Genomic DNA, 56,714 nt, shown 5'->3' with positions numbered 1-56,714 from the left:
TTTCAGGCGTCGTCAACCCAACTCGCAATCTAATCCCAAAAACTTCTTAAATACCGCTTAAGCATAAAACTTAATCACACCCTTTTTAAAAACATTGATGATACGATAGAGGAAAAGTTAGTTAACCACATTGGTTGTTAAAGGAGTTGTCGATTATCATGATCATTAAGCCCTCTAAAAGCCGGCTTATTATGCTAATAATAAGTGTACTGGCGTTTTTAATTCTAACCATCAGTACTTTCGTCAGCGCACCAACGCTGACCCTGATCGATTCAACCGAGCAGAATTTTTTAGATAGCCTGGCCCCTGCGTCACTATCGACATTAACTAAACCATTCGTTTTGTTTAGTCACGGCTTGTTATTTGGCCTGGTCATTTTTGCACTTGCCTTTCTACTTTGGGGCTTTAAGTTCAAAATTCCAGCTGCTTGGATTGTCCTGACAACTATCAGCGGTTGGTTACTGATTAACATCTTTTCGTTAATTTTTCACCACCGTTTAGCCGGGCAGGTCACCCAGTTTCCAGCCCATACCATGTTTTTCGTCACGTTACTTTATTTCTTTCTCAGCAAGATTGTCGTGCCGGAGTTGAAATCATTTCCGCGTCAAATTGCTGGTCAAATTATTATTTTAACGGGGTGGATTCTCACCTTTATCGGCACGATTCTCTCAACTAACTACACATTTTCTGATGCTGTGGCTGGCTGGCTACTCGCGATTGCTTGGTTACAACTCGCCGCACAGTTCTATGGTAATTACGCCCCGCGCGCGTACCGCATGAACGGATTCAGTAATTCATGGTTCTAAAAAATGGCTAAAATCACCTTACGTTCCTGGCAATCGACAGACTTCGATGCCTATGAAAAATTAATCGCACAACCTGAAATTATGCAAGGAGCTGGTTTGCCCGATGCAGACACGCAGCAACGTCGCATGATGTTTGAAACGGATTTATATCAGCCATTCCAGGCTGCCATCGTGTATAAATCACAAATTATCGGTAGCATTATCACCTACGCACGGGTCTCAGAAACCGGCGACTTCATCCCCAATGAATATGACCTGGCCTATTTCTTAGATAGCCGGTTTACAGGTCACGGCATTATGACCCAAGCTTTACACAGCTTTATTGCAGCACTACCGAACCCAACAACTCTACTAGCTGAAACATTTGTTGATAACGTCGCTTCACAGCGTGTCTTGGAAAAGCTTGGTTTCATTAAAACGGGTGCTTACAACAACATCATTGCATACAAAAAGCCGATCAGTTAGATCGGCTTTTTGTATGCAATTTTAGAACAAGCCAGTAATCTGACCGCTTTCATCAATATCAATATCATATGCTGCCGGGTGACTTGGCAAGCCAGGCATCGTCAAAATTGAACCAGTCAAGGCAACCAAGAAGCCAGCGCCTAACTTAGGCACAAATTCACGCACATGAATCTTAAAGTTCGCCGGTGCGCCCAACTTCTTCGCATCGTCACTTAGTGAGTATTGCGTCTTTGCCATGATAACTGGCATCTTATCCCAACCACGCTTAGCAAACTCACGCAATTGCTTAGCAGCCTTATCTGACAACTCAACACCAGCACCGCCGTAAATTGTTTGTACAATCTTTTCGATCTTTGTGACAGCATCATCTTCAGGTGCATACAATGGCGTAAAGTGACTTTCTTGCTCAGTAGCTGCGATAACCGCTTGCGCCAACTCTGGCGCACCAGCACCACCTTGCGCCCAAACGTCAGCCATGTAGGCCTCAGCACCACGCTCACGAACGTAATTTTCAACCATCTCGATTTCTTCAGGTGTGTCACTCACAAAGCGGTTAACGGCAACGACAACTGGCACGCCGTAACGTGACATACTCTGCAAGTGTTGCCCCAAGTTAGCCAAGCCAGCTGACAAAGCGTCCAAATTAGGTTCCGTCAATTCCGTCTTAGGCAAACCGCCGTGCATCTTCAACGCACGTACCGTCGCCACAATGACAATTGCGTCCGGTGTCTTGCCCAACAATGGCACCTTGAAGTCCAAAAACTTCTCACCACCCAAGTCAGCCCCGAAACCAGCTTCAGTGACAACGTAGTCCGCCAATTGCAAAGCTGTCTTAGTTGCGCGAACTGAGTTGGTTCCTTGCGCAATATTGGCAAATGGGCCTCCGTGAATCAACGTTGGCGTGTGGGCAATCGTTTGAACCAAGTTTGGCTTAATCGCATCCTTCAACAACGTCGTCAACGCCCCAGCAACGCCCAAGTCCTTAACTGTCACAGGTTCCTTGTCATACGTGTAACCGATAACGATGCGTTCAATACGCGCCTTCATATCCATCAAATCATGTGACAACGTCAAAATAGCCATCAGTTCAGAAGCAACCGTGATATCAAAACCATCTTCACGTGGCACCCCAGAAGTTGGGCCACCCAAACCAATTGTAATGTGGCGCAAAGCACGATCATTAACGTCCAAAGCGCGCTTCCAAAGCAAACGACGTGGGTCAATGTTCAAAGGATTTCCTTGGTAGATGCTGTTATCGATAACGGCAGCCAACGTGTTGTGGGCACTTGTCAAAGCATGGAAATCACCCGTAAAGTGCAAGTTGATGTCAGCCATTGGGACAACTTGGGCGTATCCACCACCAGTGGCACCACCCTTCAAGCCCATAACTGGTCCAAGTGATGGCTCACGCAACGCAACCATTGTCTTCTTACCAGCCAAACTTAGCGCATCAGCCAAGCCAACCGTCACCGTTGACTTACCTTCACCAGCCGGTGTTGGGTTAATTGACGTCACCAAAATCAACTTACCCAAATCATTTTGTCGGGCAGTTTCATCGATTTCAATCTTGGCTTTATCACGACCGTATGGTTCCCATTCAGCTGCCGTCAAGCCAGCCTTCTCTGCAATTTTTTCAATTGGCCAAACTTCAGCCGCTTGTGCAATTTCAATATCAGTTTGCATCCCCAGATACCACCTTATTTTCTTCTCGAACCGCCTGATAACCAATATCATGGCGATAAGCTAATGTTGTTTGTGTCGCATCAATTGCCTCATACACCATCTCTTGCGCCTGTGACGCCGTCGCTGCATGACCGACAACCGTGGCGATACGACCACCATTACTTATTAGTTTATCATCATTTCGCGTCACGCCCGCATAAAATGTGTTGATGTCAGCAATTGAAAATGATGGTAGGTCGATATGCTCAGTAGTTGTTGCAGGATAACTTGGGTTCACCAGCACGACGCCAACATAGACGTCATCCTGTTGCCAGATTGCCTTCGGTTGTTCACCAGCCAATAGTGTCGAAATAAGTTCATAAAAATCACTTTGTAGCTGTGGCAAAACAACCTGAGCCTCCGGATCACCAAAGCGCACATTATATTCGACGACTTTAGGACCGTCATCAGTCAGCATCACACCTGTGTACAACACACCCGTGAACGGCATCGCGCGCGCTGCCATCGTGTCCAATGTTGGTAACACCAACGTTTGAATGGCTTCTTGCACAATCTCATCTGAAACCCAGCGAACTGGCGAATAGGCACCCATACCACCAGTATTTAGACCTTGATCATTGTCGAAACGGCGCTTATGATCTTGCGCAATTGGTGCGTGAATGACACCATTTGGGCCAACTAAACTAAATATTGAAAACTCCACACCCGCCATATATGACTCAATGACCAACGGCGCATCCGCCCGACGTTCATACGCGAGTTGAATCATCGTTTCAGCATCTTCACGGTCACGACAAATCACCACGCCCTTGCCGGCTGCCAAACCATCTTGCTTAATGACAAGTGGCAAGTCAAAGTTTTTTAGCGCCTGCAATGCGCTAGACTCATTGGTAACCATCACTGACGTAGCGGTTGGCACCCCTGCTTGCGCCATGACGTCCTTGGCAAATTGCTTTGAACCTTCTAGCTGCGCAGCTTGTTGCGTGGGACCAAAAATCTTTAGCCCTGCTGTTTGAAAAACGTCGACCACACCAGCAATCAAGGGCGCCTCTGAACCAACAAACGTCAAATCAACCGCTTCTTGTTCTGCTAGATGACGCAATCCAGTGACATCCAGCATGTCATGATCAACTGTCCGAATACCCGCTGACTGCATGCCAGCATTACCCGGCACCACAATAACTTCTTCAACTTCAGTACTTCGCAGAAACGTTTCTGCCAACGCATGTTCGCGGGCCCCGGACCCAATTACCATCACCTTCGCCATATCTCTCTCCTAGTGCTTAAAGTGGCGTGTGCCAGAAAATACCAATGCAATGCCAAGTTCGTTGGCCTTATCGATTGACGCTTGATCCTTAATTGAGCCACCGGGTTCCACAATTGCCGTAATCCCATGTTCAGCTGCGTAGGTTACTGAGTCGTCCATTGGGAAGAAGGCGTCCGATGCCAAAACCGCATTTTCAAAGCCAGGCTTTTCACTTGCCTTCGTAATCGCCATCTTAACTGAATCGATACGATTTGGTTGGCCCGCCCCAACGCCAAGCGTTTGTCCCTTTTGGGCAACCACAATCGCGTTTGACTTCACGTGCTTCACCGCCTTTTGGGCAAAGATCATCGCTTCAAGTTGCGCTGGCGTGGGTTGCACATTACCAACCACTTCGAAATCGGCCAACGTTTCAGATACCAAGTCACGCTCTTGCATCACGACACCACCAAGGACGGCTGTCAATTCAACCTCTTGTGGGACATCCGTTGTGAACGGCACTGTCAACAAACGCAAATTCTTCTTAGCCAACACATCGTACGCTTCAGGCGTAAAGCTTGGCGCAATGATAATCTCCAAGAAAATTTGGTGCATCTTTTCAGCAGTCGCCAAATCAACTTCACGGTTCAAAGCGACGATGCCACCAAAAATAGAGATGTCATCAGCAGCAAAGGCCGCATCCCAAGCGGTTTCAATCGTCGTTCCTTGCCCAATTCCAGCTGGATTCATGTGCTTAACCGTCACAACGGTTGGCTCATCAAACTCAGCAATAATACGCAAGGCAGCATCAGCATCACGAATATTGTTATATGACAATTGCTTACCGTGCAAAATATCAGCAGACAAAACTGAGTACGCCGTTGGCAATGCATCGCGGTATGCAGCCGCTTGTTGGTGACTATTTTCGCCATAACGCAATGGCTCAAACAATTCATAGGTGACGGTCTTTTGCGCTGGGAATTCTTCTTCCGTCAAGTAGTCGGCAATCAAAGCATCGTAGGCAGCCGTGTGACGGAAAACCTTGGCACCTAGTTGACGACGGAACGCATCATCAATTGTGTTGGTTTGGAGCTTTTCAAGCACAACGTCATAGTCAGTTGGATCAACAACTGGTAATACCGCCGCATAATTTTTAGCCGCTGAACGCAACATTGATGGACCACCAATATCAATATTCTCAATGGCATCCGCCAATGTCACGCCTGGCTTTTGAATCGTTTCCTTGAATGGGTACAAATTCACCACAACCAAATCAATTGGCGTAATGTCATGTTCGGCCAACGTTGCCATATGGTCTGGATTGTCACGCTTGGCTAGCAAGCCAGCATGGACACGTGGGTGCAACGTCTTCACACGTCCATCGAGCATTTCAGGAAATTGTGTCACCTCATCGATTGGTGTCACTGGTAAATCAGCTGTCTGTAACGCTGCCAATGTTCCGCCAGTTGAAACCAGCTCATAGCCCAATGCAACTAGTCCCTTGGCAAACTCCGCCAAACCGGTCTTATCTGAAACGCTTAGTAGTGCTCGTGTCATGCTTGAAATGCTCCTTCTTTAATTAGCTTTGCAACAGTTTCTGGATACAAATGATGTTCCGCGTCGTGAATACGTGCAGTCAGTTCATCAATTGTTTCGTCTTCTGAAATAAGGACTGGCGTCTGCGCAATAATTTGCCCTGAGTCAACCCCCGTATCAACATAATGAATCGTTACGCCAGTCACTTTAACGCCAGCGTCCCAGGCGTCAGCGATTGCGTTATTACCAGGAAAACTAGGCAATAACGCTGGATGAATATTTAGGATACGTTGTTCAAACGCTTGGACAATATATGGCGTCAAAATACGCATATAACCAGCTAATAAAATACCGGTCACACCGTCCGCCTCTAGCGTTTTAACAATTTCTTGCTCGGCCGCCTCTCGTGACTCGAAAGCCGGGTAGCGAATTTGCAATACCGGAATATTAGCCGCCTCAGCAATGGCAATCGCCCCGGCGTTTTTGCGATCAATCACAACCCGCACAATATCACCACCGAGTGTGTCGGCTTGGGCAGCTTTCAGCAATGCCGCTAGATTCGAGCCAGTGCCTGACGCAAAAACAGTAAGTTTTGGCTTGTTCACCATGGTTGCGCTCCTTGCCAGATAATTGGTTCTGATTCACGGGCAACCATTTCACCAATGATAAACGCTGGTTGATTGGCATCTTGGAACATCGTCACGGCCGCGTCGACCTGGTTCGCTTTCACAATCAAAATCATGCCCAAACCAAGGTTAAACGTCTCCAACATGTCCGTTGCTGTCAAATTGCCACGTGTCTGAATCTCCGTGAAAATCGGTAACATTGGCCATGAACCCCAATGCAAGTTTGCCGTTACCTGCTCACCGTGCGCACGGGGCAGATTGCCAACGATACCGCCACCCGTAATATGTGCCATGCTGACAATCATCTTTTGGGCCAGCAAAGGTAGAATTGCTGGGGCGTACAACGTGGTCGGCTTTAGCAATGCCTCTTGCAAACGCGTTGGTAGTTTCAAAAAATCTGATTCTTCGTGGATACCAAAGACTTCGCGCACCAAGGCATAGCCGTTGGAATGCACACCACTAGATGGCAATCCAATCAACACATCCCCCGCGACCACATCAGCCGGATTTAGCATCTCATCGCGCTCAACAACGCCGACACCGAACGCAGCCAAATCATAGTGGTTTGGGGCATACATACCAGGCAATTCAGCTGATTCACCACCAATCAAAGCAGCCCCAACTGCTTGCGTTGCTTGGGCGATACCAGTGACAATGGTCGCCACTTTTTCAGGTGTCATCTTAGCAATCGCCAGATAGTCGAGGAGGAAAAGTGGCTTAGCACCTTGCGCCAAAATATCATTCATCACCATCGCAACTAAATCTTGGCCAATTGTATCGTGCTTATCGGCCGCAATTGCTAGCAGCAACTTTGTCCCGACACCATCCGTTCCTGAAATCAACACCGGATCACGATACGTATTACCCAAGGCAAAGGCGGCCCAAAAGCCACCAATGCCGCCAAGTACTTGCGGTGTATAAGTTGCCGATACGGCGTTGCCCATCAAATCGACGGCTTGTTCACCAGCGGCAACATCAACGCCTGCATTCGCGTATGCATTTTGATTCGTCATAACTCCCCCAATGAATTAACCAACTGTCTGTGCATCTTGTAATTGTTGTTTTTGAATCGACGCCACCTGGTTCGGATGGTAAGTCGTTGTTGGTTCAGGTTGAAAGTCAACCTGTCCTGCAGCCTTCGCCTCTGCCAAGGTTGGCTCGTAATCATAAATCGGTGATGGATAGTGACCGTCAAAATAGGCAGTCGTTAAACCAGTCCCGTTTCCTTCATATGGCAAGTCAATCGCTTCAACCAACCCGTCAACTGACAGAAAGGCTAATGAATCAACGCCCAACATCTCTTGCATTTCACTCATCGTGTAATTAGCGGCCAACAACTCTTCTGTTGTCTGCATATCGACACCATAGAATGATGGATACTTGAAAGCTGGCGAAGCAATTCGAATATGAACCTCACTCGCGCCGGCTTCACGTAGCATCCGCACGATAAACTTAGATGTCGTGCCTCGGACAATCGAATCATCAATCAAGACTACGCGCTTACCGGCCACAACTGACGGCACGGCGCTCAACTTCATACGCGCCGCGCGTTCGCGACGTTCTTGGGTTGGTTCGATAAACGTTCGAGCAATGTATTGATTCTTAACCAGCCCCATTTCGTTAGGCAAACCAGCGGCTTCCGCAAAACCCATGGCAGCTGATAATGAAGAATTTGGGACACCAACAACCAAGTCTGCCTCAACCGGCTGTTCGGCGGCCAACAAACGCCCCATCCGCTTACGAGCCGTATGGACATTCACCCCGTAGATATCTGAATCTGGTCGTGCAAAGTAAATGTATTCCATCGCATCAATATGCAAATCAGTGTTAGTCGTGTAGTGATCAATCTTCAAACCGTGTTGATCAATCGTGATCAACTCACCCGGTTGTACATCACGGATAAACGTCGCGCCAACCGCATTCAAAGCCGCCGTTTCACTGGTCACAATATATTGACCATCTGGTAATTGTCCGACCACAAACGGACGGAATCCGTGCGGGTCTAGTGCTGCATACATAGCAGTTGGTGTTAGTAGCAAAAAAGCAAAGCCACCGCACACTGTACGCAAAGCATCCTTCAATTTGTCATAGAACGTTGACGCCGTTGAACGGCGAATCAAATGTAATAGCACTTCCGTATCTGATGATGATTGGAAAATCGCACCGTTTTGCTCCAATGAACGACGTAGCGACAAAGCATTCGTGATGTTGCCATTATGTGCAAGTGATAATTGCATATCTGAAAAATTCACCATCAGTGGTTGAATGTTTTCAATTCCGGCTGAACCAGCCGTTGCGTATCGCACGTGACCAATGGCTGATTGTCCTTGCAAATGTTGCAAGCGACTTGGGTCACTGAACACGTCGCTCAACAAACCAAGTCCACGTTCTTGCCAAAGATGCCCCTGCTTGTTGGCCACGATACCAGCACCTTCTTGACCGCGGTGTTGCAAAGCGTGCAACCCATAATAGGTCAAATCGGCTGCTGATTGATGTCCCCAGACGCCGAAAATGCCACATTCTTCATTCAGTGATCGACTCTCACTCACTGGTTGCGTTGCCATGTGATGGCCTCCTCATAGTTCTTTTGCAATGTTGTTTTTGATAGATTGAGTTCGTCTGTTGTCGTACGCATTTGAATCGCATCACCTGCAGTAACCACACCAAGCTTCGTTGCGGTAGCGCCCATCAATTCTTCAAACGCAGTGACGTTGACTGCAGGCACCGATACCACGAAACGACCAGGTGTTTCACTAAACAACCAAGCTGTTGGTACTTGCCACTGCACCTCTGCCCCAAATGGCGTCTTAAACGTACTTTCTGCCAATGCGACGCCCAAACCACCTTCGGCAATGTTGTGTGCACTCGCAACTAAATCAGCTGCAATCGTGTTTAGTAGCTTTGCTTGTGTGGCTTGAATTTCCGTCATGTCAAAGTCGCGTAAACGACCAGCAATATCGCCAGTCATCATCTTTTGTAATTCTGACCCATTAAAATCGGCATCAGTTGCACCAAGGACGTAAATAACATCACCCGCATTTTTAAAACTGATGGTCGTAATCATCTTCACGTCTTCGTGCAACCCAGCCATACCGATCATCGGCGTTGGATAAATAGCTTGCCCGTCAGTTTCGTTGTAAAGTGACACGTTTCCAGAGATAACCGGCGTATTCAACTGCTTCGCCATTTGGTTGATGCCGGCCACCGACTGCGCTAGCTCATAGTAAATTTCTGGGTCGTCTGGATTACCAAAATTCAAGCAATCTGTAATCCCAATCGGTTGGGCGCCAGTCGCAACCACATTACCGGCCGCTTCAGCCACCGCCAGTTGACCACCAATATAAGGATCAAGATAGGTGAAACGACTATTCACGTCAGTCGTCATCGCCAATGCTTTCTTGGTACCGCGCAAACGAACCACGGCAGCGTCGCCACCTGGTTTCACAACCGTATCAGCCCGCACCATGCTGTCAAAATGACGGAACAATGATGCTTTAGACGCGATTATTGGTTGTTGCAACAAATCAGCAAGCGTTGCGGCACCATCAACAGTGCCAGGCACAAAATCAGCACTTGGTTCGTTTAAACGAGCTGGCGTTGCTTGTGGCATGTCTTGCTTGGGTGCCGTCGTTAGAAAATCAACGGGTACATCAGCTGCCACGTCACCATGACAAAGCAATTCGTAACGGCCAGTATCTGTCACCGTTCCAATGGCAACCGCATCAAGGCCAGCATCTTCAAAGACCTCTTGTACTTCAGCTTCATGGCCAGCTGCCACAACCAACAACATGCGTTCTTGTGATTCTGACAGCATCAATTCATACGGTGTCATGCCGGCTTCACGTTGTGGGACGAGGTCCAAGTTCAATTGCATCCCCATGCCAGCCTTGCCCGCCATCTCAGCTGAAGATGATACAAGGCCAGCTGCACCCATGTCTTGCACACCGACAATAACGTCACCATGTTCACGAATGACCTTTAGCGTGGCATCCATGACCAACTTTTCCATGAACGGATCACCAACTTGAACCGCTGAGCGATTTTGATCTTCATCTGATGAAAATTCGGCTGACGCAAAAGTCGCGCCATGAATACCATCACGACCAGTTTTAGCACCGACGTACATGACCGTATTACCAATTCCTTCAGCACGTCCAACCTGCATCGCTGCTTGATCAATCACACCAACCGCCATCACGTTAACTAGCGGATTACCTTGATAAACGGCATCAAAACCAATTTCACCACCAACTGTCGGAATCCCAATGGCATTACCATAACCAGCAATACCGTCAATTACACCGTCCAATAGATGCTTAGTCGTGGCATTGTCGAGCTCACCGAAACGCAAACTATCCAAGACAGCAACTGGTTGCGCCCCCATTGAGAAAATATCACGTAGAATACCGCCAACTCCTGTTGCAGCGCCTTCGTATGGTTCAACGGCTGATGGGTGATTGTGAGATTCCGCCTTGAAAACAACCGCTTGGCCATCCCCGATATCTAAAATACCGGCACCTTCACCTGGGCCTTGTAACACGCGCTCATTGCGTGACCAGAACGTGCGTAGAACCGGCTTAGACTTTTTGTACGAAACGTGCTCTGACCACATGGCCGAAAACAAACCTGCTTCGGTGTAATTCGGTAGTCGATCAAGCTTGGCGACAATTGCATCATATTCGGCCTCAGTCAGACCCCATGCGAGATAAATTTTTTCATTACGAACCATTTCTGCGGTTGGTTCATATGTGGTTGTTGCTGTTGTCATTCGGTTACCAACGCCTCCGTCATAATTGGGGTTAACAAACTTTTGAAAAATGCCTGACCATCTGTATTACCAAGCAACGCATCGACCGCACGCTCTGGGTGTGGCATCATGCCGAATACGTTACCGTTACGATTTGAAATCCCGGCAATTTGATCCATTGAACCGTTCACGTTTGTTCGATACTTAAAGATGATTTGGTTGTTGTCGCGTAAGTCTTCTAATGTTGCTTCATCGGCAACATATTGGCCTTCTCCGTGGGCAACCGGCAACATCACCGTTTGCGTTTCATACGCCTTTGAGAAGTGTGAGTTTTGATTGGCGATTTCAAGTGGCACTTCATCACAAATGAAACCTGGATGCTCGTTCATCTTGAGTTGGCCTGGTAATAGCCCCGCTTCCGTCAAAATTTGGAAGCCGTTGCAGATACCAACCACCAATTTGTGGTCATCAGCTGCTGTTCGAACAGCGTCCATCACAGGTGCAAAGCGCGCAACCGCCCCAGTACGGAGATAGTCGCCATATGAAAAGCCACCTGGTAGAAAGACTGCATCAAAACCTGCTAGTGACGTGGCTTTTTCATCGACAAACGCCACGTCTACGCCAAAATCTTGCAAGGCGTAATACATATCAAAATCACAATTTGATCCTGGAAAACGAACCACCGCTGCTTTCATGTTTACGCCTCCACTGACTTAAGTAGGTCAATTCGATACGTTTCAGTATTTGGGTTAATCAGAAGCGCTTCCGTATAAGCCACTGCTTCATCGTAAGCCGCTGCCTCATCATCGTTGTTCATCGTGACTTCAAAATACTTACCTTGCGTCACAGTTTCAACCGTTTCAAAATTCATGCGGTGCAAAGCTGATTTGATCACCTCACCTTGTGGATCAAGAATTGAGGGCTTGTATGTGACGTAAATCTTAGCTAAAAACATGGGTTATTCTCCTTTTGTTTCATTCAAACGGTGCAATACAATTTCATATTCATCACGCAAGTCGCCTTCGCCACGTCGGAAAACATCCTTATCAAGCGAAGCACCCGTTGCATCGTCAATCAAGCGCATATTATCTGGTGACAATTCATCCCCCAAGACCAATGCACCTTGGTCATCTAAGCCAAATTCAATTTTGAAATCGAGTAATTTAATCCCAATTGTTTTAAACTTCTCGGTCAGCAATTGATTGACACGCGCCGTAATGTCAGAAATCTCTGTCAATTGCGCCGGTGTCGCTAGCTTTAACGCCACCGCTTGAGACGCATTCAGCGCCGGATCATCTAAGTCATCATGCTTGTAGTAATACTCTTCAACCACCGGAACAAGCGGTGTCATCGGTTCAACATCAAAACGTGAAGCAAAGTGACCCACCGCAAAGTTTCGAACCACAACCTCAATCGGCACCATCGTCAGACGCGTGACCAAAATGTCCGTCTCATCAACTGGTGACAGATAATGTGTCTTAATACCAGCCTGATTTAGCATCTCGAATAACAAGCTACTAATTTGTGTCGTCAAACGTCCCTTATCCGGAATATGTTCTTTTTGCTTACCGTTCAATGCTGTCGCTTGATCCAAACTATGCAACCAAAGAATTTGTGGGTCGCTAGTCGCATACACGGCTTTTGCTTTACCCGTTGTTAGCAACGCTTCTTGTGTAATCATCCCTTTTGATGCCCCCATGCACGTAATGCCTTCATTTCTCGTAATCCTGTCACCGTGATATGCCCTATCTTTCGTCCGGGCTTCACGTCATCTTTCCCGTAATCATGCATATGCCAGTCAGGATGGTCGACCAACTCACGGCGAGCGCGATTGATGTCATCCCCTAGTAAATTCAACATCATCGCTGGTGCCCACTGCTTAATTTCTGGAATCGGTAATCCCAACACACTACGCACATGCCCTTCAAATTGTGAAACGTTGGTTGCTTCAATGGTGAAGTGGCCTGAATTGTGTGGGCGCGGTGCCAATTCATTCACATATACCTGGTCACCAGCCACAAACATTTCAATACCAAGTACACCAACAAGGTTCAACGCGTTCGCTAACGTTTTGGCAATGTGAGCAATTTCATCCGCAATTTTGTCTGATAATGACGCTGGTGCAGCTGACACATGCAAAATGTGATTCTGATGTTCATTGACCGTCACAGGCCAAGTTCTAATATCACCCGAAATATCACGGGCAACCATCACACTTAGCTCGCGATCAAATGTCACCTGCTTTTCCAAGATCATCGGCGTGTTAACCGGCACATCCCAGTGTGCCAATAAGTTTGCCAAAGCTTCCTGATTTGGAATGTCCCACTGACCGTGACCGTCATAACCACCTTCAACAGTTTTCAGAATCGCTGGTAATGACACCTTATGGCAACTAGCATCCAAAGCGACGACATTATCGACGGCCGCGAATGGTGCAACTGGCAATCCCAAATCCGCGATAAATGTTTTTTCACGCAAGCGGTTAGCTGTGATGTGCAACAGTTGTGTTCCTTGTGGCAACTGCTTAGCTGGCACTGCATTTGTCAACGCTTCTTGACTGACATTTTCAAATTCATACGTAATGACATCGGCAATATCCGCCAAATTGCGTAGCGCAGATTCATCATCGTAATTTGCAACCAACTGTTGGTCCGCGATTTGGGCAGCTGGTGCGTTAATCTGTGGGTCCAGCACCACTACGCGATATCCCATTGGCTTAGCCGCTAAGGCCATCATTTGGCCAAGTTGTCCGCCACCAACAATCCCAAGTGTGGCCGGTGGCAAAATGGGTTTAGTCATGTAACTGCTCCTCACTCTCACGTGCTTTTTGCGCTTGCTTTTCACGGAATGCTTCAAGTTCTGTCACCAACGTTTGATTTGTAATTGAAAGCATTTGAAGTGCATAGTAAGCGGCGTTTTTGGCGCCCGCTTCACCAATAGCAACCGTACCAACCGGCACACCTGCGGGCATTTGTACGATACTCAATAATGAATCAACCCCATTTAACGTTTTCGTCTTCATTGGCACCCCAATAACAGGCAATGTGGTTTGTGCAGCGACCATCCCCGGCAGGTGAGCTGCGCCACCAGCACCGGCAATAATCACGTCCACCCCAGCTTCGCGAGCATTAGCCGCGTAAGTTGCCATCTCCGTCGGCATCCGATGAGCTGAAATGATATGTGTTTCGACTGTTACATCAAATTGTTCCAGAATTGCTACCGCTTCTTTCATCGTTGGCCAATCTGATATCGATCCCATTATTACTGAAACACGATTCATTATGTTCTCCCCATTCTTTTCGTTCGTATTTACAAGATGATTTAACCACCGTTTGTTCTAAATGTACAGTTTTTATTCACGAAGTAATACAAATGAAAAATAAATATTCGTGTTTAATCGTTTTCTTCACAAAATTAAACAAACATTCCCGTTTAACCTGATGCTTTTGACAAAAAAAGAGGTCCGGATGTAAATCCGAACCTCTCATCATTTTAATTAGACAGCTGGCACCGTCATGTAAGCACTAATTTGTTCGATTGTAATAAATGGGATATCCAATCGTTCAGACATCTCAAACAAATCATCACGACGGGCCATCGTACCGTCTTCCTTCAAGACTTCAATAATAACGGCAGCTGGTTCTGACCCAACCAAACGTGCCAGATCAACGGCGGCCTCTGTGTGCCCAATACGCGTTGCCAAACCACCTTCCTTGGCCGTCAAAGGTTGCGTGTGACCAGGTGCGTTAACGTCAGCACGGGTAGCCATTGGGTTCGCAATTTGGCGAATCGTTGCGGCACGATCCATCGCTGACACACCGGTTGTGACACCAGTTGCCTCAAAAGTGCCATCGACTGTGTACGTAAATGGTGTTTGATGTGGGTCCGTTGATTCCGCCACCATATCTGTGAACCCCAAACGCTCAGCGATTTCAGGACCGACTGGCGTGCACATCAAGCCAGCCGCTTCTCGCAACATCATGTGAACAGTTTCCGGCGTAATATCTTGGGCAAGCGCGACAAGATCACCTTCATTCTCACGGCTTTCATCATCCGCCAAGATGATAACGCCTCCTTGGCGCAATACGGTCAATGCATCAGCAACTGTGTCAAACGTCGTCTTCATGATTAAAACTTCTCCTTTTAGCCATCCGAAGTGATTTGGTTACACAACTAAGCTTACGGACAAACCGATTTGATACAACCCACTTTCAGCTGGTTAAAATTCCATTCGACCGAACATTCGTTTTTCAAACGTTAACTGCGTCCTTCAAAAGTTGTTGAATCGTTTCGAATACGGTTGGAATTTTTTGGTTGATGGTGTTAAGCAATTATTGTTCGTAAATTTTGCCACCACTTGCGCACAAACAAAAAAAGACAACCCCATCACGAGGTTGTCTCCTAAATCAATTAATCTGCGTTTTTCGTGCCAAAGTAGCGCTCAGAAATCTTGTCCAGTGTGCCGTCCTTCTTGAACTCATTAATCACACCGTTAACCTTTTCACGCAACGTTACATCACCCTTACGGAAACCGATACCATAAGCGTCTTGTCCGTAACCAGTCTTGATGACCTTGAACTCGGCTGGATTTGACTCGTGCGCAACGTAATAACGGGCGTAGTCTGAATCAATCAATACCGCATTCACTCGGCCAACTTGCAAGTCGTTCAACGCCTTATCAAAGGTGTCGTATTGCACAGGCGCTGACCCAAGGAAGCTCTTCAACACCTTTGGCTTGTCGTTAAACAACGTTAGTCCAGCCGAACCAGTTTGTGCAGCGAGCGTCTTGCCAGCCATATCCTTAATCGTGTTAATGTGATCGCGTTGCATCGTTACCAACACTTGGGAATCATTGTGGTATGGTACCGAGAAGGCAACCTTCTTGGCACGGGCTGGTGTAATCGTGTAACCATTCCAAATCATATCAATGTGACCCGTATCAAGTTCAGTTTCCTTCATTGACCAGTCAATTGCTTGGAACTTAACCTTTAGGCCCAACTTCTTGAATGTTGCCCGTGCCAAATCAACGTCGTACCCAACCAACTTACCTGACTTGTCGCGGAAGCCCATTGGCACATACGTATCGTCCAAACCAACGACAACAGTTTTGTCAGCCGTCATTTGGCGCCAAGTGTCTTGTGCGTGCGTCGTGCGATACCAAACAAATCCAACCAGCAACGCTAACACTGCCAGCACAATTCCGTTACCGATAATCTGTCGGCGCCAGTTAATCTTCTTTTTCATTGCGACAGCCCCCTATCGTTCAACATCCGTCCCAAAATCAAAGGTCTTATCAGCCACGGCCTCAGCAAATGGCAAATCGTGAGTAACAATCAATTGCGTCACACCTTGCGCTTGCAACTGCTTAATCACTGCAATAACACGTTCCGTTGATTCAGCATCCAAACCAGATGTTGGTTCATCATATGCCAAAATACCAGGCTTCATCGCCAATGCACGTGCGATGGCAACACGTTGCTTTTGTCCACCAGACAACTGGAATGGATATTGGTCTGCTTGGGCCGTCAATCCCAAATCCGCTAGCAAGCGGTCTGCATTTTCGGCAGCCTCAGCCTTTGACTCATTGTGCACCATTTGTGGTGCCAACATCACATTTTCCTTCACGGTATATTGTGGAAACAAATTAAAGTCTTGGAAAATAACCCCAACTTGGGCGCCGGTGCGTTCACCAGTTAAATCAAGCGACTCACCGTTCAGAATTAACTCACCTTGATCTGCAGGTAGTAAACCAGCAACGATTCGCAAGAACGTTGTCTTACCAATACCTGAAGGACCAACAATACTCAAAACCTCACCGTCGTTAACTGTAAGATTCATGTTCTTAAAAATCGTGCGCGTGTCATATGACTTAGCTAAGTTTTTAATTTCTAGCATTCTTCTTACTCCTTAACGATAGTAGTTCATATTCGTTTCAATTCGACGTAGCAACACGGTTGCGACTGCCGTCAAAATCAAATATAGCAAACCGACTAGTAGATAGGGTGCCAACGTAACGTCACGTGAGGCCGCAATATTACCAGCACGCATCAAGTCGCCCAAACCGATAACGTAGACCAAAGACGTATCCTTAACCAGCGTCACCACTTCGTTTCCAACTGATGGCATCACAATCTTAACCACTTGTGGCAAAACAATCTTACGCATCGTTTGCCAGCGGGTTAGACCAAGTACTTTTGCGCCATCATATTGTCCTTGCGGAATGCTTTGTAGCCCCCCACGGAAAATCTCAGCGAAGTACGCAGCATAGTTAATAATAAATGTGATGACCGCGGCTTCAAAACGTGGGAATGTCACAATGTGAGCTAAACTCAACCCATAGTAGACAAACACAATTTGAAGCAACAATGGCGTGCCACGCATCACCCAGATATAACCATTCGTTACCCAGCGCAACAAGAAAATATCTGATTTCAATGCCAATGCCACCAAAATTCCCAACGGCACTGATCCAATTAAAGTTAATGCGAAGACACCGATGGTCATCTTAAGTCCATCCAGCAAACTTGGCATAATTTGCATCATGTAATCCATACCTTGTACTCCATTTCCTGCAATAAAAAAGTCCTCAAGCAACCCAAAAATAGGTTACTTGAGGACGATAAAAATCGTGGTTCCACCTCAATTTTGTTAGTTGTTACCAACCAACACTCTAGCCCCTGATTTAACCAGGCGCGCGCCTATAACGAGGCGATCCGGATACATTTTGTGATGTATCGATAATCATGGGTGTGGTTCATCTAGGCCGATGGTTGCTTCCCAGCTTCTGCGCAACTCTCTTAGCACCGACGTTAGACTACTCGTCCAATCAAATCTTTATGGGATTACTTTAAAGTAATTAGTGTCGTAAGTCAACAGTTTCAAACCGGACTAACGAATCGAACGTGATCGTGACTTCGAATTTAATGATGGCATGCGCCCATTCAAGTCACTATCATCAACATTATATGCTGAAATATCTGGTTGACGTGTTGCGTGATACCAGTAATTTAGCAGACCGTATACCAAGACCAACAATAGCAAATTAACAATCAACGTTGGGAACATGTGGAAAATAATGAAGTCCGGAATGTTCAAATTGGTTAGGTTGATGATACCAAACCCAGCGTAATCAAACACCAAGTACATGCTCATCGACACAAACCAAACCGCAACTGATGAAATAAATGACGTTGGTAAGTAACGTTGCAACTTGCTAGCAAGCCATACCGTCAACGGGAAACCAATCATTGAAATACCAATCAAACCCGAATAAAAAATATCAAACAGCAAGCCGCCTAGGAAGGCCGCAATATATAAACTGCGTTCCTTCATTTGCGTAACCGTTCCGGTCAGCACCGGCATCATCATGACAATCAATGATAGATATGGGCTGGCCGACATCGGCATTTTAAATAGCACTGGTGCAAAGTACAGCGCAATCCCCCCGTCTAGCATGATTGCGATATACACCAGGACAAAATGTAACCATGAGGTGTGCACGTATTTCAACATTTATCTTCTCCATTAAGCACTACGATTGTTTGTAGCTTCTACTATATTATCCCTACCACTTGTCGAACGTCAACAAATTGTCACATTTATTGCACGACTCTTAAAAACCCTCTGGCCAATTTCCCGGACTGTTGATACACTAAAAGTGTTCTGAGGAGAGAGAGACACTTCAGAAGGGACTAGATTCATGCAAAAACTCAATTATGATGCGCAAGAGTCTTGGTCACTGACAGCTGGTTTAATGCAATCGCCAATCGCGATTACAAGCAAAGCCACTGACAAGATTGACTACCCTGCGTCATTAGAATTGTACTACGACCTTAATGCCAATTACGTTCGCGACACTGGCCAAGGTTTAGAGGTTGGGCTAACAGGAACAGCGATAATCGCTAATCGTCCGTTCCGTTTGAAACAGTTTCACGTCCACGCCCCCAGCGAGCATACCCTCGATGGCCAGACATATGATGGTGAAATTCATTTCGTGCACGAAGGTGCCGACGGGCGTTTGGCAGTGATCGGCGTCTTCTTAAGACTAGGTGCCCCATCAGAAACGTTTGCTAGCATTTTAAACCGTATTGATGACGAGTCCGTTTTCTCATGCGAGGTTACCGACTTGTTACCAACGAACCGGTCATACTATCATTACATCGGTTCGCTAACAACGCCACCGCTATCTGAAAATGTCGACTGGTATGTGTTAGAACAACCAATGACTATTTCAGCGGCCCAATTAGCTGAGTTCCATGTGCATTATGACCATAATAATCGTCATTTACAGCCTTTAAATGGGCGCCATGTCTTGTATTACCGAGACAACAATAGCAAAAAAAGACGTCACACCCTGCGTTTTGCAGAGCGTGACGTCTTTTTTTGCTATTGTTGTGGGATAGCCACACTAACAACTGGAATATTGTTAAAGTCCGTTGCTGGCTTAATGTAAATCTTCTTTGATAGACCGTAGTCATCTTGGCTAACCTTTTGTACCTTACCAACGTAAAGTCCAGCTGGCGTAACACCACCCAAACCACTGGTCGTGACAAGATCACCCTTTTCCAAAGCGACATCTGACGTAATTTGTCCCATCACAATCAAGTTCTTTTCTTGATTGAAGCTGGTCACAATACCGTCAACAACATCGCCGTTCTTGTTGGCCACACGGATTGTAAAACGATCCGCAACTTGGCTGTCATCAGATAACAACTCAACCTTCGAGTTCGTTGTATTCACTTCAGAGACGCGACCAATCAAACCACCAGAACCCATCACAGACATACCCTTCTTGATGCCTGCATTTGATCCCTTGTTAACAATCAATTGTGATTGCCAATTACTTGGTGAACGTGAAATAACAACCGCATTAACAACCTTATAGTCGGTCAACGTGTTTTCGATTTGCAATTGATCCTTCAATGCACGATTTTCGGCTTGCAACGTTTGCAATTGCACCTTCGCTTGTGCTAAATCATCAACCTTTTCAGTTAATGCTTGATTTTCTTTGTATGTGTTTAGCAACCCTGAGACTGCCTCATATCCACCGCTAACTGCTTTAACTGGTGAACTGACAACACTTGATACCCAACCTGAAACGTCGGACACAACACGCGTTGGCAAAGAAGGTTCTTTTTGAGAGTTTTGTGCTCGCGAACTAATGACAATCACACCGATTGTCACGATTGCAACGATAACCGCTACAACCAAACGTCGTGAAGTTAAGATATTCTTCATATCAAACATGCCTTTCGTCAGTTTTGCTAACAAATAACGCCACACCGAATGGTGCGGCGTTATCGTTAAAATTGATTAGTTGTTCTTCAAAACATCGATTGACTTCAATGCTTCACCAGTACCGATGGCAACTGCATCCAATGGCTCTGGTGCAACGAATACTGGCACCTTAGTTGCTTCAGCAATTACTTCATCAAGGTGCTTCAACATAGCACCACCACCAGTCAAAACGATACCGTGGTCGATAACGTCAGCTGCAATTTCTGGAGACGTCGCTTCCAACGTCTCCTTAATAGCAACGATGATTTCAGCAATGCCATCCTTGATAGCTTCGGCAACATCAGTCGCTTCGATATCAATCGTCTTTGGCAAACCAGTTACCAAGTCACGACCGCGAGCCATTGTACCTTCCATGTCCTTGGCAGCTTCAACATCAGCTGATCCAACTTCCATCTTCAAACGTTCTGCCGTTTGCTCACCAATCAATACTGAGTACTTTTGGCGGATGTATGACATGATAGCTTCATCAAGCTTATCACCAGCCATACGGATTGAACGTGATGACACGATACCACCCAATGAAATCGTGGCAACGTCAGTCGTTCCACCACCAAGGTCAACAACCATTGATCCAGTTGGTTCCATAACTGGCAAACCGGCACCAACAGCGGCTGCGAATGGCTCTTCAATCACGTAGGCGTCACGAGCACCAGCAACACGGGCAGCATCGATTACTGCACGACGCTCAACAGCCGTTACACCAGATGGTACACCGATTGTAACGTATGGCTTTGAGCCACGACCACCCAAGGCCTTGCCTAGGTAGTACTTCAACATCGCAACAGTTGTTTCGTAATCAGCGATAACACCATCGCGCATTGGGCGGATAGCCTTGATTGAACCTGGCGTACGACCCAACATATCACGGGCAGCTGCACCAACGGCAACAACCTCGTTTGTCTTTGTGTTGCGCGCAACTACTGATGGCTCGCGCAAGACGATTCCCTTACCTTCAATGTATACCAACGTGTTGGCAGTTCCTAGGTCGATTCCGACATTTCGAGTTCCAAATGAAAACACGGTTTTTATCCCTTTTCTTTACTAATTTTTATTATCATTCATCGTATGGCACTACATAAAAACGCCACATTAATTTCTTATTTAGTGTATCACAAGTTGTTAGCATCCGTCCATAAATCATACAGGGTTTCAAGGCCGATTTTGGGTAACTCCCCTGTCGCTCTTAGGCTCACAAAACCGTCTAATCCAATAATCATAAAATCGAAAAAATGTACCTGCATCAAGGTGCTGCAATACGCTAGTTGTCGCATAAAAAGTCGATCCGCTAGCGATGCTTTTAAATTACCGCTCGGATGATTATGAACCAAAATAAACCCATAGGCATTCAACGCCACCAATCTCCTAAAGATGTCGCGCGGGTGAATCGATACCCCATCTAACGTTCCTTGTGCCACTTGTTGTAGCTCAAGCACACGCATTTGTGTATTAACCGCAATTAACCAGCAACTTTCTTGTGGCTTATCACCATATTCATTCGCCAAGTATTGTCCCAACTCAGCAACCGATTTGATTGTTTGTAACATTCGTCGCACCTCCATTAATAAAGAGGGCGCAAACACCAATTTTTCCAAAAATGTGATTTTTATCAATCACAGCGTATAATTGAAAATAAAAAAGGAAGTTTGTTTAATGCGTGTTCGTAAGTTTACCCCACTCCGTATTCCAAGCAAAAACGTTGCTCGTGCGGTTCGCTTTTACCGTGAAGTGTTTGATTTACCAACTGAATTTGGTGAAAATGAGTCACGTCACCTATACTTCGACCAACAATCAATTGTGTTTGAAGAAGATCCAGACGCTGAACCAATTACAGTTCAGGTAACAGTTCGCAACCATAAGGAAACGGTTGAAAACCACTTCATCAACTACTACGTCACCCAAGCAAAGCCAGCAACCGAATCAGAAGATGGTCGTCACATCATTTTTCATCTTGATGATTTCGAGGGCAACCACATCGAAGTGATTGCCAACAAATAAAGTAAAAGGAGAGGAACCTATGTTCACTCTCCTTTTCTTTTACCTATTTTCAGCACGTTGATACCAAACCGTTACCAATTCTTCGGCTAAATCAGCCATATCAGTCATGCCAATAGCAGCGGCATTTGCAACTTGTTGCTTTACTGCATCCCATTCGTGGTTTTCCAACTGACTAACCACGGTTGCCCACCAAGCGAAGCTCATTGCACTCTTAGCTTGGTTAGCCATCCAGTCAGCCACTTGTTTAAACGTCTCTAAATCAAATTCATCCGCCTTAAGCAATTCAATTAGATAACGTGCTGTCGTTGCATTTAGGCGCTCCATCGTACCGTGAGGCCATGCTTTTTGCCAAATAACTGACAAATAGTTGAAAGCATCCTTTTGCTCGACTTCAGCAATTACCGGATACAATAGCGCAACGTCCATTTCGCGCCAAATCTTAACAGCCTCAAATGAATCAATCAAAATCTGTTGGGCAATTTGTGCATGCTCATCAGGAATCAATCGCGCATGTAGGACGCCTGCCAAACTCGCCACGCGCAAGAAGCCACGCGCCATGGTGTTACGGAATAGTTGATAGCTACGTCGACTAACTTCCTTAATCGTCTCAGGATCGCGCTTACGGTTAGCGTCTAGCAACTCGTTCATCAATCCTTCAACCGTGTCTTGCCCGTTAACCAATTCCGTATTAATTTCGGCACCCGTTAAAAGCAAATGACTCATCAACGAAATGAACCCTTCAGCAGGCAAATCGTTTTCTTCATTCAAATAACGGTAGTAACGGTTTCGGCTAATACCGATATTTGCCAACTCCCGGACAGGAATGTCATTTGCCTGTCGAATTTCATTTATTCGTTCACGATTAATTAAGCTCATTCGTTTTACCTTCTAAACAAATCTCTCTATATAATTATTTCTCTGCACAATCGTGCCCGTACGCTCATGTTTGAGTGTACCACCCACGGAACATACGTTCAACAAAAAATGCTTACTTTTCTTTCAGTAAAAAAGCCCGAACAGTTCGTTCGAGCTTCCTTAATTATATGTGATTAAAAGATAACGCGTCCAACATAGTTGCCGCCGATACCATCAAAGATATCCTCGTCATCTACCTTAACTTCAGCATTTTCAGCCAAGCCCATGAAGATAACCATCGTCGCGGCAAGCTTACCCGCTGCCTTAACTGCTCCGATATCCATCGTTGCAAGCAAGTCACCGTGCTTAACCTTATCGCCAACTGATACCTTCACATCAAATGGTTCTCCGTTCATTTCAACGGTGTTAATTCCCATGTGAACCAACACTTCCAAACCACTTTCCGTACGCAAACCAATAGCGTGCTTTGTTGGTGCAACCATGGTTACTTCAGCATCCAATGGCGCGGTAATGTTGTTATCAGCTGGTTCAATTGCGAAACCATCACCCATCATCTTTGACGCGAACGTCTCATCTTGAACGTGCTCAATGTGAAGCAATGAGCCATTTGCAATGGCAAAGAAGTTTTCTTCCTTACCAGCTGGAGCATAATCCACTGGCTTTGCTTCGTCAGCAGACAATGGATTCTCCAACTTAGATGAAATTTCACCGTTGTAAATCTTTTCAACGTTGTCGGCAACGAATTGCACATCCGGACCGATAACAATGTGAATTTGGTGATCATCCAAAACGTTAACACCCATAACACCAGGTGTCTTCTTCAAGGCATCAACGTCAGCCAATGACGTATCTGTCATCTTGTAACGCAAACGCGTCGTGCAGTTGTAAAGGTACGTCAAGTTTTCCTTAGCAGAAGCATCCCCACCAAGTGCTGACCAAACCATACGTGCCGTGCGGAGATACTTATCTTCGCCACCAACCGTTGCAGCCTTACCAACTTGAACGTTGTTAGCTGCATCGTCGTCATCCTTAGGATCACGTCCAGGTGTCATCAAGTTGAACTTCTTAATCGCAAACGTAAAGATTGCGTAGTACAAAACAGCAAACACAAGACCTTGCACAAGCAACATGTAAGGCTTGTTAGCCAATGGCATTGAGAAACTCAAAACGTAATCAACCAAACCACCTGAGAACGTAAATCCTGACGTCCAGTGGAAGAAGGCTGCAATTGCCAATGACAATCCCATCAAAATAGCGTGGATGACATACAAAGGCCATGCTACGAACATGAATGAGAATTCCAGTGGTTCTGTTACACCAGTGAAGAAGGCAGCGATTCCAGCAGCCAACATCAATGATCCAACGCGCTTCTTTTGGGCTGGACGCGCTTGACGATAAATCGCAAACGCACCAGCTGGCAAACCAAACATCATAACTGGGAAGAAGCCAGCTTGGTACATACCAGTGATACCCTTTGTACCAGTTGATGCCCAGTAATTTCCGATATCATTAATACCAGCAATGTTAAACCAGAACACAGAGTTCAATGCGTGGTGCAATCCCGTTGGAATCAACATACGGTTGAAGAATCCATACAAACCAGCACCAACCCAGCCAAGACCTGAGATAAACTTAGCGAACGTTACCAAGCCCGTGTATACTGGTGGCCACACAAACAATAGCGCAACTGAGATAACCAACATCGCCACCGCAGAAATAATTGGTACTGAACGCTTACCACTAAAGAACGCAAGCGCCGTTGGCAAGCGAACTTCACTGAAACGGTTGTACAAAGCAGCTGCAACTAGTCCAGCCACAATTCCAAGCAAGACGTTGTTATTTACCAATGCCTCAAATGCCGGATTAACATGTGCGACTTTCACATTCGTCAACGTGGCGATTTGTGCCGGTGCCAACAAGAAGACTGGCAACTCGTATGCCACGACAGCAGCCAAAGCCACCGCACCAGCTTCCTTCTTTTGCACCATTCCAAGTGCAAGACCGACAGCGAACAACAATGCCAATTGTCCTAAGACACCGTTACCAGCAATTGCTAAAAAGTTTCCAATCGATTGGGCGACTGAACCATCGATGCGCATAATCCAGTTTCCGATACCAGCCAACAAAGCAGCAGCTGGCAAAACTGAAACAGGCAACATCAATGAACGACCCATTCGTTGTAGATAGTCCTTCATTTGTAAATCCCCTACTAATAATTCCTAAAGATATTTTGTATACCAATGTTACCTATTTTACGCTTATGCCCTATTTTGACAACGCTAAAAAGGTCTATACCACACAATAGTTGGTATAGACCTTTTACTTAAATTTCTAATGTTTTGTAGTCTTGGGCCCAGATAAGTCCCATTGCCTTTTCGCCAGTGTGAACACCGATGTAAGGTCCGATGATGCTACGTTCAACAACAATATCAGGGAATTGTTCCGTCAAATCAGCTGCCCATTGATCAGCCAAATCAGGATTGTTACCATCCACAATCGTGGCACGAATCTTGTAATCCACACTATCGTGAACTGCCTTAAAGTCAGCTTCAATCTTCTTCCAGGCACGCTTCATCGCACGTTCCTTACCAATGGCAATAATCTTCGTATCTTCAAAGGTTAGCAATGGTTTGATGTTTAGCAATGACCCCAACGTTACTTGGCCACCAGAAATGCGACCAGTGCGTTGCAAGTGACGAATTTCATCCACAGCGAACAACGCCTTCGTTGTCGCACGTAGTTCTTCCAAACGCGCTAGGATAGCTGGCACTTCTTTTCCAGCCATCACCATTTCAGCTGCTAACTTAGCTTGATTTCCGGCCCCACTAGCAGCAATTTGTGAATCCCATACGTGAACGTTAATGTTCTCCACCGTACCAGCCAATGATTCAAGTGACGAGAAGGCACCTGAAATACCTGATGACAGCACGACAACAATGACATCTGTGTAACCTGCGTCAGCTAATTCATCAAACTTAGTCATGAACGAACCGATTTCTGGTTGAGACGTCGTCAATGCCGGTTCAGCTGTGCGCTGAAATGTGTAAAATTCTTCTTGAGATGCCCAGCTCTCATTTTCATGAAAAACTTGCTCACCCATCATAATAGGATCGTTGATTTGATAGATGTTCAATGCTGCCAAATCAGCTGGCGCAATATAACTAGAACTATCAACTAAAACTGCAATCTTACTCATAATATCCAACTCCAAAATTGTATATGTCGTGTATCAATTTAACACGAAATGATTAGAATAGCGACCCTAGCCAAAAACCAATCAGCAATACTGGTACACCACCAGCAAAAGCCAATACGGTTTTCAACAAAACTCGGGTTCGTTCTGATCGATTAGGCAACCCATTGGCGAGCTCAACGATGGGTGTTGAAAAAGTAGAATAACCACCCATAATACCGGTTGCCCAGAATGTATTTTGTAACAGTGGCAAGTGCATGCCGAACAAAATACCAATTAAAAATGTGGCCGTTAAATTAATGACCATTACCATCCAAGCGCTCGCCGTGCCAAATACCTTGGGTGCCATTTCCAAAAGTGAAAAGCGACCCATTGAGCCAATCACTGCACCTAACCCAGCTAGTCCAATTTGTATCAACATCCTACGCCACCACCTTTTCAGCGAGCGCACGACCGGCATACACAACTAATACACCGCCGACAATGCTTAAGACAATATAGACAAAGCCGATTACCCAACCATGCTTAACCATATCCAAAATGGCTGTTGAGTACGTTGTATAGGCGCCTAGCACCCCAACCATAATAAAGTCGGCCAAGGGTTGGGCCAGCGTAATTTTCTTTGACCAAATCACAACTAAGAATGCTGATACGAAGGTACCGGTTAGATTAATGACTAACGTAGACAATGGAAAAGACGTTACTTGGATGAGCAACGCAAGCAATTCACGTAATGCCCCACCAAAAAAGCCCCCAACGCCCACAGCTAGTAAACGTTGCCAAAACAACTTATCCATGTTGCGTCTCCGTTTCCTTATTCAAATCTTGCATCACAGCCCAAACCTGCTTGAATTGTGCTTCATCAGTCAACAATGACAATTCATCCCCAACTTGTAATATGAAATCACCATTTGGCAAGTGCTCTTCACGACCACGACGGATACGTTGAATCAAAACACCTCGTGGCAATTGCAGTTGACGCACTTCGGCATCTTCAAGTGAACTACCTGGCGCCACAACAAACGTCATTTCTTCAAGACGACCGCGCAAAGCAGATAGTTGATCTGGCAAATGCAAGCGAGCCAACAATGACTCATAAATTGGTTCACCACCTAAGAAATCGACCACTAGATAAGCAATCAATGCCACGATTGCCATAGCAACTAAGTGCGTCATTGATCCCACCATTTCAGCAATCAATACAATGGCTGTAAATGGTGCTTTTGAGATACTTGCGAAGTAACCAGCCATGCCGACAATCATCATATTCATTACATTGATTGGTGCAAGCAAACCAAAATGAACAAGTACCGCACCAAACAAAGCGCCTGACAATGCCCCCAACGTTAGGATTGGTAAGAAGATACCACCTGGCACCCCTGAGCCAAACGCAATCGTTGAGTATACAAAGCGCAAAATAATCAGACCAATCAAGACACCAATCGTCGGCATAAAGTTAGCATCATGCAAAATCAAGCTTGCACTACCGCCAAGGGCTTGTGGCGCCCAGATACCAACCGGAATCAACAATAGGAAGACGACAATAAAGTGGTAGTGACGTGGTAGCCACTTCAACCAGCGGAACATGTTAGGTGCCCACAAGGTTGCACGTTGATAAGCGTAACCGAACAAGCCCAATAAAATACCCAAGACTGGCAACCAGGCATAGTCTGCTAGTGGCAAGTGATGCAGATTAGTCATGCTAAGCACTGGCGTCAGACCAAAGACATTAACCGAGACCATGTCCGCAACAACGGCGCTTGTTAATGCACCTAGCCAAACCAGCATTGAGAACGTGCGGTAAACCTCTTCAAGCACAAATAATGTACCAGCAACTGGCGCTCCGAATGCAGCTGACAAGCCCGCTGCAGCCCCCATTGCAATCATTAGTTTGTTGTTACGTGAATCAAAGCCACGCTTCTCACCATATAATTGGGCAACCGCGGCGCCCAGCTGAATTGATGGCCCTTCACGACCAAGCATCGCACCTGAACCAATTGTTAATAGTCCAGCTGTAAATTTACGCCACAAAACAGAGAACGGATTAACCGTCATCTGTCCCGCCAACTGCCCTTCAACTTGCGGAATACCAGACCCGTTAACGTTAGGGTCACCTTTAATGATTTGGCCAACAATGAATGTAAATAGAATCATGGCAATTATTGTGCCGGCCAACCAGAAGCCCTTATCTGGTGAAACAACAAGTTGATGATAGACATGGCGCCACTGATCTAGAATCAGCTCAACCAACCAACGAAATGTACTGACGACGATACCAACCAGAATGCCGACCACCACGGCTCGACCAACTGTTAGCAAGCGTGTCCGATCAATTTTCATCTCACACCTCCGTAAAAAAACTCACCTTTTAATTTACCACTTTTGTCACCGTGATGGGGCGAATATGTCTGTGATCAAAAAAGAGGACAACACCGAAACGTTGTCCTCACTTATGCTTATGTTAATAACGGTTAAAGTAACCCAACAAATCAGGAACCGTCAATTGTTGCTTTTCTTCACCTGACACATCTAGTGAGATTTGACCAGCTGACATGATAATCAAACGATTACCGTATTGAATCGCATCTTCCAAGTGGTGCGTAATCATCAAAGCCGTCAAGTGATCCTCACGAATGCGTTGGTCAGTCACAGCCATCAATTGCTCACTCGTCTTTGGGTCCAACGCCGCTGTGTGCTCATCGAGCAACAACAATTCTGGACGCAAACGCGTGGCCATCAAAAATGATAGCGCTTGACGTTGTCCACCAGACAAGTCGCCCGTCGCGACATTCAGACGTGAATCCAAACCATTTCCCATCGTCGCAGCGACTTTGGCAAAATCAGCCAACTTTTCTTTCGTCAAGCCACGTCCCTTCAAACGACGTGACAACCCGCGACGTTCCGCAAACAATAAGTTCTCTGCCACCGTCATACGAGGCGCCGTACCCAACTTAGGGTCTTGGAACACACGCGCCAAAAACTTCGTGCGCTGCGTTTCAGACAATCGCGTGACATCCTCATCACCTAGGTAAATGTGTCCGCTCGTCAATGCAAGTGAGCCAGCGATAACATTGAACAACGTTGACTTACCAGCACCGTTAGATCCCAACACTGTGACAAAATCACCTTCGTTCAACGTCAATGAAACATCATTCAAGATTGTTTTTTCTTCAGGCGTACCTTGGTTAACCACCACCGTAGCATTTTCTAATCGTAAACTTGTCTTAGTCATGTGAGGCGACCCCCTTCTTCAAAACACTATCTAGTTTCAACACTTTGCGAAGTTGTGGCAACGTCAAGGCCACACCAAGCACAACAGCACTGAACAAGTTCAAATCGTTGGCGTTGAAGCCCAAGTAAAGCACGATAACCAACACGAAGCGGTACAGTACAGAACCAATGACAATCGTTACCAAACGATCTGTCAAAGACATTTGATCAGTGAACACAACCTCACCAATGATGATTGACGCCAAAGCGACGACGATGATACCGATTCCCATGTTAACGTCCGCAAAGCCGTTGTTTTGTGCAACTAATGCACCACCCAAGCCAATCAAACCGTTAGAAATCATCAACCCCATAATCGTCATGTTATCTGTATTAACACCAAGCGAACGCGCCATCGCACGGTTGTCACCCGTCACAATGAATGCTTGACCAAGTTCTGTTTGCAAGAAAATAGCCGTCGCTGCCGTTACAACCACAATGATTACCAATCCAACAACCACCGTTGGGAAGTTCTTAGGCAAGAAATCTAGGAAGTCTGCTGAAAATAGGGTCCCTTTACCAAGTAAAGAACGGTTGGCCTGACCCATGATACGCAGGTTAATTGAGTAAACCGCCGTCATTGTCAAAATACCAGCCAACAAAATCGGCACCTTACCCTTGGTGTAAATCAAGCCGGTCACCAACCCCGCCAATGCACCCGCACCAGCCGCAATCAAACTCGCCAAGCCTGGATTCATACCGTTTGAAATCAACGTAACCGCCGTTGCGGCACCAAGCGGAAAAGTTCCTTCAACTGTCATATCTGGGAAATCCAAGATACGAAAAGTCAAAAACAACCCAATTCCAAGTGTCGCCCACAAGAGTCCTTGTCCAATCGCTGAAACTAAAATATTCATACCGTTCTCCTTACTTCACGAACTTCGCGTGATCGTAGCCCTTTGGCATCGTTAACCCTAACTTCTCAAGTTGGGCCTTGTTCACAACCAATTCACCAGTCTTTGTAAAATCAACTGGCAACGTCATAGGATTAGCCCCCTTCAAAATCTTTGCAACCATCTTCCCAGTCATAACACCAATGTTTTTCTGGTTGATTGATTCAGCGGCAACACCACCATCTTTAACCATCGTATCGGCCGTTGGGAACACTGGCACCTTAGCGGCGTCCGTGTTCTTAATCAATGTTGTCATGGCCCCAGCAATCGTGTTATCAGTTGGCACAAAGACAGCGTCAACGTTATGGTTTTCAACCATTTGTAGTGACGTTTGATTCAAATCATTTGATGATGCGATTGAGTACGCCTTCACCTTTAGTCCCGCCTTCTCAGCCAGCGCAATCATCTTGCGAGCTTCAGTCGTGGCTGAGTCATCTGATGATGTGTAGATAACACCCAGTGTCTTCATGTCTGGCAAAAATTCTTTCATCATCTTCAATTGCGCCTCGAGTGGTGCCTGATCAGAAACACCCGTGACATTGCCACCTGGCTTCTCGTAGCTCTTGACTAACTTGGCACTCATTGGGTTCGTTGAAGCCGAAAACACAACCGGCTTATCATTAATTGTATTGGCCAACGCAACCGCTGCCGGTGTTGCAATACCAACTGAGACAGCAGCACCTTCGTTCTCAAACTTTGTTGACATCGTCTTCAAGTTAGATTGATCACCTTGCGCATTTTGGAAATCAATTTTGACATCCTTGCCCACTGTGTATCCACTATCCGCCAAACCTTCCTTGATACCCTTATTAATCGCATCCAATGCTGGGTGTGACATAAATTGCAAAACGCCCACTGTTGGGACCTTAGCTGCTTTATGTTCCGCGATTGATTCTTGGACCCCTGCTGCAACAAGCACTGCAGCTAATAAGCCGACAGCAGTCAATACTTTCTTGTTCATAACCTTTACCCCGTAAATAATTGCAAAATAAAACCGCGAAAGAGTCACCTTGCGTGCCCCTTTCGCGGTAAAAAGAAAGGCCTGCGCGGTAACCCGTGCAGACCTTTCGTTAACGGAAATCAGTCGGCACAGACTCAATACTTACGCTCCAAAAGAGCACGTACCGAATCTGCTTCAACCACAGTTCGGACGCGTTAGCTGCGCCACCAACCATTCAATTGTACTGTCGTCTTAAACATAACTGTTTCCACCTAACGTTTCATCTTGAGAATTATGATAACATTTTAATTTTTGTAATGCAACCTAATCCAAGCCAATGTTGTAGTCATCGTCTTCCATCACTTCGACTTGACCCAAACGGTAACCATTTCCGACTTGTGAGAAGAAGTCGTGGTTAGACGTTGTCGTTGAAATACCATTCATCACAATTGGGTTAACATCTTCTGCCCCATCAGGGAACAGTGGATCTTGACCTAGGTTCATCAATGCCTTGTTTGCGTTATAACGCAAGAATGTTAGCACTGATTCCGTCCAACCGATTTCATCGTACAGATGCTTCGTGTAGTTTTCTTCGTTGTTGTACAAATCCAACAACAAGTCATACATCCACATCTTCATTTCTTCTTGCTTGTCTTCAGGCAACTCATTGAAGCCTAATTGGAACTTGTAACCAATGTAAGTTCCGTGAACTGATTCATCACGCAAAATCAACTTAATGATTTCAGCAACGTTGTTCAACTTGTTGTGGCCTAGGTACCAAAGTGGCGTGTAGAACCCTGAGTAGAACAAGAACGTTTCCAAGAATACAGACGCCACCTTCTTTTGTAGGTCATCCCCAGTTTGGTAAATCTGGTTAATTCGTTGCGCCTTGTACTGCAAAAATTCATTGGTATTTGTCCAGTCGAAAATCTCTTCAATCTCAGCTGGCGTGTTCAACGTTTCAAAAATTGATGAGTATGACTTCGCGTGAACAGATTCCATAAACTCGATATTGTTCAATACCGCTTCTTCGTGTTGTGTACGAACGGACTTCTTCAATGATGCCATACCATCTTGTGATTGAAGCGTATCAAGCAACGTCAAGCCACCAAATACGTGACCCACCAAGTAGTGTTCGTTTTCAGCCATCTTACGCCAATCATCCAAGTCATTTGACAACGGAATACGCGTGTCTAGCCAAAATTGTTCAGTCAACTTTTCCCAAGTCGCCTTGTCGATTGCGTCCTCAACATTATTCCAGTTGATTGCAACATATCCTTCAGTCATTCGATGTTCTCCTTCAGTCGAAAACGGCCAGGAAGTCATTCACTCACTGACCGTTTTCTGAGCTACTGGTGTTGATTATACCAGCTCTGCATTTTTAGTGTGCGCAATTCCAATTAATCAGATTGAGCAGCTTTCACACTCATTCACGCCAAACTCTTCCATGTCATCGGTATAAGTTCGAACGTAGTAAATTGACTTGATGCCCTTGTGATAAGCATACATGCGTAAGATGTTCAAATCACGGGTCGTCATCTTTTCAGTGCGCCCATTCTTCCACTCATACAAGCCAGCTGGAATTGTTGAACGCATAAACAACGTTAAAGCCATCCCTTGATCAATGTGTTGTTGTGCCGTGGCATAAACATCAATCACCTTACGCATATCCAAGTTATACGCTGATTCGTAGTATGGCAATGTATCCGTACCCAAGTACGGTGCTGGGTAGTAAATCTTACCAATCTTCTTTTCTTGACGTTCCTCAATCTTGTTAATGATTGGGTGCAAAGATGCCGTTGAATCATTAACGTATGAAATTGATCCCGTTGGCGCAATCGCCATACGATAAGCATTGTACAAGCCGTGCTTTTGGATAGATTCCTTGAGCATTGCCCAATCGTGCTTAGTTGGGAAATGGTGCTTCTCAAAAATTGCCTTAACCTTATCAGTCTTTGGCGACCAATCAGCCATCAGATACTTATTGAAGTATGAGCCATCGGCATAAGCTGACTTTTCAAACTCAAAGAATGATTCACCGCGTTCTTTAGCAATCTTATTTGAAGCTAGCAATGTGTAGTAATTCAACATCAAGAAGTAGGCGTTGGTAAAGTCAATCGCTTCTTCATCCCCATAGTGCATGTGGTTCTTAGCAAAGAATGCGTGCAACCCCATTGCACCCAAGCCAACAGCATGCAATTCACGATTTCCATTTTGCACTGAAGGGACAATATCCAAGTTAGAGTTGTCAGAAACGAACGTCAACGCACGAACCATTGTGTCCACTGAACGTTCAAAGTCAGTCGTTTCCATCATATTTACGATGTTAGTTGACCCCAAGTTACATGAAACATCTGACCCCATCTTGTAGTATTGTTGATCATTACCAATTTCAGAAGCTTTTTGCACTTGCAAAATCTCTGAGCAAAGATTTGATGACACAACCTTACCGTGAATTGGATTAGCTGCATTCACCGTATCAATGTTAATCACGTATGGATAACCTGATTCTTGTTGCATCTTTGAAATTTCGTTTTCCAAGTCACGCGCACGAATCTTAGTCTTCTTAATACGTGGATTACGAACCATGTTGTCATACTCGGCCGTGATATCAACGTAGTTAAATGGCTCACCATATTCACGTTCAACATCATAAGGTGAGAACAAGAACATATCAGCGTTCGAACGAATCAAGTCGTAGAACTTATCTGGTACGGTTACACCAAGTGACAACGTCTTCACACGTACCTTTTCATCCGCGTTTTCCTTCTTGGCCGCCAAGAAACCCATAATGTCTGGGTGGAAGACTGACAAATAAGCCACACCAGCCCCATTTCGTTGTCCCATTTGGTTTGAGTATGAGAATGAATCTTCCAACAACTTCATCACCGGCACAACACCTGAAGCGGCATTCGCAATCCCCTTAATTGGTGCACCTGCTTCACGCAAGTTTGATAGGTTAATACCAACCCCACCACCAATCTTTGACAACTGCAATGCTGAGTTAATCACACGACCAATTGCATTCATATCATCAGTCGTTTGCAAAATAAAACATGACACCAACTCACCACGTCGTGAACGACCCGCGTTCAAGAATGATGGCGTGGCTGGCTGATAACGTTGGTGAATCATTTCATCAGCCAAGTTCAATGCCAACTCTTCATTACCAGCGCCGTAGAACAACGCGTTCATAGCAACACGATCAATGTAGTTTTCGACATAATAATCACCATCGTTAGTCTTAACAGCATATTGCGCATAAAACTTGTACGCAGCCATGAAAGACTTAAATTGGAAATCTTGACTCTTTAGATAGTCATACAAACGTTCAATGAACGAAAATGAATAACTGTCCAACATCTTTTGATCCACAAAATCATGTTCGATTAAATAATCGAAGCGATCACGAAGGGAATCGAATTGGAGCGTGTTTGGTCGAACGTTTTCTGCCAAGAAGGCTTCTAAAGCTTCCTTGTCCTTTCCCAATTGGATGCTGTTATCCTTGGGAATATTCAATTCATTATTTAAATCAAAGTAGGTGACCTTATCTAGGTCCAAAGTAGCAAGTGACATATCATTTCCCCCGTGTTACCTAACGTAAAGCGGAACCCCCATGGCTGCACCGACGTTTAGGTAGTATTGCCAACAACTAGCTGTTTGTGTCGTTACATTGCTTTGGCAAGTTGTGCCAACAAGTCAGGTCGGAAGCCCTTGATCGGCTCAGCATCGTTTGTGAACACAACTGGTACAGCTTGGTAACCTTGATCCTTCAAGAAAGTCAATGCTGCTTCATCTTCTTCAACATTCTTTTCAACGTAGCTAACCCCATATTGTGCCAACGTCTTCTTTGTCATCATGCATTGCACACAGTTGTTATTCGTATATACAGTAACGTTTTGCATATTATTCACCTTTATCTTTCGGTTTTATATTTTCTGACATTTGCTAATATCTGTCTCTGAGTATAGTCAGGTACATAACAGAATGCAAGGCGTAACTTTTGAAGAAAAAAGCCTTGACAGCGCTATTTACCGCCAAATCAACCTTCCGAATAGTTTATTACAAAATCATTAAATATAACTTTCCGTTATGTACAAAAAGGGTGTGTTTTTTGTGATTGTGCTAGTGTATAGTGGAATAAATGGTAAAGAAACATATGAGGAAAACAACATGAAAGTTCGTCTTTTGTATATATCAATTTCCGGAAATACGCGGTCATTCGTTAAAAACCTTGTGACTTACGCTCATGAACAAGGTGAACTTGAGTTTGAACCCGTAGAAATTTCGGACGGCAGTGCTGATACCGATGAAGTCGCACCTTATTTTGCTTTGGTCCCAACGTACCTAGATGGTGGTAATGGGATTGACAACGGCGTACATGAAATTATGACTAACGCCTTGTACGACCAAATCGAGGCCGGCGATAACGCGCAGCAATTATTAGGCATCGTCGGATCTGGTAATAAGAATTTCAACGCACAGTACATTCTCACTGCGCGCCGTTACGCACAAGCGTTTAATGCACCAGTCATCGCTAACTACGAGCTACGTGGCACACCACGTGATGTAGAACGCGTTTACAAAGCTATGCATCAACGTCTAGTTGAGGCTGGGTACTAAGCAAGCGTATAATAGTTGTCATGCGATTTAACCATGAAAGGAGCGTCAAATGGCAACTGCAAAAACAAAAAAAGTCGCTCTGACTCGTGAGCGACGACAAGAAACATGGCGTAACTTAACGACCGAACAGCAGGCTGTCTTAAAACAGCACATTCGCTATCAACACACATCACTGTTTGTTGATCAGAATTTGGTTGGCCATGGTAAAAATTGGGAATTTGTTGCCTACAACTACAACGATAACTACGATAGTAACTCTGGACCACAGTTGTATTGTGACTGTGGTCGCCGATTGAAGCACCAATATGTGTTGCAAAACGAGGATGGCAAGCTCATTAAGCTCGGCATCACCCACTTTGCTGATCACATCGGTATTCCAGAAGCGGTGATGCGTCAATTGCAGACTCAGATTCATCACTTGGACTTTGGCCTCGATGAGCTATTGCAGCGTATTCGTCGTCATGCTGGCCTCAATTCAGAAATGCGTGCGTGGTTCATTGATAACCACACCGCCTATCCTGACTTCCCGATTGATGCGGTTGATTTTGTCTCCAACGAATTACCTTTGGAAAAGGATGTACAGGCTGAAATTGTCCGTCAGTACAAGAAAGCAACCTACGTGCCAAAAGAACGCCAACCACGACGTAAGAAGCCGAAGTTAAACAAAGCTGCTTGGCAAGAGTTATTCCGTGACATTTAATCATAGAACGGAGCAAATCATGGAACGTTTACTTATTCTTGCAAACGACGATCAAGGTGAAGGCATTTTAATCGACGATGACCGCCACCTTGTCTCACAAATATTGGTGCCAAATCGTTTTGATTATAGCCACCTGACAGACATCACCACGGTTTCAACACCGACCGATGTCTATTCAGCACAAATGCAACTCCTCGCAAACGACAAGTACTGGATGTGGCCTGTAAAGGGTTCTATCCTAACGTTTCCGGTAGCTGCTGATACACATAAAGCAGACTGAGAATGTCGGAGGTTTTAACCTCCGACGTGACCAAGTCGCCCTTATCAGGTGCGTCTTTGGTCTTACGTCTGACTGAAGTCAGGCGTTTTAGACCAACAGCTGCTGTGACAAAGCAGAGTAAACAAATAACCGCCACACTTCGAATTTGAAGTGTGGCGGTTTTGTGTTATCGATGTATTTTCTTATTTAAAGCAGTATCTTACCACCAACTGTTAGCTGCACGGAAGGCAATTGCTGAATCAACTGAACCGTAACGTGACGTTGCGTAGTTCAACATACCTGCAGTTTGGTCAGAAACGCTACCCGTTCCCCATGATTGGTTCGTTTGACCCAATCCCTTGTATTGACCGTTTGATGCATCTGGGTTTCCACCTGATTCAGGCATAACGATAGCCGTCCACAAAGCATCAGTACCACCAGCAGCGATAAATTGATCATAAGTTGAACCTGAAGCGGCAGCAGTCGTTGTAGTCGTAGTCGTTGCGGCAGGTGCCGTGTATGATACTTCTTGTGCAACTGGTGCTTCTGATTGTGCTGTGTAATCAACAGTCGTTACAGGTGCCGTGTATGATACTTCTTGTGCAACTGGTGCTTCTGATTGTGCTGTGTAATCAACAGTCGTTACAGGTGCCGTGTATGATACTTCTTGTGCAACTGGTGCTTCTGATTGTGCTGTGTAATCAACAGTCGTTACAGGTGCCGTGTATGATACTTCTTGCGTAACAGGTGCTTGTGAAGCAACAACAGCAGCAACATCAGCTTGCGTTGCGTCGTATGAAGCGTTTGAAGCAACACCGTCAATTTCAACTTGTTGACCAACGAAGATTACGTTAGCATCAGCAATGTTGTTGTTGGCAACCAAAGTGTCAACCGTCGTGTTGTGGTTAGCTGCAATTTGTGACAACGTGTCACCTGATTGTACCGTGTACGTATCTGCAGATGCGTTTTCGGCCATAGCGAACGTAGCCAAACCAGCAACAGTCAATGCAGTAATCATCTTCTTATTCATGGGAAAAACTCTCCTTCTAATTAACTCTATCTTTTCAATTACTATCAGGTACACGCCATTAGGATCATCGCTAATGTGTGACACCTGTATCTCTTAACAACATGTATTAGTTTATCAATCAGAGCGGTTGTTTTGTTACAAAATGAAGTCATTACGTAACGTCATAATTGCCTAAACCGACCTTTCGTGTAACATTTACGTAATATTACTAAAAATAAGTGCTCAAATGTCGATTAGAATAGTCTTTTAAAAAATATTATTAACCAGTTAACATTCGCCATATTCCGGGCTTTTTCGGGACTAATTACGTAAAATTAGGTTTAAATTTAGTTTATTGGCCCCTTTTATGTCACGATTGTTACAATATAAAAGTAACGATTCAACATTTCGTTAACTTTTGGATAGCAGCTGACTACCAGAAAAGCCCTAAACTAAAGGATTCCTTAACATTTCGTGCTTAAAAAAGAGCATTCCAATCGCGACTGGAATGCTCTTTTCTATATATACGACCTAGTCGACCGTCAAAATCTCACGATCAACTAGCTCATTCAAGTAGAAATGGTACAACTCGACCATCTCTTCGTTATCTTTGCGGGCGAAAATGTTAACAGTTGCTGCCCCATTTGGGTTAACTGTCTTGATTTTCATACCCGTCAAGTCCTTGTTCACAACGACTTTGAGCTTGATTGCATTAGCAAGTCCCTTAGCCGGCTCAAGTGAGCGTTGCATGACGTACGCACCAGCGTTGTTAGTCACGAAGCCCGTGTCACCCAATGCATACTTCTTCAATTGCGGGTTAAAGTGGTAAGTTACTGAATCCCCAGCTACATTTACTGTTGTTTCAAATGCCATTGTGACATCTCCTCTTAACTAGTTCTTATGTGAATAAGTTTACTAGTCTTCGGGCAACTTTTCCACTACATCTTCATCATCGGCAGGTTGACCATCTGGGTAGTGCCACTCGTGGTCATCCTCTTCGTGGTGGTGGTGGTCGTGTCCATGGTCATGACCATGATCGTGTCCGTGATCGTGATCATGTTCGTCCGCGCCGTACATCAATGATGCTGGCCATTCAGGCTCGTCATCCACGTCCAACAAGTCGTTGGCATCCAACCAAAGCTTTGCAGCTTGCATTTCAGGTTGTGACATTGTGTGTGACGTCTTCGTCGCAAACGTAGACAACAATGCCCCACCCTTACGCAAGTCTTCAGTCAACATATCAAAGTTTGTCTCAGAAATGATTGGGTCAAACTCACCGAACGTTGCAAACACACGTGAATCCGTCAAATCTTGAATATCATCACCCAAGCGTTCAACTGACATCGCGTGGAACAGCAACGCCGTCTTCCATGGTGTATCTTCGCGGGCCATCATGGCGTGTGCCCCGACGTTCGCCCCGTTTGAGAATCCCATCATAATCATTGATTCTTCGTGCAATTCGTAGCGCTTAGAAAGCTCATGAACCGCATCAACCAACCAATCCGTTTCTGCGTGAAGTGACTCTAGATTGAACTCACCTTCTTCGTAGCGTTCAAAATAACGATTCATGCCTTTTTCACTAACACGACCACGAATAGAAATCTTTGGATTTTCAGGTGCCATAAATTCGGCAATTTCAAGCAAATCCGTTTCATCTCCACCAGTACCGTGTAGCAATAGCAATGGTGCTAAATCAGGATCACCTGATACATAGGCGTGTCGAATGTTGTTCTTATACTTTTTCTTGGCCATCGTCCTATTCTCCGTTCAAATTGTGTCTCCATTATACCTGTAAGCGCTAACTTTTAACAAGCAATAGTGTCCAGATACAAAAGAAGCAGGTCATAAGCGCTGCTTACGTCCTGCTTCAATCATATTAATTAGTTTTCTGCATTATCAGAAACGTTCTTCTTGAACACTTCTGGTGATGGCAAATCATCTTCAGCTGAGTTAAATGGAATCAAACCAGCTTCGATTTCATCACGCATGTTCTCCAAGAATGGTGGCAACTCCAAGTGGTGTCCTGCCTCTTCGTACGTCTCGTCTTGCAAGAATCCTGGTCCGTTCGTAGCGATTTCGAACAAGATTCCTGGTGTTGGACGGAAGTACTCTGACTTGAAGTAGAATCGATCCACGAAGCCTGAGTCTTGGAATCCCAATTGACGCAAACGGTTGATCCAGAAGTTCAAAGCCGTTTCATCATCAACTGCCAAGGCGAAGTGGTGCGCGTTTCCGTAACCTTGCAAACCACGTGGCAACAAACGTACCAAACGCGTGTGAACTTGACCACCGAAACCAGCGTTGTCGAATTCGTACAAAACGTCATCGCCGTCGCGAGCAACTTCCTTAGCACCCAATACAGATGTCAAAACCATGTGCATTGCGTTCTCGTTGTTGATCGTCAACAATTGTGCACCCAAACCTAGGATAGCGTGCTCTGGCTCAACTGATGAGTATTGCCATGGCGTACCTTCAGCCCAAGTACCCGTGTTCTTCTCGTTTGACTCCAAGGCGTACAATTGTCCGTCGAAGTCTTCGAAGTCCAAGTACTTAACACCGAACTCTTCGTGAGTTTCAGCATCGTGCTTAACACCGTATTCGTCAAAACCGTTCCAGCTGATCCCATGTCATCAGTAAAGTACAAGTGGTACGTACGTACGTCGTCTTGGTTAACAGTCTTCTTAATCAAGTGAAGACCCATAACACCTGAGAAGAAATCAAAAATCTTTGGTGAATCTGACGTAATCGTCGTCAAGTGGTGAATTCCACGGATAGTCATATTCGGATGCTCCTTCGTTTATGTGATTCTCTTATTGAATGTAATTAGAATACCAGAAGTAAATTTAAATGGGAAATAAAAAGGTGTACTTTTTGTAAGTTAATTTTATTATTCACTATTGCTGACTATATTATAGTAGGAAACTGACATTATTGCCGTGATTAACGTCTTATTTGAGGTTTGTGTCGCCGCTAACTACAAAACAAAAAGGCCATTACCCCCTACTGGAATAATAGCCTTCATCATTATTGCTTGTTAAAGAAGTCAATCAACACTTGTGCTGATTGCTTACCCGCTTCGATGATAAACTCATCAAACGTTGGACCAGCTTCACCATTAGCGTTATCTGAAATAGCACGGACAACAGCAAATGGTACATCGAAGTAGTGCGCAACTTGAGCAATTGATGCACCTTCCATTTCAGCTGATTGGGCTTCTGGGAAGTACGTCAAGATGTTTTGCTTTTGCTCATCACCTGAAATAAATGAATCGCTCGTCACAATCAAACCACGAACCAAACGTGCGTCTGTGACATCCCCATAAGCTTCAGCCAAACCAGCTGAAAGCGTTGCGTCAGTTACAAAACGAGCTGGTTGTTGTGGTACTTGACCATAATCGTAACCAAAGGCACGTGCGTCTGCATCTGAGTATGCCAATTCGCTAGCGACGACAACGTCACCGATACGCAAATCCGCACCCAAAGCACCAGCAGAACCTGAGTTAATCACTGCATCAACCGCAAAGTTGGTAATCAACAAAGTCGTCGTCAAAGCTGATGCAACCTTACCAATACCAGACTCCACAACAACGACATCAACGTTGCCAATCTTACCGTGGTGGAACAACTTACCAGCGATAGTTGATTGCTTCTCATCAGTCATCGCTGCCACTAGGGCTGCCTTTTCTTCGGCCATTGCATTAATAATACCGTAACGCATATCTCTCAAAATCTCACTTTCAACTTTTACTTCTGTACTATAGTAGGAACAACACCAGGTATGTCACCACAATTAACACGACCAAAACTAACATCGTGATATTTAAGCGACGCTTCAAACGCGCTGTCTTACCCGCTTCCGTCAAACGACGGGTTACTGGATCTAATTCGTAGCGACCCTTACCGCTCAAACGGTGTTCTTCACGCGTAAGTGGTGTGTTGGTTGGCTCAGCCTCACCGCGCAATCGGCTTAGGCGTTCCTGCGTGTTCTCTGGGGTTTCAAATTCACCAGCAAAGCTATAATCTTCATCTGGGACATTCTCATCCGGTCGTTTACGCTTGAATCCAAACATTATGCCTTACCTGCCAAACGAAGCGTCTTCCAGTAAAGGTACGCCATCGCTGTCTTACCGTCGTCTAATTCACCAGCTTCAAACAATCGCGTTGCTTCATCAAAATCAACATAAAGCAAATCGATTTGCTCGTCATCATCTTGTGGCAATTCATCAGTCACTGGCTTTAAATCAGTTGCTAGATACAACGTCATGAATTCATCCGCAAAGCCAATTGACGTGTAGAAACCGGCAATCTTTTCAATTTTACCAGCCGTCAAACGAGTCTCCTCATTTAACTCACGATTAACCGTATCCAATGGATTATGATCACGACCATCCACCTTACCAGCTGGCACTTCCGTCGTTACCTTTTGAACTGGTGCACGCCATTGACGCTCCAAAATCATCTTATCGTCATCCGTTAAGGCAAGCACAGCAATAGCACCACTGTGATGCACCACCTCACGCTTAGACTCACGGCCATCAGGTAACGTAACCGTTTGATTAACTACCCGAATAATGTGACCATTGTAAACTTCTTCTTCTGAAATGACTTCTTCACGAAACTTTGCTTCAAATTCATCCGCCATGTTAGTTCTCCTCAGAGCTCCAAACTTCAACTGCTGCTGCTTGTGGGCCACGTACGCCTTGTACAACAACCAACTTTACTGGTTCGCCGACTTCCAAGTCACGAACATGAGGTGTTTCAATCGCTGAGAAGTGAACGAACACGTCGTCTTCACCCTTCAACTCAATAAAACCAAATCCTTTGTCGGCATTCCAAGTCTTAACGTATCCATCAATTTTTTCCATAACTATTTTTCTCTCTATTTCGTTAAAATGAACGCGAAGATGGTCAAGCCAATCAACGCTACAAAACTACCTAAACCAACAATGCGCCACCACATCATCCAAAAAGACTTCATCGTAAATGTTTGACGAACAAATCCTTGGTACAAAGCCAAGCCAATGCCCCACAGAACAAACATAAACAAAACTGGTGGTAACAAAAATAAATGCCATACTTGGAAACTAATCACTTCAATCGCCCACCAAGCAACCAATGTCGCTAAATCAATGGGACGCATCCACTTTGGCCAGGTCAAACGGCGAAACAAGCGGTGAAACAAAATTAAGCCAATCCATGTCGCAAATGCTAAGGCAACCGTTAATGGCCAGTTTAGCGTTGTAAGCATATCGTTGTTTCCCCTTTTCGTTCTTCAATTATTATATTATACCGTGAATTTAAACGTCTGTGACATTTGAACTGAAATCTTGGTACAATAGATGTAATTAAGAAAAAGAGGATTACTTCATGGCAAAGAAGAAGCAAAAGTCTACTATGCAAAAAGTCATCCAAGGATTTGTCATTTTGATGTTGATCTTGTCAGTTCTTGGTGTCTTCATCACATTGTTCCAAGTGATGATGGGTTAATGCATTTTAGTGAGTGGCTGTTACAGAAATTGTGACAGCCACTATTTTTATACCAAAAAGGCTACGCACTGAATTACTCAGTGCGTAGCCTTTTGCATATAACAATTATTCTTCAAATTCCCAAACACCTGCGACGTGCAATTGATTAAACAATTGGTTCGCTGATGAACCACACGCCAAAACGTGGCCAGCCTGTGGCAACATCATATCGTTTTGGTAGAAGGCAAACTTCCAATTTGATTGAATGCCCCAGTGACGACTCAAGGCATCGATTTGATCAGTCGTGAATGGCATATAAACCGCTGCTTGCGACATGAAGACGTCGGTCAACGCTTGCCCCGTAATGGCACGTAGATGTTGTTCAGCCACTGAAACATTAGTCGTTGCATCATACAAAGTCGCTGTTGGTGGGATTCCGGCAGCAATATCACGGACATACAAGTTACCTGTTGCGCTGTAGAAAAATGCCACATTGTATGCCCCAATATACTGCAAGACATCCCCAACACGTTCCGTCACACCCAGCATCACCGTCATAAGATCGTCAGCAATATCGCCAACTGTCCAAGCACGACGCAAATGTTGCTGGGCAACCATTGTTTGACGCAATGGGTAAGTCTTAATGTCACCATTAACCCCGCGTACTGCCGTCATCGCAAACTCTTGCGCATCATCAAGCCACGTTTCAACAATCAAGGTACCACCGTCAATCATTGGTGCAACAAGCCCCAAGTCCCAGTCGCCACGAAGGATGACCGTATCATCATGATGCTTGTGCTTGAAAATTGGCTTGACCACAACTGGATAACCAAGTTCAGCTGCCGCGTGCGCAACTTCATCCAAAGAACTAACCGTTGCATATGGCAAGATGTTGAATGATTGCGCTTCAGAAAAGGCGCGTCCCAATGCATGGTCATCTGTTAATTCCAGCAATTCCGTGCCTTGTGGCAAACGAGCTGATTGCAATCCAGTAATCATATTGGCTGGTAACCACGAAGACGTATACGTTATCATCGATGGCAATGCCATAAAACTGTCAAATTCTGTCTGCTGATTTCCTTGTTCAACAAATCGATAATCTGCTTCAGCCAACACTGGTGCATCTGGCTTCGTGCTGTACGCAGCCACGTTATATCCCATGTTATGGGCACTTTGGGCCAAAGTACGGCTTGTTACTCCGTCGCCAAGGATACCGATTGTCGATCCTGGTAAAAATTCAAGGCTCATAATTTTTCTCGCTTCATTTCTTGCTAATTTACATCATATTGGTTCAAGTTATAAGTTTCAATCATGCGAATGATTTTTTCAGCATACCCGGGATCAGTTGCATATCCCCCGCTAACCAGCGCATACGCAGCTGTCTGATAGTCGGTCGCCTGCAGAACTGCCTGATAGCGTTGTGGATTATCAGACGTACCGTTTACTAACAGCAACGCGTGGTCCGTCATCGAACTACGCCAATCAGCATACGTTCGAAATGCGGCGTTAACCGTCACCCATTCATCGTTAACAAACTCTTTAGTAGATAGTGTAACACTTGGCATGACTGCTGAGGCTTTTACACCAAAAAAATTATTATATTTCGCTGCTAATTCCGAGCGTCCCCAATCTGATTCTAACGCAGCTTGGGCAATACTGATTGATGCCTTCACACCATATTGCGCTTGCAAACTTTGTGCCTCTGGGGCTAATCGGTCAATAAACTGTTCATGTGTTAGTTCATTAAGGGGTAACTCACTGACCGGCGTCGTTGCTTCGACACGCTGATGTTGTATATCAGTTTGCCACAATGCTAGGCCACCGACAAGGGCAATCACTAAAATAACACGGCCCCGTTGCAGGCGCCCTTTTTTTACGAAGAAATGTGATGGGTGAATTTGAAGCAGTCTCTTACGCCACTGTTGTTTTTTCTTACTAGCCATCACATATCTCCTTTCTTCATTATCCTAATTAATCGGTAAATCACCGTGGTCTAGCGCCAACAAACGTTGGAAACGTGGCTCAGTTGCCATCAAGTCCGCCGGTGTACCCGCCATGCTAATCGCTTTATTTTCTACAAAAATAACCTTATCAACCAGCTCAATTCCGGTCAAGTGGTGTGTAACCCAGATAACCGTCTTGTCTTGCAACGTCGCAAAAATAGTTTGCAACACTTGTAATTCAGTAATCGGATCTAGCGCCACTGTTGGCTCATCAAGAATAACAATTGGTGTATCTTGTAGCAAAATTCGGGCCAAAGCAAATCGTTGACGTTCACCACCTGAAAAACGACTTCCCATTTCAGTCATTGGTGTTTCTAATTGATTTGGTAACCCATGAACCAGCGTCGCCAAATTAACTTTCTCTAGCACTTTCCAAAGTTGTTCATCAGAAGCATGCAAATTTCCCAGGCGCAAATTATTCGCTACCGTACTTGCAAACAAGTATGGCTGTTGATCCAGCACAGAAATAATCGATGCGCGCGTATCAGACAAAGCAGCCACAGATACACCGCCAATTATAATTGTACCGGCCGTTGGGTTCTCATCGCCCAACAGTAACTTTAGCAAGGTTGTCTTTCCAGCACCAGACTGTCCCAATATGGCCAATCGTTCACCAGCTGGCACCTGCAATGACAAATCTTGCAAGACAGGTTCATCTGTATAACCAAATGACACGTGATCAAAGATAATATCAGATTGCTCAGGTGCTGATTGTTGTGTGACTGACTCACTATTTTCTTGGGTCGCTTCTTTATCCATCTCATTAAGTCGGACAATTGAATCTTGATAACGTGGCCATTCGCCAACCCCGGAACTGATTGTCGTTAGGGCATCTTCAGCCGGAAAAATTGCCAGTACGAAGGCAGCAATCCAATTCACACCAAAGCTATCACCACCAAATCGTGACGTGGCAAACATCATCAGCAAGATCGCAACTGCACCAATAATCATGGCACCACCAAAATCACGCCACCAATTAAAGTGTGCTTGTTGCACCTTAATCTTATTTATTGCTGCAAAATCTTGCTTCTGACGCTCAGCCAATTCAGCCGTTCGACCAGCTAGGACCCAATCTTGCAACCCCATGACAGTATCCGTCAAATCGGTATAAAGTTGCCCCTCTAATTGTTGTTGCTTAAAATCGCGGGCACCATTGACCGCCAAAGTTACCATCGGCGCCAAAATTGTCGTCATCGCCAACACAAGCAAAATCGCTAAGGCAAATCCCCAGTCAAACACACCGACCCCGATGCCAATCAGCGCATAAATGACTAGCCCAATAATCGTTGGGAATAACGTGCGCAAATAGAAGTTCTCAATTTTGAACAAGTCATTTGCCAATACATTTAGGACTTCACCCGTTTGTGACTTTGCATAAACCGACTTCGTTCCCGTTTCAACTAATTCGTACAAACGGCGACGGAATGTTGAGACAATTCGCAATACCCAGTTGTGTGACACTAAGCGTTGGGCGTACTTGAATGACGGACGACCAATTCCAAATGCACGAGTCAGTACGATTGGCACATACACCATCAGAATGTTTTCTGGCATTTGCGCTGAACGTGAAATCAAGAATCCCGACGTGAACATCAAGGCTGCACCAGAAAATGTCGTCATAAAGCCCAAGAAAATAATCAGGACTAATAACTTTTTATACGATTTTAAATATGGAAAGACCCAAGTATCGTTTTTAATTAAACTCATTAATTTATTCATGTGTTGCACCTCGCATCGCTGCTTGCAATTCAACAAAGTAACCCTTATTGGCCATCAGCTCTGGCAAGGTTCCTTGTTCAACAATTTGCCCATCGCGCATCACGATAATCAAATCCATTTCAGTTAACCAATGCAAACGATGTGTCGCAAAAATAACTAAACGTTTGTCAAACAAAGGCAGCATCGTTTCCTTTAAGCGCACTTCAGTTTCAATATCCAAGTGGGCCGTTGGCTCGTCCAACAGCAACACACGTCGATTATCATCAAGCATAATTCTCGCTAAACCAATACGTTGTGCTTGACCACCAGATGTCTGCATCGCACCCTCACCAATGATTGTGTCCAGCCCTTCTGGTAGTGCTTCGAACCACGCTGACAAGCCAACCGTTTCAATCGCCTCACGAATTTTTTCGTCCGTCGCCTCTGGGGCATAAAACGCTAGATTACGACGTAAAGTATCGTGAAAGATATACGGTTGTTGTGGTAGGACTTGGATTTGTTCCTGCCAAGCGCGCTGCTGCAAATGCGGTAATTGTTGCCCGTTTAATGACACATCACCCTCACCGTTTAGGAATCCACCAATTAAATTCAGCAACGTTGATTTTCCTGAGCCAGATGTTCCAACCAATGCGACACGCTCATATCCTTTGAAGTCCAAATTGATATGACGCAATGCTGGTTCAGCGGCTTCTGGATACGTGTAAGAAACGTCTGTTAATTGTAGTTCGTCGTTTTCACGCCAACGTTGGCTAGATGCCTCATATGCATCCGTATCCGTAGCTACTGGTTGATCTAGCAAAGCCATAATATCAGCCAACGCATTTTTCCCGTTCAACGTGGCGTGGTAATCATTCGCAAAATTACGAATGGGCAAGAAATATTCCGGTGCTAAGACCAAAATAGTCAACGCTGGTAATAGCGTCATCGTGCCATCCATTAATCCCAATCCTAAAAATAGCGCCACAACCGCAATCGAAAGTGTTGTAAAGAAGTCCAACGCAAATGTTGAAAGAATAGCAATCTTCAAAGTACTCATGGTCGCTTTACGGTGGTCTTCTGATACTTCATAAATATTATTCGCGTATTGCTTTGACAAGCCTAATTGCTTCAAAGTCGTTAAGCCACGCAAAGAGTCAACGAAGTGATTTGAAAGGCGATTGAAAGTGGCATACTCCCGATCAGCTTTCGCCTGGGCAGCCATCCCCAAGACAATCATAAATAGCACGATAACTGGATAAATGAAGAACAGAAAGACGGCTTGCTCCCAGTTAATCATGGCAACATAAGCCAAAATCAACCAAGGAATAATACTCATGTCGAATAGCTTAACTAATACCAGCGTCAAATAGTCATGAACCTGGTAAATCCCTTCTACTGCCAAAGTAACCGACTTCCCCGTTCCTTGGTTCGCGACCACGCGTGGTCCAAGCGCCGCGTACTTTTCTGTAAGTTGTGTCTGCAATGACGCCGTTGTGGCATCAGCAAATGGTGATAAGGCATACTGCTTGGCGACGCCCATCAACTGACGTATCAAGTACGCCCCCACAAAAATCAAGACCGGCGTCACAACGGCGCCTAACTTATGGCCTTGCCACAAGTCAGTAATCGCTACACTTAAAAAGCGTCCCTGGCCAATAATCGCCAAAGCCTGAATCAACGTCAGCACCGACAAGATTCCCAACGCTTTTCTAGCACCAGGAAACTTAAATAATCTTTTATCTAACATAATGCCTTTTCTCCATCTAACTAATATGTATAAAGAGGACCAAGCACACACTTGATCCCCTCTGATTGTTTTATGTTAAGCTGCCTTCTTCACAACAATACGCTTGCGGAAGATATAGAAGCTCCAAATTTGATAAGCCAACACAATTGGCAAAGCCGTGAAGGCAATCATTGTCATCCACTTCAACGTGTATGGTGTTGAAGTCGCGTTCTTCAACAACAATGACATCGCTGGATTGTCCCCAACAATAACACGTGGGAACAATCCCGTGAATAGCAACAACACAACCGAAATGATTGTGAGTCCCAAAGCGATAAATGACCAAACATTTGAACGCTTCAAGCCGGTTACCCAAGCGATAACCGTCAACAAAACGATGACTGCTAGGAATGCCAACGTAATAAGTGGCTTCTTAGCAAAGAAATCGGTGAAGATAAACAACGTGATTGCAAACGCAACTTCACCAACCAACAAAACGGGGTACAAAACCTTTAATTGTGATTGGATACGATCGTGCAAGTCACCTTCTTCAAGCTTCAATCGTAGGTAATTTAATCCGTGGATGTATGACAACAACGCAACGGCGACCCCACCAACAATTGAGAAAATGTTGAAGTAGTCAAAGAACGTTGCTGACATATCACCAGCCTTGTCCAATGGCATTCCTTGAACAACGTCTGTGAACAAAACACCGAATAGGAATGGCACAATCAAAGCTGCAACCGCTGAGATTGTCGTCCACAAATTGCGGTACTTTGCCGTACGCATTTGCTCACGGAACTCGAATGAAACACCTCGGTAAATCAAGCCAATCAAAATCGCAAATAGCATTAAGTAGAACCCTGAAAATAGTGATGCGTACCAGAATGGCATTGCCGCGAACATGGCACCACCAGCCGTAATCAACCAAACTTCATTACCATCCCAGTGAGGGCCGATTGATTCGATGAGGGCATCTTCTTCATGTTCATTCTTAGCCAAGCCCTTCAAGGCCATTCCAACTCCGAAGTCAAACCCTTCTAGGAAGAAGAATCCTGCAAACAAGATGGCAATCAATACGAACCATAAAATTTGAAATCCTGTCATGATTAAGCCTCCTTTCCTGCATCAAATGCTTCAGCTGAGAATGGATCAACATCCTGAGCTTCCGGCTTATCATCAACGATATCTGGTCCGGCAATCATAACACGACGTGCCAACATGAACATCAAGCCACCTAGTGCAGCAAATGTTGCGAAGTACAAGATGTTAGACGTTAGCAATGAGGCGAATGACACGTTTGGTGACACGGCATCAGCAATCGTAAGCACACCATAAACGACCCATGGTGCACGACCAAGCTCCGTAATCAACCAACCGGCTGTTTGTGCCAAGAATGGCAAGAACATTGATAGGCCGAAAATCCAAAGGGCCCAACGGTACTTCGTAATATCAAGCTTTGACTTCTTACGGACGGCCCACAAGGCAACAACTGCCAACAAACCAAACGCCCCAGCTGATACTGCCATGACACGGAAGGCATAGTAGATGGTGTTGTTTGGCAAGTAATAGTTCATATCATGACCAAACTTCACATCATACTTCTCGTGCAATTCCTTATTAATCTCTGTCCAACCCTTGTTTTCACCAGTCAATGAGTGGTGTGCCAAGATAGACAACACATATGGAATGTCCAATGACCATTCCACTTCATGTGTCTTTGGGTTAGTGTATGCAACAACTGACCATGGCTCTTGCTTATCCTTGCCACCGCCGTTTTCATCCAAACCTTCTGTTGCTGCAAACTTCATTGGCTGATCGTCTTGCAAGTATAGTGAGTGGCGATCACCAGTCAAACCAATACCTGCAGTTCCAATCAACGCTACCACTGCCGCAACCTTAATTGACTTCTTAAAGAAATCTAGGTTACTGTTTGGCTTACGTAGCAATGACCAAGCTGATACACCAATGACCACGAATGATCCAGTTAGGAATGTCCCAAAAATAACGTGTGGGAATTCCAACCACAATTGGTGATTTTGTAGCAAGGCCGGGAAATCGACCAAAACGGCACGGTCGAACTTGTGATCAACCTTGAAACCAACTGGGTTTTGCATAAATGAGTTGGCTGCCAGAATCCACAAAGCTGAAAAAGCTGATCCTAGCGTCGTCAACCAAATGAAGACCAAGTGTAGTTTCTTGTTGAAGCGTTCCCAGCCAAACATCCAAAGGCCCAAGAACGTTGATTCCATAAAGAACGCAACCAACGCCTCGACAGCCAAAGCTGGTCCGAAGATATCTCCAACATAACGTGAGTAACGTGACCAATTCATTCCAAATTGGAACTCCTGAATAATACCCGTAACAACTCCAACCGCAAAACTCAATAGGAAAATCTTTCCCCAGAACTTTGCCATACGCTTGTATTGGTCATCCTTTTTGACCACATACATCGTTTCCATGATGGCGACAACTAGTCCCAAACCAATTGACAATGGCACGAAGAAAAAGTGAAAAATCGTTGTCATTGCGAACTGAATTCGAGCCAGGTCCAAAATGGAAAGTCCTTCGATCAAGTTCATAAAACTTGCCTCCTACTGTCTCAAAAAATTATTTGCTTTCCCAAGCTCTTAATAAGTGCTCACTTACTCTTTAATTGTACAGTTCTGGTCCGATTTATGCTACTGATATATTAGGACTTAATACTTTGTTCATAGTATCAACAAAAAAACTGGAACCGACATAAAGTCAGTTCCAGTTTTTCGGTCTAATATTTAGTTTAAGCGCTTCAATACAGTTAAGACTGGCATGCCAATCAATGGTACCAAGATAGCTGATACAACGATTTCAACCAATCCATTCACACCAGCGACACCAAAGATCAACCAGTTAGCCAATCCTGATGTTGGAATACCCGTAAACGTTGTGTGCATCACTGAGAAACCAATCCAAGTTGAAAGCAAGACAAAGAACGTGTTCAAGAACGCTGATAGTCCGCCCAAGAAGACAATCCAACCCGTTTGTCGTGCAAGTGAACGATTGCGTACAACGTACCAGTAAATCAATCCAACGATTAGTCCAACCAGAATACGAGGCAACAATGCCGTGATTGGGTTACGGAAGATCATACCGCCGATACTTGGTACGTTTGACCATGCCATCCAAAGTGAGTAAGCACCCCAAACAAATCCAAGTAGTGCACCAACACGCGGTCCGAGAACCATAGCTCCGATTGCCACCGTTACACTAATTATTTGAACTTGAACCCCAACACCAGCTGCTGGCGTAATTGACAACAATCCCAACCAAGGAACGATTGATTGAACCAAAATAATTGCAATAAACAAAGCTGTAAGCACCAAACGACGCGTCTTGTTTTGTGAATTCATCATAATAAATATCCTCTTTTATTTCTGTGAGGTTATTATAACAAGGCACTAACTTTTAGTGCGTCAAAAAGGTAATCCGTGTATATTAATAGACGATACTGATATTTTGTCATAAACTAAGCGTAAATAACCACAGGAGGGCTAGACTATGTCTCAACTATTACTCGCTGTTCAACCATTGCGTGATGCCGACATTGCGCAACTAACCGAACTTGGCGTGACTGTTACAACACCAGACACAATTAGTGATGATGCTTTGGCTAACGTCACCATTAGCTATGGGTGGTCAGCCACCTTGGGACCAAAAATCCTAGCAACGCCTAATAACCATTTAAAGTGGATTCAAACGATGTCTGCTGGTGTCGACTATATGCCACTGAAGGAATTATCGGCACAAGGGATTCTCTTAACGAACGCCAGCGGTTTGAAGTCTGTGCCGATTGCACAATCTACCATTGGCTACATGATGCATTTTGCCCGTGGCCTAAACGTCTATCAAAACCGTAATCACTGGGAAGAATTCACTGATCAATACATGCTTTCTGAACTACCTACCGTGATTTTTGGAACAGGTCACATCGGCCAACAAATTGCGCGCTACTTATCAGCCTTTGGCACACCAGTCTATGGCGTCAATACATCTGGGCGCCCCGTAGACGGCTTTGACGCCACCTTTAGCATCGACGACTTGTCATCACTACCAGATGTCGCCGTCGTCATCAGCGTGCTACCAGGTACAGATGCAACCAAGCATTTCTTTAACGCAGAAACATTTGCTCACTTCAAGAAGCTGTTTTTGTTTGTTAACGTTGGTCGTGGCTCTACCGTCGATCAAACTGCCTTGCTTGATGCGTTAGATAAGCAGGACATTCGCTATGCTGCTTTGGATGTGACAGAAGTAGAACCTATTCCAGATGATTCGCCACTCTGGCACCATGATAACTTGCTCTTGACTCAACACACGACTTGGGCAGAACATGAGTCATCAGGTCGTGCTGGTAACCTCTTCCCACTATTCATGAAGAACTTGCCTGACTTCTTAGCAGGTAAGCCGCTAACAACCAACTTCGTTGACGTCTCACGAGGTTACTAATCTAATGACTGAAAGGTGCTACACGATGTAGTACCTTTTTTTCTTACACCAAAACGGCATATCCTCGCACATCTTCTTTCAATATCGCGTCTTTTGAAAATTCAGCCGCAGCGTATGCCAATAATTGCGCTTCTTTCTTTTCATTGGATAACGCAAGTGCCTCCGCGCATTTCATCCGAAGCGTTTGCAAGGCCACCATCTCGTGATAATTTGTGGTTGTTGGTAGCAGTTGCAACGCTTCCGTTACCCGTTCTAACGCTTTGTCTGCAAAACCACTTACAAGGTACATTTCTGCTTGATGGCGATATGTATGTGTAATAACTGATGCCATAGCCGCTTGTGTGTCCACAGATGATCGGCGAATCAATCCACACGCCCGCTCAAAGCATTCCGCTGCTAATTCATTCTTATCTTGTGCTGTCCAAGTAGCACCCATCTCTGTAAATATTTCGATTGTCAATTCAACCTGATACTTATCAACATCTCCTAGTGCGACTTGCAATAGTTGCATAGCCTCTGCAGCTTGCCCATGATATAAAGCCACACGTGCTCGTAGGACATTGAATTCAGGAATCGCATAGATTGGGATACGTGTCGTCAACGTCGGGTTAAGCAAGGCTTCCTCTGCTTCTTCAATTTGATTCTTTTCAATCATGCGACGCACAACACTTAAGGGTGTTGCCACATTTTCATTAATTTGTGCGATATCAGCTGCGTTTAGTTGCAAACGTTCACACAACTTTTGCAACACCGTCATGTTAGAAACTTCGTCTGTGCGTTCGATACGAGACAACAGTGATTGGTGGCAAATGCCTTCTGCAACCTCTGCTTGTGAAATCCCCAACTGCTCACGTCGGCGCTTCAAGCTCCCTGATACTAACTTCATAATCTATTCCCCTTGCTTACATAAGATACATTCAGCATAATCGGTTCTTAGCACACTAACAAGCTCACTCTATTGACATTCAACACCCGTAATCATTAACCATTCAATCGCTCTCTCGTACGTCAAACGACGCTAATCACCTCTACTACGCCATTTTTCAATCATCAAATCTCATACGGTCGTAACTCAGATATACTGCTTATGCTCATTTTTCATTTTTTAACATTTGCCTTTGCAGCGTTACTTTATGTAGATAAAGACGTCTGAGAATGTCGGAGGTTCTAGACCAACAGCTGCTGTGATAATCAGATTGTGATTACTAATCGTAGTTATCGAGATCGATGCTGTGATAAATAAAAAAGGTGTTATCTGACGAACAGATAACACCTAATCATTAGTCGATTTAATTGCAAATAAAAAATGGTAGATAAGCATCTACCATCAGTAGCGGAGACAGAGGGATTCGAACCCTCGCGCCAGTTTCCCGACCTACACCCTTAGCAGGGGCGCCTCTTCAGCCTCTTGAGTATGTCCCCATGTCAAAAGTTGAACCTTTCAACCATGGGACTGAGAGGACTCGAACCTCCGACCTCACCCTTATCAGGGGTGCGCTCTAACCAGCTGAGCTACAGTCCCATAAAACAAAAAAGCGGACGACGGGAATCGAACCCGCATTCCCAGCTTGGAAGGCTGGAGCACTAGCCATTGTACTACATCCGCAAAATAATTCAATTTGCTCTTCCGAGCAATGGCGCGGGAGGGAATCGAACCCCCGACACTACGAGCTTCAATCGTATGCTCTACCAACTGAGCTACCGAGCCATTATAACGGTCACAACGGGATTCGAACCCGTGATCTTTCGCGTGACAGGCGAACGTCCTAACCAACTAGACCATGCGACCAAACATTTCTGTTTTAGTGATTAACTAAGTTAATCAATTGCGGGAGCAGGATTTGAACCTACGACCTTCGGGTTATGGGCCCGACGAGCTACCAGACTGCTCCATCCCGCGATAATAAATAATGATGATGATTTAACATCAAAGGAGAATGTGGGATTCGAACCCACGCGCCGCTTTCACGACCTGACGGTTTTCAAGACCGTTCCCTTCAGCCAGACTTGGGTAATTCTCCATAAAGACTTAAGGTCTGTAATGGACCTTGTTGGACTCGAACCAACGACCGGACGGTTATGAGCCGTCTGCTCTAACCAACTGAGCTAAAGGTCCTTGTTATTTGAGTCAATCGCGGCGGGGGGGATCGAACCCTCGACCTCCCGGGTATGAACCGGACGCTCTAGCCAGCTGAGCTACACCGCGAACTATAACATATTCTGTTATAAATCGGGACGACAGGATTCGAACCTGCGACCCCCTGGTCCCAAACCAGGTGCTCTACCAAGCTGAGCTACGTCCCGAAACGAGTAAACTATGATAACAAACTTTCGTTTGTTAATGGACCTAGCAGGACTCGAACCTGCAATACCCGGTTCGTAGCCGGGGTGTTTATCCAATTAGCATATAAGTCCATTAATAAGTGCCGGCTACCGGGATCGAACCGGTACGATGTTTCCATCGCAGGATTTTAAGTCCTGTGCGTCTGCCTATTCCGCCAAGCCGGCAAAAGCGAATAACGGGATTCGAACCCGCGACCTCTACCATGGCAAGGTAGCGTTCTACCAACTGAACTATATTCGCATGATGCCGACTAAAGGACTCGAACCTTCGACCCTCGCTTTACAAGAGCGATGCTCTACCAACTGAGCTAAGTCGGCGTAATAATAATTCACCGGATAACGGAATATTCAGATGTCACCCAAATGGGTCGTCAGGGGCTCGAACCCTGGGCCCATGGATTAAAAGTCCACTGCTCTACCAACTGAGCTAACGACCCAATGGACGTTACAGGGGTCGAACCTGTGACCCCCTGCTTGTAAGGCAGGTGCTCTCCCAGCTGAGCTAAACGTCCATGTGCATCGCGACTTCCTATCCTCGCAGGAAGCGATCCTCCAACTACTTTCGGCGTTACTGAGCTTAACTTCTGTGTTCGGTATGGGAACAGGTGTGGCCTCAGTGCCATCGTCACGACACGTACTAATTTAATTAGCATTACGAGATTAATTATCTCAAAACTGAATCATAATGTCAATATCAAATTCAAACTTTGTTTGAGCCTTACACCACGTTTTCAACTTGGTTAAGTCCTCGAACCATTAGTACTAGTCCGCTCCATGCGTCGCCGCACTTCCACTTCTAGCCTATCTACCTCATCATCTCTGAGGGGTCTTACTTC

General features: G+C 45.2%; 57 protein-coding genes, 16 tRNA genes, 2 rRNA genes and 1 pseudogene. 9 read left to right on the top strand and 67 right to left on the bottom strand.

Annotated features, from left to right (window positions below):
• Nucleotides 1-158: 158 nt before the first annotated feature.
• Entirely contained in the window at nt 159-806 is a 648-nt protein-coding gene (locus C6P11_RS03705) for a hypothetical protein (RefSeq protein WP_135518678.1), read from the top strand.
• 3 nt (nt 807-809) lie between these two features.
• Nucleotides 810-1,271, top strand: a complete 462-nt coding sequence (locus C6P11_RS03700) for a GNAT family N-acetyltransferase (RefSeq protein WP_135518676.1) — start codon at nt 810-812, stop codon at nt 1,269-1,271.
• 21 nt (nt 1,272-1,292) lie between these two features.
• Here C6P11_RS03700 and C6P11_RS03695 read toward each other — a convergent pair whose 3' ends face one another.
• The 17 genes from C6P11_RS03695 to mreD all read right to left on the bottom strand — a co-directional run bounded on the left by C6P11_RS03695 (nt 1,293) and on the right by mreD (nt 18,618).
• On the bottom strand, nt 1,293-2,954 hold the full coding sequence (locus C6P11_RS03695; protein ID WP_135518674.1) for a formate--tetrahydrofolate ligase: 1,662 nt from the start codon (nt 2,952-2,954) through the stop codon (nt 1,293-1,295).
• A complete protein-coding gene (purD, locus tag C6P11_RS03690; RefSeq protein WP_135518672.1) occupies nt 2,944-4,221 on the bottom strand; it encodes a phosphoribosylamine--glycine ligase in 1,278 nt (425 codons plus the stop codon). Before purD ends, C6P11_RS03695 begins: the two co-directional genes overlap by 11 nt.
• Before the next feature lie 9 nt (nt 4,222-4,230).
• A complete protein-coding gene (gene purH / locus C6P11_RS03685; protein ID WP_135518670.1) occupies nt 4,231-5,754 on the bottom strand; it encodes a bifunctional phosphoribosylaminoimidazolecarboxamide formyltransferase/IMP cyclohydrolase in 1,524 nt (507 codons plus the stop codon).
• Nucleotides 5,751-6,341, bottom strand: a complete 591-nt coding sequence (gene purN, locus C6P11_RS03680) for a phosphoribosylglycinamide formyltransferase (RefSeq protein WP_135518668.1) — start codon at nt 6,339-6,341, stop codon at nt 5,751-5,753. Before purN ends, purH begins: the two co-directional genes overlap by 4 nt.
• Nucleotides 6,335-7,372 (bottom strand): phosphoribosylformylglycinamidine cyclo-ligase, encoded by a 1,038-nt coding sequence (gene purM / locus C6P11_RS03675; RefSeq protein ID WP_135518665.1) that lies wholly within the window; start codon nt 7,370-7,372, stop codon nt 6,335-6,337. Before purM ends, purN begins: the two co-directional genes overlap by 7 nt.
• A gap of 15 nt (nt 7,373-7,387) precedes the next feature.
• Entirely contained in the window at nt 7,388-8,923 is a 1,536-nt protein-coding gene (gene purF / locus C6P11_RS03670; RefSeq protein ID WP_135518664.1) for an amidophosphoribosyltransferase, read from the bottom strand.
• Complete coding sequence (gene purL, locus C6P11_RS03665; protein WP_135518662.1) at nt 8,905-11,127, bottom strand: phosphoribosylformylglycinamidine synthase subunit PurL; 2,223 nt, start codon at nt 11,125-11,127, stop codon at nt 8,905-8,907. Before purL ends, purF begins: the two co-directional genes overlap by 19 nt.
• Nucleotides 11,124-11,801 carry a phosphoribosylformylglycinamidine synthase subunit PurQ gene (gene purQ / locus C6P11_RS03660; protein WP_135518660.1) on the bottom strand — a complete coding sequence of 226 codons (678 nt, stop codon included), beginning with the start codon at nt 11,799-11,801 and terminating at the stop codon, nt 11,124-11,126. The genes purL and purQ overlap by 4 nt, the downstream gene beginning before the upstream one ends.
• Nucleotides 11,802-11,803: 2 nt before the next feature.
• Nucleotides 11,804-12,061, bottom strand: coding sequence for a phosphoribosylformylglycinamidine synthase subunit PurS (purS, locus tag C6P11_RS03655; RefSeq protein ID WP_135518658.1), 258 nt, complete (start codon nt 12,059-12,061; stop codon nt 11,804-11,806).
• 3 nt (nt 12,062-12,064) lie between these two features.
• Nucleotides 12,065-12,787: a phosphoribosylaminoimidazolesuccinocarboxamide synthase gene (gene purC, locus C6P11_RS03650; RefSeq protein WP_167849522.1), complete on the bottom strand. Its 723-nt coding sequence runs from the start codon at nt 12,785-12,787 to the stop codon at nt 12,065-12,067.
• Nucleotides 12,784-13,905 carry a 5-(carboxyamino)imidazole ribonucleotide synthase gene (gene purK / locus C6P11_RS03645; RefSeq protein WP_135518654.1) on the bottom strand — a complete coding sequence of 374 codons (1,122 nt, stop codon included), beginning with the start codon at nt 13,903-13,905 and terminating at the stop codon, nt 12,784-12,786. The genes purC and purK overlap by 4 nt, the downstream gene beginning before the upstream one ends.
• Nucleotides 13,898-14,386: a 5-(carboxyamino)imidazole ribonucleotide mutase gene (purE, locus tag C6P11_RS03640; RefSeq protein WP_135518652.1), complete on the bottom strand. Its 489-nt coding sequence runs from the start codon at nt 14,384-14,386 to the stop codon at nt 13,898-13,900. Before purE ends, purK begins: the two co-directional genes overlap by 8 nt.
• Before the next feature lie 216 nt (nt 14,387-14,602).
• On the bottom strand, nt 14,603-15,232 hold the full coding sequence (gene ribB / locus C6P11_RS03635) for a 3,4-dihydroxy-2-butanone-4-phosphate synthase (protein ID WP_135518650.1): 630 nt from the start codon (nt 15,230-15,232) through the stop codon (nt 14,603-14,605).
• A 284-nt stretch (nt 15,233-15,516) separates the two neighbouring features.
• Nucleotides 15,517-16,350 carry an amino acid ABC transporter substrate-binding protein gene (locus C6P11_RS03630; protein ID WP_003608188.1) on the bottom strand — a complete coding sequence of 278 codons (834 nt, stop codon included), beginning with the start codon at nt 16,348-16,350 and terminating at the stop codon, nt 15,517-15,519.
• 12 nt (nt 16,351-16,362) lie between these two features.
• A complete protein-coding gene (locus C6P11_RS03625; RefSeq protein WP_135518648.1) occupies nt 16,363-17,001 on the bottom strand; it encodes an amino acid ABC transporter ATP-binding protein in 639 nt (212 codons plus the stop codon).
• A 12-nt stretch (nt 17,002-17,013) separates the two neighbouring features.
• Nucleotides 17,014-17,658: an amino acid ABC transporter permease gene (locus C6P11_RS03620; RefSeq protein ID WP_003608185.1), complete on the bottom strand. Its 645-nt coding sequence runs from the start codon at nt 17,656-17,658 to the stop codon at nt 17,014-17,016.
• 336 nt (nt 17,659-17,994) lie between these two features.
• The gene (mreD, locus tag C6P11_RS03615; protein ID WP_135518646.1) at nt 17,995-18,618 is read right to left on the bottom strand and encodes a rod shape-determining protein MreD; all 624 of its coding nucleotides are present in this window, start codon (nt 18,616-18,618) and stop codon (nt 17,995-17,997) included.
• Nucleotides 18,619-18,805: 187 nt separating this feature from the next.
• On the opposite strand from mreD, the gene C6P11_RS03610 reads away from it, so the two are divergent.
• The gene (locus C6P11_RS03610; protein WP_245299763.1) at nt 18,806-19,558 is read left to right on the top strand and encodes a carbonic anhydrase family protein; all 753 of its coding nucleotides are present in this window, start codon (nt 18,806-18,808) and stop codon (nt 19,556-19,558) included.
• On the opposite strand, the gene mreC is transcribed toward C6P11_RS03610, so the two are convergent.
• From mreC to C6P11_RS03595, 3 genes are all read right to left on the bottom strand, one after another.
• Nucleotides 19,492-20,343, bottom strand: coding sequence for a rod shape-determining protein MreC (gene mreC / locus C6P11_RS03605; RefSeq protein WP_135518644.1), 852 nt, complete (start codon nt 20,341-20,343; stop codon nt 19,492-19,494). The genes C6P11_RS03610 and mreC overlap by 67 nt on opposite strands.
• 75 nt (nt 20,344-20,418) lie before the next feature.
• The gene (locus C6P11_RS03600; protein ID WP_135518642.1) at nt 20,419-21,423 is read right to left on the bottom strand and encodes a rod shape-determining protein; all 1,005 of its coding nucleotides are present in this window, start codon (nt 21,421-21,423) and stop codon (nt 20,419-20,421) included.
• Between the two features lie 89 nt (nt 21,424-21,512).
• Nucleotides 21,513-21,947 (bottom strand): JAB domain-containing protein, encoded by a 435-nt coding sequence (locus tag C6P11_RS03595; protein WP_135518640.1) that lies wholly within the window; start codon nt 21,945-21,947, stop codon nt 21,513-21,515.
• Nucleotides 21,948-22,053: 106 nt separating this feature from the next.
• Between C6P11_RS03595 and C6P11_RS03590 the strand changes: the two genes are divergently transcribed.
• Entirely contained in the window at nt 22,054-22,398 is a 345-nt protein-coding gene (locus C6P11_RS03590; protein WP_135518638.1) for a lactoylglutathione lyase, read from the top strand.
• 39 nt (nt 22,399-22,437) lie between these two features.
• On the opposite strand, the gene C6P11_RS03585 is transcribed toward C6P11_RS03590, so the two are convergent.
• The 12 genes from C6P11_RS03585 to nrdH all read right to left on the bottom strand — a co-directional run bounded on the left by C6P11_RS03585 (nt 22,438) and on the right by nrdH (nt 35,475).
• Nucleotides 22,438-23,274 (bottom strand): hypothetical protein, encoded by an 837-nt coding sequence (locus C6P11_RS03585; protein ID WP_135518636.1) that lies wholly within the window; start codon nt 23,272-23,274, stop codon nt 22,438-22,440.
• Between the two features lie 173 nt (nt 23,275-23,447).
• A complete protein-coding gene (gene nagE, locus C6P11_RS03580; RefSeq protein ID WP_135518634.1) occupies nt 23,448-25,469 on the bottom strand; it encodes an N-acetylglucosamine-specific PTS transporter subunit IIBC in 2,022 nt (673 codons plus the stop codon).
• Between the two features lie 128 nt (nt 25,470-25,597).
• Nucleotides 25,598-26,470, bottom strand: coding sequence for a DegV family protein (locus tag C6P11_RS03575; protein ID WP_135518632.1), 873 nt, complete (start codon nt 26,468-26,470; stop codon nt 25,598-25,600).
• Between the two features lie 52 nt (nt 26,471-26,522).
• The gene (locus C6P11_RS03570; RefSeq protein ID WP_135518630.1) at nt 26,523-26,888 is read right to left on the bottom strand and encodes a CrcB family protein; all 366 of its coding nucleotides are present in this window, start codon (nt 26,886-26,888) and stop codon (nt 26,523-26,525) included.
• A 1-nt stretch (nt 26,889) separates the two neighbouring features.
• On the bottom strand, nt 26,890-27,264 hold the full coding sequence (locus tag C6P11_RS03565; protein ID WP_135518628.1) for a fluoride efflux transporter FluC: 375 nt from the start codon (nt 27,262-27,264) through the stop codon (nt 26,890-26,892).
• On the bottom strand, nt 27,257-28,807 hold the full coding sequence (locus C6P11_RS03560; RefSeq protein WP_135518626.1) for a ClC family H(+)/Cl(-) exchange transporter: 1,551 nt from the start codon (nt 28,805-28,807) through the stop codon (nt 27,257-27,259). Before C6P11_RS03560 ends, C6P11_RS03565 begins: the two co-directional genes overlap by 8 nt.
• A 121-nt stretch (nt 28,808-28,928) precedes the next feature.
• Complete coding sequence (locus tag C6P11_RS03555; protein ID WP_135518624.1) at nt 28,929-29,699, bottom strand: ABC transporter ATP-binding protein; 771 nt, start codon at nt 29,697-29,699, stop codon at nt 28,929-28,931.
• Nucleotides 29,692-30,594 (bottom strand): ABC transporter permease, encoded by a 903-nt coding sequence (locus C6P11_RS03550; RefSeq protein ID WP_135518622.1) that lies wholly within the window; start codon nt 30,592-30,594, stop codon nt 29,692-29,694. Before C6P11_RS03550 ends, C6P11_RS03555 begins: the two co-directional genes overlap by 8 nt.
• A 10-nt stretch (nt 30,595-30,604) precedes the next feature.
• A complete protein-coding gene (gene trpX, locus C6P11_RS03545) occupies nt 30,605-31,591 on the bottom strand; it encodes a tryptophan ABC transporter substrate-binding protein (protein WP_135518620.1) in 987 nt (328 codons plus the stop codon).
• A gap of 303 nt (nt 31,592-31,894) precedes the next feature.
• Nucleotides 31,895-32,857, bottom strand: a complete 963-nt coding sequence (gene nrdF / locus C6P11_RS03540; protein ID WP_087044100.1) for a class 1b ribonucleoside-diphosphate reductase subunit beta — start codon at nt 32,855-32,857, stop codon at nt 31,895-31,897.
• Nucleotides 32,858-32,974: 117 nt separating this feature from the next.
• Complete coding sequence (nrdE, locus tag C6P11_RS03535) at nt 32,975-35,146, bottom strand: class 1b ribonucleoside-diphosphate reductase subunit alpha (RefSeq protein ID WP_135518618.1); 2,172 nt, start codon at nt 35,144-35,146, stop codon at nt 32,975-32,977.
• 92 nt (nt 35,147-35,238) lie between these two features.
• The gene (gene nrdH / locus C6P11_RS03530; protein ID WP_135518616.1) at nt 35,239-35,475 is read right to left on the bottom strand and encodes a glutaredoxin-like protein NrdH; all 237 of its coding nucleotides are present in this window, start codon (nt 35,473-35,475) and stop codon (nt 35,239-35,241) included.
• A 268-nt stretch (nt 35,476-35,743) separates the two neighbouring features.
• Between nrdH and nrdI the strand changes: the two genes are divergently transcribed.
• The 3 genes from nrdI to C6P11_RS03515 are packed head-to-tail and all read left to right on the top strand — an operon-like array spanning nt 35,744 to nt 37,173.
• Nucleotides 35,744-36,193, top strand: coding sequence for a class Ib ribonucleoside-diphosphate reductase assembly flavoprotein NrdI (gene nrdI / locus C6P11_RS03525; protein ID WP_135518614.1), 450 nt, complete (start codon nt 35,744-35,746; stop codon nt 36,191-36,193).
• 49 nt (nt 36,194-36,242) lie between these two features.
• Nucleotides 36,243-36,893, top strand: a complete 651-nt coding sequence (locus tag C6P11_RS03520) for a hypothetical protein (RefSeq protein ID WP_135518612.1) — start codon at nt 36,243-36,245, stop codon at nt 36,891-36,893.
• A gap of 19 nt (nt 36,894-36,912) precedes the next feature.
• Nucleotides 36,913-37,173, top strand: a complete 261-nt coding sequence (locus C6P11_RS03515; protein WP_135518610.1) for a hypothetical protein — start codon at nt 36,913-36,915, stop codon at nt 37,171-37,173.
• A gap of 199 nt (nt 37,174-37,372) precedes the next feature.
• Here C6P11_RS03515 and C6P11_RS03510 read toward each other — a convergent pair whose 3' ends face one another.
• The 9 genes and pseudogenes from C6P11_RS03510 to C6P11_RS03470 all read right to left on the bottom strand — a co-directional run bounded on the left by C6P11_RS03510 (nt 37,373) and on the right by C6P11_RS03470 (nt 43,408).
• Nucleotides 37,373-38,182, bottom strand: a complete 810-nt coding sequence (locus tag C6P11_RS03510; protein WP_135518608.1) for a LysM peptidoglycan-binding domain-containing protein — start codon at nt 38,180-38,182, stop codon at nt 37,373-37,375.
• A 510-nt stretch (nt 38,183-38,692) separates the two neighbouring features.
• The gene (locus C6P11_RS03505; RefSeq protein WP_135518606.1) at nt 38,693-39,034 is read right to left on the bottom strand and encodes a DUF1831 domain-containing protein; all 342 of its coding nucleotides are present in this window, start codon (nt 39,032-39,034) and stop codon (nt 38,693-38,695) included.
• A 42-nt stretch (nt 39,035-39,076) separates the two neighbouring features.
• Nucleotides 39,077-39,913 (bottom strand): alpha/beta hydrolase, encoded by an 837-nt coding sequence (locus C6P11_RS03500; protein ID WP_135518604.1) that lies wholly within the window; start codon nt 39,911-39,913, stop codon nt 39,077-39,079.
• Between the two features lie 128 nt (nt 39,914-40,041).
• Nucleotides 40,042-40,940, bottom strand: a pseudogene (locus C6P11_RS03495) (VOC family protein).
• A 245-nt stretch (nt 40,941-41,185) separates the two neighbouring features.
• Nucleotides 41,186-41,878: a 5'-methylthioadenosine/adenosylhomocysteine nucleosidase gene (locus C6P11_RS03490; protein WP_135518602.1), complete on the bottom strand. Its 693-nt coding sequence runs from the start codon at nt 41,876-41,878 to the stop codon at nt 41,186-41,188.
• A 37-nt stretch (nt 41,879-41,915) separates the two neighbouring features.
• A complete protein-coding gene (locus C6P11_RS03485) occupies nt 41,916-42,230 on the bottom strand; it encodes a hypothetical protein (protein WP_135518600.1) in 315 nt (104 codons plus the stop codon).
• Complete coding sequence (locus C6P11_RS03480) at nt 42,230-42,802, bottom strand: NUDIX hydrolase (RefSeq protein ID WP_003608151.1); 573 nt, start codon at nt 42,800-42,802, stop codon at nt 42,230-42,232. The genes C6P11_RS03485 and C6P11_RS03480 overlap by 1 nt, the downstream gene beginning before the upstream one ends.
• Before the next feature lies 1 nt (nt 42,803).
• Complete coding sequence (locus C6P11_RS03475) at nt 42,804-43,016, bottom strand: cold-shock protein (RefSeq protein ID WP_346780854.1); 213 nt, start codon at nt 43,014-43,016, stop codon at nt 42,804-42,806.
• Nucleotides 43,017-43,039: 23 nt separating this feature from the next.
• Nucleotides 43,040-43,408 (bottom strand): DUF3397 family protein, encoded by a 369-nt coding sequence (locus tag C6P11_RS03470; RefSeq protein ID WP_135518598.1) that lies wholly within the window; start codon nt 43,406-43,408, stop codon nt 43,040-43,042.
• A gap of 119 nt (nt 43,409-43,527) precedes the next feature.
• Between C6P11_RS03470 and C6P11_RS03465 the strand changes: the two genes are divergently transcribed.
• The gene (locus C6P11_RS03465; RefSeq protein ID WP_003608148.1) at nt 43,528-43,647 is read left to right on the top strand and encodes a DUF4044 domain-containing protein; all 120 of its coding nucleotides are present in this window, start codon (nt 43,528-43,530) and stop codon (nt 43,645-43,647) included.
• Nucleotides 43,648-43,752: 105 nt separating this feature from the next.
• Here the strand turns inward: C6P11_RS03465 and C6P11_RS03460 are convergent, their stop codons facing one another.
• The 7 genes from C6P11_RS03460 to C6P11_RS03430 form a co-directional block, all read right to left on the bottom strand.
• Nucleotides 43,753-44,874 (bottom strand): ATP-grasp domain-containing protein, encoded by a 1,122-nt coding sequence (locus tag C6P11_RS03460; protein WP_135518596.1) that lies wholly within the window; start codon nt 44,872-44,874, stop codon nt 43,753-43,755.
• Nucleotides 44,875-44,897: 23 nt separating this feature from the next.
• Nucleotides 44,898-45,569, bottom strand: a complete 672-nt coding sequence (locus tag C6P11_RS03455; RefSeq protein ID WP_135518594.1) for a glycoside hydrolase family 73 protein — start codon at nt 45,567-45,569, stop codon at nt 44,898-44,900.
• Between the two features lie 24 nt (nt 45,570-45,593).
• Nucleotides 45,594-47,348 (bottom strand): thiol reductant ABC exporter subunit CydC, encoded by a 1,755-nt coding sequence (cydC, locus tag C6P11_RS03450; protein ID WP_135518592.1) that lies wholly within the window; start codon nt 47,346-47,348, stop codon nt 45,594-45,596.
• A complete protein-coding gene (gene cydD / locus C6P11_RS03445) occupies nt 47,341-49,074 on the bottom strand; it encodes a thiol reductant ABC exporter subunit CydD (protein WP_135518590.1) in 1,734 nt (577 codons plus the stop codon). The genes cydC and cydD overlap by 8 nt, the downstream gene beginning before the upstream one ends.
• A gap of 75 nt (nt 49,075-49,149) precedes the next feature.
• A complete protein-coding gene (cydB, locus tag C6P11_RS03440) occupies nt 49,150-50,160 on the bottom strand; it encodes a cytochrome d ubiquinol oxidase subunit II (protein ID WP_135518588.1) in 1,011 nt (336 codons plus the stop codon).
• Between the two features lie 2 nt (nt 50,161-50,162).
• Nucleotides 50,163-51,635 carry a cytochrome ubiquinol oxidase subunit I gene (locus C6P11_RS03435; protein ID WP_135518586.1) on the bottom strand — a complete coding sequence of 491 codons (1,473 nt, stop codon included), beginning with the start codon at nt 51,633-51,635 and terminating at the stop codon, nt 50,163-50,165.
• A gap of 192 nt (nt 51,636-51,827) precedes the next feature.
• Entirely contained in the window at nt 51,828-52,445 is a 618-nt protein-coding gene (locus tag C6P11_RS03430) for an ECF transporter S component (protein ID WP_135518584.1), read from the bottom strand.
• Nucleotides 52,446-52,590: 145 nt separating this feature from the next.
• Here C6P11_RS03430 and C6P11_RS03425 point away from each other — a divergent pair, with 145 nt between their 5' ends.
• Nucleotides 52,591-53,535 (top strand): NAD(P)-dependent oxidoreductase, encoded by a 945-nt coding sequence (locus tag C6P11_RS03425; protein WP_135518582.1) that lies wholly within the window; start codon nt 52,591-52,593, stop codon nt 53,533-53,535.
• A gap of 43 nt (nt 53,536-53,578) precedes the next feature.
• On the opposite strand, the gene C6P11_RS03420 is transcribed toward C6P11_RS03425, so the two are convergent.
• The 19 genes from C6P11_RS03420 to C6P11_RS03330 all read right to left on the bottom strand — a co-directional run.
• The gene (locus tag C6P11_RS03420) at nt 53,579-54,421 is read right to left on the bottom strand and encodes a helix-turn-helix domain-containing protein (RefSeq protein WP_135518580.1); all 843 of its coding nucleotides are present in this window, start codon (nt 54,419-54,421) and stop codon (nt 53,579-53,581) included.
• Nucleotides 54,422-54,869: 448 nt separating this feature from the next.
• Nucleotides 54,870-54,957 (bottom strand) — tRNA-Ser (locus C6P11_RS03415).
• Nucleotides 54,958-54,983: 26 nt separating this feature from the next.
• Nucleotides 54,984-55,057, bottom strand: a tRNA-Ile gene (locus tag C6P11_RS03410).
• Between the two features lie 12 nt (nt 55,058-55,069).
• A tRNA-Gly gene (locus tag C6P11_RS03405) sits at nt 55,070-55,141 on the bottom strand.
• Nucleotides 55,142-55,170: 29 nt separating this feature from the next.
• Nucleotides 55,171-55,243, bottom strand: a tRNA-Phe gene (locus C6P11_RS03400).
• Between the two features lie 7 nt (nt 55,244-55,250).
• A tRNA-Asp gene (locus C6P11_RS03395) sits at nt 55,251-55,324 on the bottom strand.
• A 37-nt stretch (nt 55,325-55,361) separates the two neighbouring features.
• A tRNA-Met gene (locus C6P11_RS03390) sits at nt 55,362-55,435 on the bottom strand.
• A 31-nt stretch (nt 55,436-55,466) separates the two neighbouring features.
• A tRNA-Ser gene (locus C6P11_RS03385) sits at nt 55,467-55,556 on the bottom strand.
• Between the two features lie 21 nt (nt 55,557-55,577).
• Nucleotides 55,578-55,651: transfer RNA gene (locus tag C6P11_RS03380), tRNA-Ile, on the bottom strand.
• A 16-nt stretch (nt 55,652-55,667) separates the two neighbouring features.
• Nucleotides 55,668-55,741 (bottom strand) — tRNA-Met (locus C6P11_RS03375).
• A 24-nt stretch (nt 55,742-55,765) separates the two neighbouring features.
• Nucleotides 55,766-55,839, bottom strand: a tRNA-Pro gene (locus tag C6P11_RS03370).
• A gap of 38 nt (nt 55,840-55,877) precedes the next feature.
• Nucleotides 55,878-55,950 (bottom strand) — tRNA-Arg (locus C6P11_RS03365).
• 9 nt (nt 55,951-55,959) lie between these two features.
• Nucleotides 55,960-56,043, bottom strand: a tRNA-Leu gene (locus C6P11_RS03360).
• Between the two features lie 3 nt (nt 56,044-56,046).
• Nucleotides 56,047-56,119 (bottom strand) — tRNA-Gly (locus C6P11_RS03355).
• Between the two features lie 4 nt (nt 56,120-56,123).
• A tRNA-Thr gene (locus tag C6P11_RS03350) sits at nt 56,124-56,196 on the bottom strand.
• A gap of 46 nt (nt 56,197-56,242) precedes the next feature.
• A tRNA-Lys gene (locus tag C6P11_RS03345) sits at nt 56,243-56,315 on the bottom strand.
• A 2-nt stretch (nt 56,316-56,317) separates the two neighbouring features.
• Nucleotides 56,318-56,390: transfer RNA gene (locus C6P11_RS03340), tRNA-Val, on the bottom strand.
• Between the two features lie 4 nt (nt 56,391-56,394).
• A 5S ribosomal RNA gene (gene rrf, locus C6P11_RS03335) occupies nt 56,395-56,511 on the bottom strand.
• 103 nt (nt 56,512-56,614) lie between these two features.
• Nucleotides 56,615-56,714 (bottom strand): 23S ribosomal RNA (locus tag C6P11_RS03330); the annotation flags it as partial.

It is taken from the genome of Weissella confusa (genome assembly GCF_004766315.1).
GTDB classification, from domain to species: Bacteria; Bacillota; Bacilli; order Lactobacillales; family Lactobacillaceae; genus Weissella; species Weissella confusa_A.
Note: the sequence above shows the minus strand (reverse complement) of the source record. Positions and strands in the feature narration are given on the sequence as shown.

Bases quoted from the DNA above. Each gene is read 5' to 3' on its own strand.
- cydC (WP_135518592.1), bottom strand. From the start codon at position 47,348: ATGAATAAATTAATGAGTTTAATTAAAAACGATACTTGGGTCTTTCCA.
- C6P11_RS03430 (WP_135518584.1), bottom strand. From the start codon at position 52,445: ATGATGAATTCACAAAACAAGACGCGTCGTTTGGTGCTTACAGCTTTG.
- trpX (WP_135518620.1), bottom strand. From the start codon at position 31,591: ATGAACAAGAAAGTATTGACTGCTGTCGGCTTATTAGCTGCAGTGCTT.
- purD (WP_135518672.1), bottom strand. From the start codon at position 4,221: ATGGCGAAGGTGATGGTAATTGGGTCCGGGGCCCGCGAACATGCGTTG.
- nagE (WP_135518634.1), bottom strand. From the start codon at position 25,469: ATGAAGGACTATCTACAACGAATGGGTCGTTCATTGATGTTGCCTGTT.
- C6P11_RS03610 (WP_245299763.1), top strand. From the start codon at position 18,806: ATGCAAAAACTCAATTATGATGCGCAAGAGTCTTGGTCACTGACAGCT.
- C6P11_RS03520 (WP_135518612.1), top strand. From the start codon at position 36,243: ATGGCAACTGCAAAAACAAAAAAAGTCGCTCTGACTCGTGAGCGACGA.
- C6P11_RS03585 (WP_135518636.1), bottom strand. From the start codon at position 23,274: ATGAGCTTAATTAATCGTGAACGAATAAATGAAATTCGACAGGCAAAT.
- purF (WP_135518664.1), bottom strand. From the start codon at position 8,923: ATGGCAACGCAACCAGTGAGTGAGAGTCGATCACTGAATGAAGAATGT.
- C6P11_RS03455 (WP_135518594.1), bottom strand. From the start codon at position 45,569: ATGGCTAGTAAGAAAAAACAACAGTGGCGTAAGAGACTGCTTCAAATT.
- C6P11_RS03500 (WP_135518604.1), bottom strand. From the start codon at position 39,913: ATGGCCAAGAAAAAGTATAAGAACAACATTCGACACGCCTATGTATCA.
- C6P11_RS03425 (WP_135518582.1), top strand. From the start codon at position 52,591: ATGTCTCAACTATTACTCGCTGTTCAACCATTGCGTGATGCCGACATT.
- C6P11_RS03510 (WP_135518608.1), bottom strand. From the start codon at position 38,182: ATGAATAAGAAGATGATTACTGCATTGACTGTTGCTGGTTTGGCTACG.
- cydB (WP_135518588.1), bottom strand. From the start codon at position 50,160: ATGACAGGATTTCAAATTTTATGGTTCGTATTGATTGCCATCTTGTTT.
- C6P11_RS03420 (WP_135518580.1), bottom strand. From the start codon at position 54,421: ATGAAGTTAGTATCAGGGAGCTTGAAGCGCCGACGTGAGCAGTTGGGG.
- nrdE (WP_135518618.1), bottom strand. From the start codon at position 35,146: ATGTCACTTGCTACTTTGGACCTAGATAAGGTCACCTACTTTGATTTA.
- C6P11_RS03505 (WP_135518606.1), bottom strand. From the start codon at position 39,034: ATGGCATTTGAAACAACAGTAAATGTAGCTGGGGATTCAGTAACTTAC.
- purS (WP_135518658.1), bottom strand. From the start codon at position 12,061: ATGTTTTTAGCTAAGATTTACGTCACATACAAGCCCTCAATTCTTGAT.
- C6P11_RS03625 (WP_135518648.1), bottom strand. From the start codon at position 17,001: ATGCTAGAAATTAAAAACTTAGCTAAGTCATATGACACGCGCACGATT.
- C6P11_RS03470 (WP_135518598.1), bottom strand. From the start codon at position 43,408: ATGCTTACAACGCTAAACTGGCCATTAACGGTTGCCTTAGCATTTGCG.
- C6P11_RS03630 (WP_003608188.1), bottom strand. From the start codon at position 16,350: ATGAAAAAGAAGATTAACTGGCGCCGACAGATTATCGGTAACGGAATT.
- C6P11_RS03565 (WP_135518628.1), bottom strand. From the start codon at position 27,264: ATGGATAAGTTGTTTTGGCAACGTTTACTAGCTGTGGGCGTTGGGGGC.
- mreD (WP_135518646.1), bottom strand. From the start codon at position 18,618: ATGTTGAAATACGTGCACACCTCATGGTTACATTTTGTCCTGGTGTAT.
- purC (WP_167849522.1), bottom strand. From the start codon at position 12,787: ATGATTACACAAGAAGCGTTGCTAACAACGGGTAAAGCAAAAGCCGTG.
- C6P11_RS03705 (WP_135518678.1), top strand. From the start codon at position 159: ATGATCATTAAGCCCTCTAAAAGCCGGCTTATTATGCTAATAATAAGT.
- purE (WP_135518652.1), bottom strand. From the start codon at position 14,386: ATGAATCGTGTTTCAGTAATAATGGGATCGATATCAGATTGGCCAACG.
- C6P11_RS03515 (WP_135518610.1), top strand. From the start codon at position 36,913: ATGGAACGTTTACTTATTCTTGCAAACGACGATCAAGGTGAAGGCATT.
- C6P11_RS03480 (WP_003608151.1), bottom strand. From the start codon at position 42,802: ATGGCGGATGAATTTGAAGCAAAGTTTCGTGAAGAAGTCATTTCAGAA.
- C6P11_RS03550 (WP_135518622.1), bottom strand. From the start codon at position 30,594: ATGAATATTTTAGTTTCAGCGATTGGACAAGGACTCTTGTGGGCGACA.
- nrdF (WP_087044100.1), bottom strand. From the start codon at position 32,857: ATGACTGAAGGATATGTTGCAATCAACTGGAATAATGTTGAGGACGCA.
- purQ (WP_135518660.1), bottom strand. From the start codon at position 11,801: ATGAAAGCAGCGGTGGTTCGTTTTCCAGGATCAAATTGTGATTTTGAT.
- C6P11_RS03620 (WP_003608185.1), bottom strand. From the start codon at position 17,658: ATGGATTACATGATGCAAATTATGCCAAGTTTGCTGGATGGACTTAAG.
- C6P11_RS03435 (WP_135518586.1), bottom strand. From the start codon at position 51,635: ATGAACTTGATCGAAGGACTTTCCATTTTGGACCTGGCTCGAATTCAG.
- C6P11_RS03465 (WP_003608148.1), top strand. From the start codon at position 43,528: ATGGCAAAGAAGAAGCAAAAGTCTACTATGCAAAAAGTCATCCAAGGA.
- C6P11_RS03560 (WP_135518626.1), bottom strand. From the start codon at position 28,807: ATGAAAATTGATCGGACACGCTTGCTAACAGTTGGTCGAGCCGTGGTG.
- C6P11_RS03575 (WP_135518632.1), bottom strand. From the start codon at position 26,470: ATGAGTAAGATTGCAGTTTTAGTTGATAGTTCTAGTTATATTGCGCCA.
- C6P11_RS03460 (WP_135518596.1), bottom strand. From the start codon at position 44,874: ATGAGCCTTGAATTTTTACCAGGATCGACAATCGGTATCCTTGGCGAC.
- C6P11_RS03485 (WP_135518600.1), bottom strand. From the start codon at position 42,230: ATGTTTGGATTCAAGCGTAAACGACCGGATGAGAATGTCCCAGATGAA.
- mreC (WP_135518644.1), bottom strand. From the start codon at position 20,343: ATGAAGAATATCTTAACTTCACGACGTTTGGTTGTAGCGGTTATCGTT.
- purK (WP_135518654.1), bottom strand. From the start codon at position 13,905: ATGACTAAACCCATTTTGCCACCGGCCACACTTGGGATTGTTGGTGGC.
- ribB (WP_135518650.1), bottom strand. From the start codon at position 15,232: ATGAAGACGACGTTTGACACAGTTGCTGATGCATTGACCGTATTGCGC.
- purL (WP_135518662.1), bottom strand. From the start codon at position 11,127: ATGACAACAGCAACAACCACATATGAACCAACCGCAGAAATGGTTCGT.
- C6P11_RS03595 (WP_135518640.1), bottom strand. From the start codon at position 21,947: ATGTTACAAACAATCAAATCGGTTGCTGAGTTGGGACAATACTTGGCG.
- C6P11_RS03590 (WP_135518638.1), top strand. From the start codon at position 22,054: ATGCGTGTTCGTAAGTTTACCCCACTCCGTATTCCAAGCAAAAACGTT.
- C6P11_RS03700 (WP_135518676.1), top strand. From the start codon at position 810: ATGGCTAAAATCACCTTACGTTCCTGGCAATCGACAGACTTCGATGCC.
- nrdI (WP_135518614.1), top strand. From the start codon at position 35,744: ATGAAAGTTCGTCTTTTGTATATATCAATTTCCGGAAATACGCGGTCA.
- C6P11_RS03570 (WP_135518630.1), bottom strand. From the start codon at position 26,888: ATGTTGATACAAATTGGACTAGCTGGGTTAGGTGCAGTGATTGGCTCA.
- nrdH (WP_135518616.1), bottom strand. From the start codon at position 35,475: ATGCAAAACGTTACTGTATATACGAATAACAACTGTGTGCAATGCATG.
- C6P11_RS03555 (WP_135518624.1), bottom strand. From the start codon at position 29,699: ATGACTAAGACAAGTTTACGATTAGAAAATGCTACGGTGGTGGTTAAC.
- cydD (WP_135518590.1), bottom strand. From the start codon at position 49,074: ATGTTAGATAAAAGATTATTTAAGTTTCCTGGTGCTAGAAAAGCGTTG.
- purM (WP_135518665.1), bottom strand. From the start codon at position 7,372: ATGACGAATCAAAATGCATACGCGAATGCAGGCGTTGATGTTGCCGCT.
- purN (WP_135518668.1), bottom strand. From the start codon at position 6,341: ATGGTGAACAAGCCAAAACTTACTGTTTTTGCGTCAGGCACTGGCTCG.
- C6P11_RS03490 (WP_135518602.1), bottom strand. From the start codon at position 41,878: ATGCGTTACGGTATTATTAATGCAATGGCCGAAGAAAAGGCAGCCCTA.
- purH (WP_135518670.1), bottom strand. From the start codon at position 5,754: ATGACACGAGCACTACTAAGCGTTTCAGATAAGACCGGTTTGGCGGAG.
- C6P11_RS03695 (WP_135518674.1), bottom strand. From the start codon at position 2,954: ATGCAAACTGATATTGAAATTGCACAAGCGGCTGAAGTTTGGCCAATT.